Genomic DNA, 55,199 nt, shown 5'->3' with positions numbered 1-55,199 from the left:
CCCTTCGGCCCCTTGCCGTTCAAGGGGAAGCTGGACAGCGGGTCGGCCATGTCGAAGGTGACGAAGTTGGTAAAGAACAGGTTCCAGCCGCCCTCCTTCGGCGGCGCCTGGCTGGCGCGGCGGGTGACCAGCGTCTGCCAGTCCATCGCCTGCATGTCGACATTGAACCCGGCCTCGCGCAGCGACTGGGCCGCGACATTGGGCTGGATGCTGACGGTCGGGACATCGGTCGGCGCCATCAGCACCACCGGCGTGCCGTCATAGCCGGCCTCCTGCAGCAGCTGCTTCGCCTTGGCCATATCGGGCGTGACCGCCCCGGCCTCGCTCGCCAGGGTCGTGCCGCAGCCATAGATCGAGGCGCAGAGCTGGTAGTATTCCGGGTTGCCGGTCATCGCATCCATGAAGTCCTTCGGGGTCAGGGCATAGAGCGCCGCCTGGCGGATCTTCTTGTTGTCGAAGGGCGGATACAGGAAGTTCATCCGCCCGATGTTCTGGAAGCCCAGCTTGTTGGCGATGCGGACCGCGATCTCGTCATTGCCCTCGAACAGCGGCAGCAGGTCGACCGGCACCTGCTCGTAGAAGTCGATCTCGCCGGTCAAGAGGGCGTTGGCCGCGGTCTGCTGGTCGCTCATCGCCACCCATTCAACGCGGTCGACCTTCACGACCTTGCCGCCCGCCGCCCAGCTCGCCGGCTCGGTGCGCGGCACATAGTCCTCGAACTTGGCGTAGACCGCCTTGACCCCGGGCTGGAACTCCTCGGTGACGAAGCGGAAGGGGCCGGAGCCGGTGTAGTCGGTGATCGGCTGGTCGGCCGGCGTCTCGGCGACCCGCTTCGGCATCATGAAGGGCACGATCGAGCTGGGCTTGCCCAGGGCCTGCAGCACCAGGCCGTAGGGTTCCTTCAGGGTCAGGACGATGGTGCGGTCGTCCTTCGCCTCCAGCGACGCGGTCTTCTCCATCAGCAGCTGGCCCAGCGTGTCGCGCTGGCCCCAGCGACGCAGCGAGGCGACGCAGTCCGCCGCCGTCACCGGCTGGCCATCATGCCATTTCAGTCCGTCGCGCAAGGTGAAGGTGTAGGTCAGGCGGTCGTCGGAGACGGTCCAGTCCGCCATCTGCGGCTTGATCTCGTAATGCTCGTCCATGGCGACGAGCGTGTCGTAGATCATGTAGCCATGGTCGCGGGTGATGTAGGCGGTGGTGATGATCGGGTCCAGCACCCGCAGCGCCGAATGCAGCACCGCCGTGATCGTCTTGCCCTCGGCCAGGGCGGGCGCCAGGGGCGCGGCAATCGCCGCAAGCGAAAGCGCCGTGCAGCGGGCCAGTTTCCACAGGCCAGCCAAGGAGAAGTTCATGCCGAAGCCTCCACATTTATTTTAATTTAGCGGATTTCTTCCGCTTCCTGCCGCCGAATTCTGATTCCGCGGGGAAGTCCCTATTGCCGGACGAATGATGGGAAGGGAGTTCGGACGAAGTCAACAGCTTTCGGAGTCACCGCGCGGTGCGCGTGCGGCACCATCCGAAGCATCCCCGGGTTTCCGCCGCCGCGACGGCATCTAGATTCATCCGAGACTGGCGAGACGCTCGATGAAGGCGCTGCAGTTCCTGGCTGTCGTGCTGACCGCCCTGGCGCTGGTTCCGGGTGGCGCGCACCTGCTGGCTATGCCGAATAAGCTCGAAATGGATGCGGCTGCCTATTTCACGGCCCAGGCGACCTATCGCGGCTGGTCGCTGCTCGGCATCGTTCTCATCGCAGCGCTGGCGGCGGATATCGCCCTGGCGATCGGGGCACGCCGGCAGCCCGGGCCGTTCCGGCTTGCCTTGATCGGTACCCTGTGCCTGGCCGCCACGCTCGTGGTGTTCTTCTTCTGGACCTATCCCGCCAACCAGGCGACGGCGAACTGGACCGCGGTCCCTCGCGACTGGGTGGAGCTGCGGCTGCGATGGGAATACTCCCACGTAGCCAACGCGATCCTGACCTTCATCGCCCTGTGCCTGATCACGCTGTCCACGCTGCGCTGGCGGTCCGGTTAGGGCGTTCCGCTCTTCAGCACCAGCGGCGACAGGTCGGTGATCTTGTCCTTCAGCGCCGCCGCCAGCTCGGCCGGGCAGGGGGTGCCGACGCTGGGCAGGTTGCACACACGAAGGTCGTCGATATCGGCGCCGCCCTCGGCGATCTGGGCGGAGGAGAGGGGGATATGCGCCTTGTCATAGGCGGCCAGCGGCCAGATCCGGCGGGCGACATAGATCGCCTCGCGGCCGACGGCGATGTGCAGCAGCTGCATCTCGCCCTGGCCGTCGCTCTTGCGCCGCGTGCAGCCGAGCGCGGTGCGCACGGTGCCGGCCGGGTCGGCCCGGACCTGGCCTTCGACCACCTCGTCGCAGTCCGGTTTCAGGGCCTCGATGCTCTCGCGGATGAAATCGGCCGGGTCGCTGCCGCCCAGCCCGCCGATGCGGGTCACGGTGATGCTGCCATCGCCGGCTCTGGCCGGGTCGGCGGGGCGCCACTCGACCACGGTGGTGCTGCCCTCGATGCCGGCGAAGCTGCGGCTCCACCCGGGCGGCACGGTCAGGGCCAGGATCTCGCCGTTGCCGCCGGGCACGATCAGCGTGCTGCCCGTCCCCGCCGCGGCCGCGCCGGACGCCGCCAGCGCGGCGAGCAGCGCCAGCGCCGCGCCTCGAACCATCATCCTCATGCTGCTGCCTATCCTGCCTCGGCGGCGGGGACGACGAAGCTGTCCATCACCCGCTTCTCGCCGGAATGGTCGAAGGCGATGGTCAGCTTGTCGCTGTCGACGCTGCGGACCTCGCCATAGCCGAACTTCTGATGGAACACCCGGTCGCCGATGTTGAAGGCGCGCGCCGGGCGCGGCCGCTCCCGCACCTCGTAACCGCTGCCCTCGATCGTCACCGGGGCGCGGCGCATGAAGCCGGTCTGGGCCGGTGCCGTCCACAGCCGGGTCGGCGCCGCCTCGACGAAACGGTCGCCGCCGAAGCCGGTGTCCGAGGTGACCTCAACATGCGCATCCGGCAGCTCGCCGATGAAGCGCGAAGGCAGGGCCGTCTGCCACTGGCCGTGGATGCGGCGGTTGGCGGCGGCGGAGACATAGGCGCGGCGCTTCGCCCGGGTCAGCCCGACATAGGCCAGGCGCCGTTCCTCCTCCAGCGCCGCGATGCCGCCATCGTCGAGGGCGCGCTGGTTCGGGAACACCCCTTCCTCCCAGCCGGGCAGGAAGACATGGGCGAATTCCAGGCCCTTGGCCGCGTGCAGGGTCATCAGCGTCACCTGCTCGCCGGCCTGGCCGGCTTCGTTCTCCATCACCAGGCTGACATGCTCGAGGAATGCCTGGAGGGTCTCGAATTCGCCCATGGCATTGATCAGTTCCTTCAGGTTGTCGAGCCGGCCGGCGGCCTCCGGCGACTTGTCGGCCTGCCACATGGCGGTGTAGCCGCTCTCGTCCAGCACGGTCTGGGCCAGCTCGACATGCGAGCCGGTTTCCATCTGGGCCCGCCAGCGCTCGAAATCGGCCATCAGGGCGCGCAGGGCGCCGCGCGGCTTCGGCTTCAGCTCGTCGGTCTCGATCAGCCTGAGCGTCGCCTCGGTCAGCGCCACGCCCTGGGCGCGGGCGACCTTGTTGAGGAGCTGGATGGTGGCGTCGCCCAGGCCGCGCTTCGGCACGTTGACGATGCGCTCGAAGGCCAGGTCGTCGTCCGGCTGCGCCACGACGCGCAGATAGGCGATGGCGTCGCGGATCTCCTGCCGCTCGTAGAAGCGGGGGCCGCCGACCACGCGGTAGGGCAGGCCGAGGGTCAGGAACCGCTCCTCGAACTCGCGCATCTGGAAGCCGGCGCGGACCAGCACCGCGACCTCGTTCAGCGACACCTTCTGCTGCTGCAGCCGCTCGATCTCGTCGCCGACCCAGCGCGCCTCCTCCTCGCCGTCCCAGACGCTGCGGACGACGACGGAATCGCCGCCCTCGGCCTCGGTGAACAGGGTCTTGCCCAGGCGGCCCTGGTTGTGCGCGATCAGCCCGCCGGCCGCGCCGAGGATATGGCTGGTAGAGCGGTAGTTCTGCTCCAGCCGGATCACGGCGGCGCCGGGGAAGTCCTGCTCGAAGCGCAGGATGTTGCCGATCTCGGCGCCGCGCCAGGAATAGATCGACTGGTCGTCATCGCCGACGCAGCACAGGTTGCGGTGCTTCTGGGCCAGGAGGCGCAGCCAGAGATACTGCGAGACGTTGGTGTCCTGGTACTCGTCGACCAGGATGTAGCGGAAGCGGTCCTGGTACTCGGCCAGGATCTCCGCATGCTCCTGGAAGATGGTCAGGTTGTGCAGCAGCAGGTCGCCGAAGTCGCAGGCGTTGAGCGTCCGCAGCCGCTCCTGATAGGCGATGTAGAGCTGCAGCATGCGGCCCTGTGCGACCTCGCCGGCATCGGCCGGCTTCAGCTTGGCCGGGGTCAGGCCGCGATCCTTCCAGCGCTCGATCACGCCCAGCAGCACCCGCGCCGGCCAGCGCTTCGAATCGATGCCGTCGGCCTCGATCAGCTGCTTGATCAGCCGGATCTGGTCGTCGGTGTCGAGGATCGAGAAGTTGGAACGCAGGCCGACCAGCTCGGCATGCCGGCGCAGGATGCGGGCGGCCAGCGCATGGAAGGTGCCCATCCACCAGCCCTCGGTCGGGGTGCCGAGCAGCTGGGAGACGCGCTCGCGCATCTCGCGGGCGGCGCGGTTGGTGAAGGTGACGGTCAGCACCTGGCTCGGCCAGGCCCGGCGGGTCGACAAGAGATGCGCCAGCCGCGTGGTCAGCACTCGGGTCTTGCCGGTGCCGGCCCCGGCCAGCACCAGCACCGGGCCGTCCAGCGTCTCGACCGCCTGGCGCTGCGCGGGGTTCAGATTCTGCAGATACGGCGGCTCGAAGCCGGCCGGCATGTTCCGGGAAAGTTCGACCATCCGCTGTCTATAGCATGCCCGGGCCGCGTCGGAACCTTCGGCGTCCGGTTGACGCAGTCGAAGCACATGTCGAGGATCGCCGCGACCCATCTTGAGAGCCCGCCATGACCGACCTCGTGATCCGCCCCGCCGAGCCCCGCGACGCCAAGGAGATCCTGGCGATGATCACCGAGCTGGCGGTGTTCGAGAAGGAACCCGACGCCGTGCTGGCGACCGAGGCCGACCTGCTGCGCGATGGCTGGGGGCCGAATCCGAAGTTCGAGGCGCTGATCGCCGAGCGTGGCGGCCAAGTGCTGGGCTTCGCCCTGTTCTTCCCCAGCTACTCGACCTGGGAGGGGCGGGAAGGGATCTATCTCGAGGATCTCTATGTCCGCGACACGGCGCGCGGACTCGGCGTCGGCCGGGCGCTGATCGCCCGGATCGCCAAGCTGGTGGTGGAGCGCGGCGGCAAGCGGCTCGACCTCTCGGTCCTGACCTGGAACCCGGCGCGGGAGGTCTACGAGCGGCTCGGCTTCGAGCACAAGTCGGACTGGACCGGCTATCGCCTCAGCGGCGAGAAGCTGGTGGCGCTGGCGGAAGCGGGCTGAACCGTCCTGCCGGGACTACCGGCTCCTCTGCCTGAAGTATTCCAGGATGATGCAGAGGACCATCGGCACCAGGTTGATCGCGACGATCGTCCCGGCCAGGCCGGTGTCGAGATAGAGGCCGAGCGACAGAGCCCCGCCGAACGGGTCCAGGCCGATGCCGTAGGACGGCGTGATCGACATCGCCGTGCTGCCGGCGACCAGCGTCACCGGAAGCCGCGCGATCATGTGGAAATGATAAGCGAAGCCGGCGGTGTAAAGGATCGGGATCTGGCCGGCCTGGACCAGCAGCGACAGGGAATAGCCGAGGGCACGGCGCCTCCACAGCAGGGCGCCGGCGACGATGCAGAGCAGCATCATCAGGGTGGCGGCCAGGATCACCAGCCCCTGCGTCAGCGAGGGGATCGATCCGCCGTCGCGATAGAGCCGCGAGCCGATCTCCGTCAGTCCGGCGAGACCGCCGAGGATCTGGATGGCCGCGATGATCCGGTCGAGGGGAAGGACGAAGCGCCGTGGGGTGCGGTCGGTGCTGGTCATCGGTTCACTCTTCGGAGGCCGCGGCCCGCCGGGCTATTCGCACAGCCCGATCGAGCCCTCGGCGCAGATCTTGACGCCGTCGGTCCAGGTGGCGCCGGACAGGTCGGCGTCGCGGAACACGGTACCGCGCAGCTCGGCCCCCGTCAGATTGGCGCCGCGCAGCTTGGCGCCGACGAAGCGGGCGTTGCGCAAGTCGCTCTTGCTCAGATCCGCGCCGGTCAGGTCGGCATCGGTGAAATCGGTGTTGGTCAGGCGGGCGGAATCCAGCTTGGCGCCTTGCAGGGTGGTCCGGATGAACTTGGCGCCATAGGCCTCGGCGCCGGTCAGGATTGCCCCGTCCATCGTGGCGCGGGTCAGGCTGACGTCGCGGAGCTGGGCGCCGGTCAGGTCGACGCGGCTCAAGAGGCGCCCGTCCTGCAGGCAGCGCCGCCAGTTCACCTCCGGCGCCGCGGCGTCGGTGCAGCCGGCCACCGCCGCCGTGGCCGGGCCGAGCAGCAGGGCGATGGAGAGAAGGATGGCCCGGGCGACTCGGGAACCGAAGGATGCGACCGACATGGCCGGACAGTCTCCGATTCCTACGACTCAGCGCAAGCGCGTGAGAGTCACATGGATTTGCCGACCGGGCGGACGATCCGGCGCTGCCGCTCGCGGAAGGCGATGAACAGGCTGGAGCCGACGATCACGGCGGTGCCGACCAGCTCGATCGGCGTCGGGAACTCACCCCACATCAGGAGACCGAGGCCGAGGGCGAAGACCAGCGAGGCGTAGTCGAAGGGCGCGATCACCGAGGCCGGGGCCAGCTGGTAAGCCTTGGTCATCAGGATCTGGGCGACGCCGCCCAGCACCCCGACCGCGATCAGGATCGGCACGTCGACCAGGTCCGGCCAGACGCCGACGAAGGGCAGGGAGGCGGCGCCGACGATAGCACCCGACAGGGTGAAGTAGAAGACGATGGTGACGTTCGATTCGGTGTCCGCCATCTTGCGGATCGAGACCATGGCGAAGGCGGTGGCCAGCGCCCCGCCCAGTGCGACCAGGGCACCGAGCGAGACGCCCGTGGTCGGGCTCGGATGCACCACCAGCAGCACGCCGATGAAGCCGATCACCACCGCGCTCCAGCGGTAGATCCGCACTGTCTCGCCGAGCAGCGGGATGGCCAGCAGGGTGATGAACATCGGCGCGGCGTAACCCAGCGCCGTCGCCGTCGCCAGCGGCAGCATGCCGAGCGCGGTGAAGCCGCAGAACATCGAGACGAGGCCGGAGCCCGAGCGGCGCAGATGGCCGCCCAGCCGCTCGGTGCGCAGCACCCGCCAGCCGCCGAGGCGGTGCACCAGCCACAGCACTGGGATCATGGCGAAGAAGCTGCGGACGAAGACGATCTGCCCGACCGGGTACTGGTCGCCGAGCTGCTTGATCAGCGCCGACATGCAGGTGAACAGGGCGGCCGAGGCCAGCTTGTAGCCGATGGCGGGCAGGATGGAGGCCGGAGCCGCTTCGTTCGCGGACCCTTTCGGTTCGGCCTGGGAGATCGTCATCGGAAACGGGGCCCGTTGCGGCTCGGTCGTTCCCCAAGACTTACGCCGGACGAATCGCCAGGGCCATGGACGATCGCGCCGGGTCTGCCATGCACGGCGTCGTCGGAAAGGATGCGCAGGTTGGGCTCGCGGTCCGCGAACCCAACCTGCGCCGCCGGGCTTACTCCCCGGTCCAGCCCTTGTAATCCTTGACGTTGTCGCGGGTGACGAGCGTCGAGGGGATCAGGGTCGGGTCCTGCGCCGGCTTCTGGCCGTTGAGCAGGCCGACGCCCTCCTGCACCGCCTTGCGGGCCATGAAGAACGGGTCCTGGGCCGATGAGGCCTCGATCAGGGTGTTGCCCTTGAGCGCGGCGACGATGTCGGGCGCGCCGTCGACCGAGGTGATGACGATGCCGGTGCGGCCCAACTGCTTGGCCGCCAGGTCGGCGCCGATCGCGGTCGGGTCGTTGATGGCGAAGACACCGTCGATCTTCTCGAACCGGGTCAGCAGGCTCTGCATCACCGCCAGGCCGCCGTCACGCGAGCCCTTGGCGTCCTGGTCGGCCGACAGGATCTTCAGGTCCGGCAGCTTGTCCCAGACATTGTGGCAGCCCTTGACCCGGTCGACCACGGCCGAGACTTGCGGGCCGTTGATGATGACGACGTTGCCCTTGTTGCCGAGCTTGTCGGCGATGTACTTGCAGGCGATCTCGCCGGCCTGGACGTTGTCGGTCGTCACCGTCGCGTCGGCGCCCTCGGCCGCGGTGTCGACCGCGACCACGGTGATGCCGGCGGCCTGCGCCTTCTTGATCGCCGGCCCGATCGCCTTCGGGTCGCCCGGGTTGAGGAGGATCATGTCGACGCCGGCGGCGATGAAGTTGTCGATCTGGGTGAACTGCTTGCCGAGATCGTAGTCGTAGCCGACGGCCTGGACCTCGACATCGGGATTGGTCTTCTTCGCCTCGAATTCGGCGCCCTTGGCCAGGGCGACGAAGAACGGGTTGCCCATCGAGCCGAGCGAGACGCCGATCTTCTTGAGATCCTTGGCCTCGGCGGCGCCGACCGAAAGCGCCAGCGCGACGCCGGCGAGCAGGACATGTTTCAGCACGTGGATCCTCCCCTGGCCTGGATGATGGAGCCGGCGGAACGACCAGAGATCCCGCCGGCCCGGGAAACCTCAGGTTCGGGCCGATCCCTGCAGCCGCAGGCGGTCGAGCGCGACGGCGCCGATGATGATCAGGCCCTTGATGATGTACTGCCAGACGTCGGGCACGCCGATCAGGATCAGCCCGTTCGACAGCACCGCGATGATCAGCGCGCCGACCAGCGTGCCCCAGATCGAGCCGATGCCGCCGACGAAGGAGGTGCCGCCCAGGATCACCGCGGCGATGGCGTCGAGCTCGTAGCTGACGCCGAGCTGGGTGCCGTTGGCGGCGTAGAGCCGGGCGGCCGACATCACCCCGCCGAGGCCGGCGAGCAGGCCGGAGACGCCGTAGACGAACAGCAGCACGCGCCAGACCTTGATGCCCGACAGCCTGGCCGCGTCCGGGTTGCCGCCGACCGAGTAGATGTGCACGCCCAGCACCGTCCGCCGCAGCACCAGCCAGGACAGGACGATCACCAGGAAGGCGATGATCACCAGCCAGGGCACGCCGAGGAGGGTGCCGTTGCCGATGAAGTCGAAGGGCAGGGACGGGTTGAACACGGTGGTGTCGTCGCCCAAGAGCCGGGCGATGCCGCGTACCGCGGTCAGCGAGCCGAGGGTGACAATGAAGGGCGGCAGCCGCAGGAAGGCGATCAGCACCCCGTTCGCCAGGCCGAAGCCGAGGCCGCAGATCAGGCCGAGGGGAATGCCGAGCATGCCTGCGTCGGGGATCAGCGACCCCAGCACCGCGACCATGGCGGCCGCCGCCAGGATCGAGCCGACCGACAGGTCGATGCCGCCGGTCAGGATGACGAAGGTCATGCCGGCGGCCAGGACGGTGTTGATCGCGGCCTGCTGCATCACGATCGACAGGTTCTGCCAGGAGGCGAAGCGTCCCCCCTCGCTCATGAAGTAGAAGGCGACGCACAGCAGGATCAGCACCGGCAGCATGCCAAGGGTGCGGATCAGGCCCTGGATCATCAGCCGGCGTTCGGCGTCGCGGTTGACGGCGGAGGTGGCGGCGTTGTCGACCATGGTTGACGATCCCTTACTGGACGGTGGCGGCGGGGGCGGAGATGCCGGTGGCGAGGGCCATGATCGCCTCCTGGGTCAAGGGGCGGCCGGAGGCGCCGCCGGCCTCGCCCTCGATCCGGCCCTCGCGCATCACCAGGGCGCGGTCGGCGACGCCGATCACCTCCGGCAGCTCCGAGGAGATGACGATGACGCCGATCCCGGCCTTCGCCAGCCCGTCGATGATGCGGTAGATCTCCGACTTTGCGCCGATGTCGACGCCGCGCGTCGGCTCGTCGAGGATCAGGATGCGCGGCTTGGTCTCCAAGAGGCGCGACAGCAGCACCTTCTGCTGGTTGCCGCCGGACAGGGCGCCGACCGTGACCTCGGGGTTGGCCACCCGGATCTTCAGCGCGGCGATGGCGTCGCGGGCCCGGACCTTGGCACGGGCGCGGTCGAGCATGCCGCCGGCGCGGGCGTCGGTGCCGCAGACCACGAGGTTGATGTTGTCCTGCACCGACATGTCGAGGAACAGGCCCTGGCCCTTGCGGTCCTCGGTCAGATAGGCGATGCCGGCGGCGATGGCGTCGCCCGGCCCGTGGATCTGCAGCGGCTTGCCGTCGAGGCTGACCTCGCCGGCGATCTTCGGCTCGGCGCCGAAGATCAGCCGCGCCAGCTCGGTCCGGCCGGAACCGACGAGGCCGGCGATGCCCAGCACCTCGCCCTCGTGCAGATCGAAGCTGCAGCCGCGCACCCGGTTGCCGTCGGCGATGTCGCGGACCGAGAAGATCACACGGCCGCGGCTCTGATGCGCGTCATGCTCCTTCTTGTAGAACCCGGAGATGTCGCGCCCGACCATCATCTTGACCAGCGCCTCGGCGGACAGGCCGTCGCGGTCCAGCGTGCCGACATAGCTGCCGTCGCGCAGCACCGAGACTCGGTCGGACAGCTCGTAGATCTCGGACATCCGGTGGCTGATGTAGATGATCGCCAGCCCCTCGGCCCGCAGGCGGCGGATCAGCTCGAACAGCCGGTCGGTCTCGCGCGCCGACAGGGCCGTGGTCGGCTCGTCCATCACCAGGATGCGGGCCTGGGCATGGATGGCGCGGGCGATCTCGACCAGCTGGCGCTCGGCGATCGACAGGGTGCCGACCAGGGTGGTCGGGCGGAAGCTGGCGCCCAGACGCTTCAGCACGTCCTCGCAGCCGGCCAGCATCGCCTTGCGGTCGACGAAGGGGCCGGATTTCGGCTCGCGGCCGAGATAGATGTTCTCGGCCACGGTCAGATTCGGCGACAGGCTGAGCTCCTGGTAGATCACGGCGATGCCCAGGCGCTTCGCCGCCAGCGGCCCGTCGATCGCCACGTCCTTGCCGCCGAGGCGGATGGTGCCGCCGGGATCGGCCTGATAGGCGCCGGACAGCACCTTCATCAGGGTCGACTTGCCGGCGCCGTTCTCGCCCATCAGCGCGTGGATCTCGCCGGGATAGACGGTCAGGTCGACCCGGGTCAGCGCCCGCACGCCGGGGAAGGTCTTGGAGATGCCGCGCATCTCCAGGATCGGGGTGGGGGCTGTCGCGGCTTTAGTCTGCGGCTGCAGCATGGTCGCGCCATCCTCTCTCGTCGGCGCTGCGGGTCAGGATCGAGGCCCGCGGCGAGAAGCTGAAGAACATCGGCAGGCTGGCGGCGCCGATGGCGCCGGCGTCGCAGCCGAAGGAGCCGTGCAGCAGGCGCGGGGGCTGGCCGGCCTCCGGCACCGTCGCGGCCAGCCGCGCCTGCAGCCGGCCGATCAGGGCGTCGATCAGCCCGTCGTCGATATCGGCATCGATGATCACGCTGCGCACCTCGAGCAAAGCGGCGGCGGACCAGATGGCGTCGGTCAGGGCGTCGACGCAGTCCTCGATCCACTCCGCGACGGGCGGGCTGGCGGCGGCTATCGCGGCCTTGAGATCGGCGCGGCTGCCGCCGGGCAGGCCGCGGAAGTGCAGGTGGCGCGACAGCGCGTTCAGCGAGGCGCGGGTCAGCAGGATGTCGCGGCCGTCGGCAGCCGGCGGGGCCGAGGCCAGCCGGCCGGGTCCGACCGGCAGCAGCGCCACGTCGCCGGCATTGCCGGTCGGGCCGCGCAGGCAGTCGCCGCCCAGCACCACGCCGCCGCCGATCGCGGGGCCGATGAACAGGTAGAGGAAGTCGTCGATGCTGCGGCCGATGCCGTAGAACAGCTCGGCCACGGCGGCGGCGGTGCCGTCGTTCTCGCCGAAGACCGGCAGGCCGGTCGCCCCCCCCAGCATCGCCGCGAAATCGACCGTGTCCCAGGCGGCGAAATCGGCCGGCGGCAGGTCGAGCTGATGCAGCCAGGCGCCGAGATTGTAGGGCTGGGCCAGTCCGATGCCGGCCAGCTTTGGCCGGTCGGCGGGGGCCAGCACGGCCAGCAGCTCGGTCACGTCCTGCCGGGCGATGCGCAGCGCCTCGGCCGGGGCGGGCAGCAGCCCGTCATGGCTGCGGCGGGCGATCACGGCGCCGCCGAAATCGATCAGCACCGTTTCCATGCTGCGCCGGTCCAGCCGGACGCCGACGCCGTAGGCGCCCTTCGGGGCCAAGCGGTACAGGGTGGCGGGCTGGCCGCGGCCGCCATCGTGGCGCTTGCCGAGCGAGACGATCAACCCGTCGGCCTCGAGCTGCGCGATGATGCCGCCGATCGCGGTGTTGGTCAGATCCGCCAGCCGGGCCAGCTCGGCCTTCGACGCCTGGCCGGCGCGGCGCAGGGTCTGCAGCACCAGCCGCTCGTTGTAGCGGCGAAGCTGGACCGAATTCGTGCCGCGGCGGATGGCGGACGACCGTCGCACTTCCTTCCTCTCCTCCCGGGCACGTGGTCGAGATTAATTGAACGTGATGGAATTAATCTCGATGCGCTGTCCGCGTCAAGGACAGTTTCTCTCGTTCTTATGCCGGGCTACGACAGATGCTATCTGAGATGCAAACAATTGTATCTACCGGCGCGCAACTGTTCAAGCCGAGACGGGAGTAGGGCGGGTCCGCTTGGCGGACCCGCTTCAGGCGGCGCAGGCCTCGGCGCGGCGCGGGCGGATGCCGAGGAAGCGGCAGATCGCGAGCGTCAGCTCGGCCCGGTTCAGGGTGTAGAAGTGGAATTCCTCCACCCCGTGCGACTGCAGCTGCCGGCACTGCTCGACCGCGACCGAGGCGGCGACGAGCTGGCGCGTGTCCGGGGTCTCGTCCAGCCCTTCGAACAGCATCTCCAGCCAGTCCGGGATGGCGGCGCCGCAGGCTTTCGCGAATTCCTTGGTCCGGGCGAAGTTGGTGATCGGCAGGATGCCGGGCACGATCGGCAGGCGGATGCCGGCCGCGGCGGCGCGGTCGCGGAAGCGCAGGAAGGATTCGGTGTCGAAGAAGAACTGGGTCAGGGCGCGGTCGGCGCCGGCATCGGCCTTGCGCCTCAGGTTGTCCAGGTCGAATTCGGGCGAGGGCGCCTGCGGATGCGTCTCCGGATAGGCCGCGACCGAGATGTCGAACGGCGCGATGCGGCGCAGCCCGGCCACCAGGTCGGCGGCATAGGCGTAGCCGTCCGGATGCACCTCGTAAGGCGACCCGCCTGGCGGGTCGCCGCGCAGCGCCACGATGCGGCGGATGCCGGCGGCCCACAGGGCGCGGGCGACGCCGTCGATCTCCTCGCGTGAGGCGCCGACGCAGGTCAAGTGCGAGGCGGTGGGCAGTCCGCTGCCGTCCTGGATCTTCGTGACGATGCCGAAGGTGCGGTCGCGGGTCGATCCGCCGGCGCCGTAGGTGACCGAGACGAAGTCCGGCGCCAGCGGGGCCAGGCGCGTCACCGTCTCCATCAGCGTCGCCTCCGCCGCCTCGGTCTTCGGCGGGAAGAACTCGAAGCTGACGATCGGGTCGCGGCGGCCGGCTTCGGCTGTCGCACTCGAATGGGGGGCGGTCGCGGAAGGGGTCGTCATGCCGCGGCTCTCCGTTGCGCGACCCGCCGGGCGGGCCAGATGGTGACGGTCAGGGGCGCGCCGGGCAGATGCACCGGCGGTTCGGCCTCGAAGCCCGCCCGCTGCAGCCAGCGGGCGAAGACGTCGTCGGGGAAGCCCAGCCAGCGATGGGCGTGGTCGGTCCGCAGGCTCTCGACATCGTGCGGCGCGAAATCGGCGACGATCAGCCGGCCGCCGGGGCGCAGCACCCGCGCCGCCTCGGCGATCGCCGCGGCCGGGTCCTCGAGATGGTGCAGCACGTGGTGCAGCACGGCGACGTCGAAGGATTCGCCGGGCAGGGGCAGCTGGTACAGGTCGCCCTGCCGCACCTGGCAATGGCGTTGCAGACCGGCGCGCTCGATATTGGCGCGGGCCACCGACAGCATCTCGCGCGACAGGTCGATGCCGACCGCGCGCCGCACCCGCTCGCCCAGCAGGATCAGCATACGACCGCTGCCGGTGCCGAGGTCGAGCAGGTCGCCGATCTCGCCCGGCGGCAGCAGGTCGACGATCGCCTGCTCGACCGCGCTGTCGGCGATGTGCAGGGTGCGGATCTCGTCCCAATGCGAGGCGTTGTCGCGGAAGTAGCCGGCGGCTGCCTCGGCGCGCTGGCGCTTGACCGCCTCCAGCCGCTCCAGGTCCAGCCCGACCGTGGCGTCGGTATCGGGGATCAGGTCGACCAGGCTGCGCGCCAGCTCGGCCACCGCGCCGCTCTCCGCCAGCCGGAAGAAGGCGAAGGTGCCCTCGCGGAAGCGGTCCAGGAGGCCGGCCTCGGTCAGCAGCTTCAGGTGGCGCGACACGCGCGGCTGGCTCTGGCCCAGGATCTGCGTCAGGTCGGTGACCGACAGGTCGCCATGGGCGCACAGCATCAGGATCCGAAGCCGTGTCGGCTCGGCCGCCGCCTTCAGCCCCTGCAGCAGACGCTCCACGACCTTCCGGCCTCCCGCTCAGCATCACACGAAGGCACGATACCAAACTCTCAGCAAGACATAAACATGTCTTTATGTGTTTGAAGGAGTGAGTTCGGCTGCCCCTCAAACCGTCATTGCGAGGAGGCGAAGCCGACGAAGCAATCCAGGAGCCAGAGCGAGCCGCCCTGGATTGCTTCGCTTCGCTCGCAATGACGGAAGGATGGAGCCGAGGGAAGGAGCCTCCCTACAGCGCCCCCATCTCCGTGAGGTCGCGGTGCAGCTGCTCCGGCGATTCGAAGCGGATCGCGCGCATGCCGACGGCGCGGGCGCCGGCGACGTTGCCGGGGTTGTCGTCGATGAAGATGCAGTCGGCGAGGTTCAGGCCGAAGCGGCTCTCCAGCAGCCGGTAGATCCGCGCATCCGGCTTCAGCAGCTTCTCATGGGCCGAGACGATGACGCCGTCGAACAAGCCCAGGAACGGCCATTTCGCCATGGCCAGCGCGAATTTCTCGGCCGAGAAGTTGGTGATGGCATAGACCTTGTCGCCGCGGTCCTTCAGCCCCTTCAGGATCTCGACCGTGCCCTCGATCACATGGGGAACCATCTCCTCCCAGCGCTCGTCATAGGCGCGGATCAGCGGCTCGTGGTGCGGGAACTCGGCGACCTTCGCGGCGATTGCCTCGGCGAAGGGCGTGCCGGCATCCATCGACAGGTTCCAGTCATGGGTGCAGACTTCAGCCAGGAACAGCTCCATCGCCGCCTCGTCCGCGAACAGCTTGCGATAGAGATGCCGCGGGTTCCACTCGAGCAGGACGGCGCCGATGTCGAAGACGACGGTGGGGCGCGGCGAGTCCGGTCGTGACGAGGACATGGCAAGAGGCTCCGCTTCGGGCTATGTGGACTCGCTGGTAGCACGCGGGGAAAGCTGACCCAAGCCATGAAGCTGCACACCTATTTCCGTTCCTCGGCGGCCTATCGGGTCCGCATCGCCATGGCGCTGAAGGGGCTCGACTACGAGTCGGTGTTCCACCATCTGCGCCGGGGCGAGCACGCGGCCGAGCCCTACCGCTCGCTGAACCCGCAGAAGCTGGTGCCGGCGCTGGAGGCCGATGGGCCGGTGATCACCCAGTCGCTCGCGATCATCGAATATCTCGAGGAGGTGTATCCCAACCCGCCGCTGCTGCCGCCGGATCCGGCGGGCCGCGCCCGGGTGCGGTCGATCGCGCTGGCGATCGCCTGCGACATCCACCCGATCAACAATCTGCGCGTGCTGCGCTATCTGCGGACGCCGCTCGGTCACAACGAGCCGACGATCGAGGAATGGTACCGCCACTGGGTGGCGGAGGGGCTCGGCGCGCTGGAGTCGATGCTGTCCCGGTCGCCCCAGACCGGCGCCTTCTGCCATGACTCGACGCCCACCGTCGCCGATTGCTGCCTGATCCCGCAGCTCTACAACGCCCGCCGCTTCGACTGCGACCTGAACCCCTATCCGACGCTGCTGGGGATCGAAGAGCGTGCGCTGGCGCTGCCGGCCTTCGCCGAGGCGGCCCCCGAACGCCAGGGCGACGCCGAGGCCTGAGGGCCGCACTGGCGCGCCGATCCGCCGGGTTCATCGCCGTGCTGATCCTGCCCGAGATCAAGGGAAAGGTCCTGCATGCCGACGGCTGACCCGCTGCTCACCGCCCTGCTGTGTCAGGCGAGCTCGCGCGGCTCAAGGAGGCGAGGGGGCAGCGCGACGCGGTTCTCGCGCACAATCCAGCGCGGTTGTACGGCTTCGGCTGAATGAGACGCGTCGGGTTTGCGGACGCGAACCCGACGCTACGGCTGTCCCGGCTCAGGCTATCGGAACCGCGTGCCGCCTGGCCGGATTGAACGAGAGGTGGCGCGAATTGCCGCCGATCGGCCTGGATCGCAACGTGCCGTCACATCTGCCCAGCCGGGGCGAGATGCCCTCCGCCATCGAGGAGCTGGCCCGCTCGATCAAGGAGAGACGTGCCATCCTCTTCGCCGGGGCGGGGGCCTCGATGAGCGTCGGCCTGCCATCCTGGCAGAAGCTGATCGCTCACATGATGCAGGAGCTGGAGATCGACTCCGAGGAGTTCGAGAACTTCCAGAACAGCTACCAGATCCTGGCGGAATACTACCGTCTGAAGAATGGCAGCATCGGACCGTTGAGAAGCTGGATGGACCGAGCCTGGCACGTCTCCGCGGAGAAGGTGCGCGGCTCGAAGCTGCACGAGTTGATCGTCTCGCTCGATTTTCCGCTCGTCTACACGACGAACTACGACCGCAATATGGAGGTCGCCTACGAGATCCACGGGCGGGATTTCGTGAAGATCGCCAATGTCCGCGACATCGCGCGGGCGCGGGACGGTGTGCCGCAGATCGTCAAGTTCCACGGCGACTTCGACGACGACGGTTCGCTGGTGATCACCGAGGCGGACTATTTCAACCGGCTCGCCTTCGACAGCCCGCTCGACGTGAAGCTTCGGGCGGACGCGCTCGGCAAGACGGTGCTGTTCGTCGGCTACAGCATGTCCGACATGAACATCCGCATGCTGCTGCACCGGCTGTGGCAGACTTGGCGCAGTTCCGGTTACGAGCAGGACCGGCCACGCTCGTTCGTGTTCATGGCGCGCGCCAACCCGGTGCAGGAGGCGGTGCTCGCCCAATGGGGCATCACCGTGCTGAGCGAGGCGTCCGAGGACCCGCAGGAGGCGCTGGTGACCTTCCTGGCCAGGCTCAAGGAGCGGGTGGACCAGCTGCCGGACGGAACCTGAACGCGGCCGGGGAGACCAGCGAATGTGCAACGAGTACAGCTTGAAGATGGACACTGCGACGATCGTGCAGGATCTCGCGGCCGTGAGCATCGAAGCTCGATTCTCCGAGGGGGCGCCCAACATCGAGGCCAGGGACAGCATCAAGATCACCGATTCCGCGCCGATCCTACGCATGATCGAAGGCGAACGCGGGGCGGGCGACCTGGTCCAGCGGCGCTGGAGCTGGCCGGGGCCTGGGGGCAGGCCCGTCTACAATTTCCGATCCGACGGCCGCGAGTTCGCTGCCGGCCGCTGCCTGATCATCGCCGACGGCTTCTACGAGTTCACTGACCCGGCGGACCGCACGAAGAAGCGGAAGGACAAGTGGCTGTTCACGAGGGTAGGGGAGCCATGGTTCTGCATGGCCGGGCTCTGGAGAACCGCCCCGGAGGTCGGCGAGGCCTTCACCATGCTCACCACGGCCCCCGGCCCGGATATCGCGCCCTATCACGATCGCCAGGTCGCCATCCTGGACCGCGCCGATTGGGCGGCCTGGCTCGACCCCTCGATCTCGGCGAAGGCCCTGCTGAAGCCACTGCCGGCGGGGAGCCTGAGCGTCGAGCAGGTTGGCTGACCGCCGCTACCGGAAATTCCGGTCCTGTCGAGGTACCCGATAGCCCGCACATCCGATAACGCTTCAAGAGACGCGTCACGCCGATGACTTCGCGGCTGCAAGCAGGCGAGAGGGGGCGTACCATAGCGAAGCGATAATCTTTCGCCGCCGGGAGGGCTAGGCGCCATGGAGCGCAAGCTTGCGGCAATTCTCGCGGCCGACGTGGTCGGCTACTCCGCCCTGATGGAACGAGACGAGGCGGGGACGTTCAATCGGCTCAGAGCTCATCGCAAGGAGCTCTTCGAACCGGAGATTGTCAGGCACCATGGGCACGTCTTCAAGCTCATGGGCGATGGCCTGCTGGCCGAGTTCAGCAGCGTCGTGGATGCCGTGGAGTGCGCTGTCGTGCTGCAGCGCAGCATGGCTGAACGCAATGCCTCGGTCGAGGAGGATCGGCGCATCCAGGTCCGCATCGGCATCAATCTGGGCGAGGTGATCGTTGAAGGCGACGATCGTTACGGCGAAGGGGTCAACATCGCCGCCCGGCTGCAGCAATTGGCTGATGCCGGTGGGATCTGCGTGTCGGAAAAGGTTTCGAAGGAGGTCGAGAAGAAGCTCGCCTTCGGCTTCGAGCCGATGGGAGAGCAGCACCTCAAGAATATCGCCGAGCCGGTGCTGGCCTATCGGGTCAAGCTGGACGGCAGATCCTCCCCTGCTCAGCGCTGGAGCCGGCAATTTGCAGCGGTGCGACGTCCCAGGCTCGTTGCGGTGGCAATGATCCTGCTTGCGCTGGGGATGGGGGCCGGAGCCTGGTTCGGCGTCCTGCGGCCGGCGCCGTTGTCAGTCGCGGCATCGGGCGTGCCGTCGATCGCCGTTCTGCCGTTTGCCAATATGAGCGGTGACCCGGCCCAGGATTATCTTGGTCCCGGGGTTGCAGAACAGATCATCACTGTGCTGTCGACATTCCCGACCATTCGCGTCGTGTCCCGCATGTCGAGCTTCATCTACGACAAGCCGGTGAAGGTCCAGCAGGTCGCCCAGGATCTCGACGTCAGCTATGTGCTTGAAGGCAGTGTCAGGAAGGCAGCTGACAAGATTCGCGTCACGGCTCAGCTCGTCGATGCCACCACAGGCGATCACATATGGGTCAATAGCTACGACGAAGCGGGGGATAACGTGGTCGCCCTGCAGGAAGAGGTTGCAAATAAGATCTATGCTTCACTCGCCGGGCTCAGGGGCGAGATCAGAAAACAGGAACAGGGAAGAGCTTGGCAAAAATCGGCGCCCAGCCTTGAGGAATATGACTACTATCTGCGCGGTCATCAACTCTTCTTCCATTTCACCGCCGATGGCAACGCGCAGGCACGGAAGATCTGGCAGGAAGGACTGGCGAAATTCCCGGATTCTTCGCTTCTGCGGCTGAAGCTGGCATGGACTTACCAGCAAGACATTGCCAGCGACCGGAGCGAGGACGTACAGCGCGACATAGAGTTGGCCTGGAAGCTCGCCAAGGAAGCCGAAGCCGCTGAAGATAAGTCGCGGCTCGAGACCTGGTTGTCCCACTGGCTCATGGCAACGCTGTACCAGTGGCACGATGGGAATTTCGAGCGTTCGGTGATCGAGGCCGAGACCGCGATCCAGATGGTCCCCAATGACCCGTTTTCCCGGGCCGACCTTGCAGGCATGCTCGCAAATGCAGGGAAGCCGGATCAGGCCATCGACTGGCTTGAGGAGGTTATACGCCAAGATCCCAAGGGACCAGATTGGTACATCGGAAATCTGGCGTCTGCGTACTACTTGGCTGGCCGGCCGGCCGACGCGGTGGCCGAGTTCGAGAAAATGCAAAAGCCGTGGACGCTATATCTCGCGGCAGCTTGGGTTCGTCTTGGCAAGCTCGACGAAGCTCGTGCCATCATTGCCAAATTCATGAAGGAGAATCCTGGGTATACGATCAGAGACGAGGCGGTCTGGCCGTCCAAAAAGCAGCCGCAGTTGAAGGAGCCGCTCCTGACAGCCTATCTCGATGATTTGCGTAAGGCCGGGCTGCAGGAGAAGTAGCGGGCCGATCGCGTTGACATCCTAGATCTCCAGCAGGACGGAGCCGGTGGTTTTCCCCGCCTCCAGCGCCCGGTGGGCCTCGGCGGCCTCGGCCAGGGGGTGGACGGCGCCGATCAGCGGCCGCAGCCCGGCCTCGACCTCCGTCAGCACCTCGGCCGCGGCGCGGGGATAGACCACCGGGTCGGGCAGGTGGTGGCGCAGCACGCTCGGACGGGCGAGGGCGATCGACCGCACCGGCCCCAGCTCGTTGAGGTCGATCTTCGGCAGGCTGCCGCCGACCTGGCCCACGCTGGCGATCAGGCCGTAGGGCGCCATGGCGTCGAAGGTCTTCAGCAGCGTCCCGCCGCCGATCCCGTCGATCGCCATGTCGGCACCGCGCCCGCCGGTCGCCTCGCGCACCGCGGCGACGAAGTCGGTCTCGCGATACAGGATGGCATGGTCGACGCCGTGCGCCTTGGCCAGCTCGGCCTTGCGGGCGTCGCCGACCGTGCCGATCACGGTGGCGCCGCGCCGCTTGGCCCACTGCGCCGCGATCACGCCGAGGCCTCCGGCCGCGGCCTGGATCAGCACCACCTCGCCAGGGCGCAGCGGCCGCACCCGCTCGAACAGCATATGGGCAGTCAGGCCACGCACCAGCACCGCCGCGGCGGTGTCGAAGCCGATGCCGTCGGGCAGCCGGATGGCGCGCTCGGCGGGCAGAAGGCGGCGTTCGGCATAGCTGCCGGCGGGCAGCCCGGCATAGGCGATTCGGTCGCCCTCGCGGAGATGATCGACACCCGGCCCGACCCGCTCGACCGTGCCGGCGCCCTCCACGCCCAGGCCCGCCGGCAGGGCCGGCTGACCGTACAGCCCGGTGCGGTGATAGATGTCGACGAAATTGACCCCGGCGAAGCGCTGCCGGACCAGGATCTCGCCCGGCCCGGGCTCGGCCAGGGCGACGGTGTCGATCGACAGCGCCTCCGGCCCGCCGGTCGCGTGCAGGCGGATGGCGCGGGTGGTGATCGGGGACATGCGGCCTCCTCGGTTCCGATGCGCCGAAGATGGCACTGCGAGGATCCGTTCGGAATTCCGGGAGATCGCACGCGGTCCGTGCAATGATGCACGGATGGAATGGGGTGATGTCCGCTACTTCCTTGCCCTGGCGCGGGCCGGGTCCTTATCGGCAGCCTCGCGCCACTTGGGCGTCGAGCACACCACCGTCGCCCGCCGGGTCGACGCGCTGGAGGCCGCGCTGGGCACCAGGCTGTTCGACCGGCTGCCGCGCGGCTGGCGCCTGACCGCGGAGGGCGAGCGCCTGGTCGACGACGCGGCCCGGCTGGAGGAGGAGGCGCTGGCTTTCGCCCGCCGCGCCGCCGGCGGCAGCGGCGTCGCCGGCCCGGTTGCGGTCTCGGCCCCACCCTTCCTCGCCAACCACTTCGTGGCGCCGCGGCTGGGGCCGTTCCTGGCCGCCCATCCCGGCATCGTTCTGACCCTGATCGGGGAGAAGCGGGCGGCGATGCTCGGCCAGCGCGAGGCGGACCTGGTGCTGCGCCTGTCGCGGCCGACGGAGCACGGCGCCGTGGCCCGCCGCGTCGGCACCATGGCCTTCGGCCTCTACGCCGCGCCATCCTATCTGGAGGGCCGGCGGCCAGAGGACTGGGTGTTCCTGGGCGACGACGAATCCTCGGGCGAGCTGCCGCAGCATCGCTGGATGCTGGCCTATGCCGGGCCACGACCGCTGGTGCTGCGCAGCAACGACATGACGACGCTGCTCCAGGCTGCCCGCGCTGGCACCGGCATCGCCGCCTTGCCCTGCTTCATAGGCGAAGCCGATGACGGGCTCTCCTGTGTCGAGGTCGACCACGACGACGTCGCCAGCCGCGAGATCTGGATCGGCATCCACGAGGATCTGCGGCGATCGCCCCGGCTGCGGCTGGCGATGGACGCGATCACCGCGATCTTCACCCGCGAGCGCCGGCTCCTCGAGGGAGCCGGCGCTCCGTAGCGGAGCTCGGTCAGGAACCGACCGGCTTCATCTGCAGCGCCGGGGCGGTGGTGTTCGGGTGGGACGTCGCCGGCGCGCCGGCAACCGCGGGCACCAGGGTGATGTTGACCGGCGACGTGTATTTGTTGTCGGCGCCACTGGCGGAATCGATCGCCCAGCCGATGCCGCCACCCAGGATGACATTGCCGACGGTCGCGCCGGCCACATCCGATTTGTTCAGGAAAGTCGCCGTCTGATATCCCGGCTTGTCGCAAGAAATCGTGATGTCGTGCTTGGTCTTACGGATGGTCGCGGCCGCCGGCGTCGCCGGAATGGTCGCGATGACCGTGCCTTCCCGCTCAAGTCGGCATACGGCGCCGGCCGGGTTGGTATTGACCGCGACTTCCTGGGAGGTGCCCTCGATGATCGACGAACAGGCGCTCATGCTTGCCGCGGCGGCAAGCACGGATAGAAATTTCTTCATCCCTATTCCCTAATTTCAAACTAACGGATCTATGAACCGAGCAGAATTCAGTTCTGGTCCAGCCTATATTTCTTGAGGATGAAAAGTAAAGAGCCTCGTGCACAGGCTGGGGCGCGGCGAAGCCCCAGCCTGCGTGTCGGGTCAAGCAGCCGTCGCCGCGCGCAGCGCCTGGTCGAGATCGGCGATGATGTCGCCGACCGATTCCAGGCCGATCGACAGGCGGATCACCTCCGGCCCGGCGCCGGCGGCGCGCAGCGCCTCTTCCGTGAGCTGACGATGGGTGGTCGAGGCCGGGTGGATGATCAGCGACCGGGCGTCGCCGATATTGGCGAGGTGGCTCAGCAGCTCCACGCCTTCCACCACCTTCACCCCGGCGTCGTAGCCGCCCTTGACGCCGAAGGTAAAGACCGCGCCGGCGCCGCGCGGCAGGTACTTTTTCGCCAGGGCGTGGTACTTCGACGACGGCAGGCCGGCGTAGTTCACCCATTCCACCGCCGGGTGGGTGGACAGGAATTCCGCCACCTTCTGCGCGTTCTCGACATGCCGCTCGATGCGCAGCGACAGCGTCTCGATGCCGAGCAGGGTGAGGAAGGCGTTCAGCGGCTGCTGGTTGACGCCGAGGTCGCGCAGGCCGACGGCGTGGCCGTAGAAGGTATAGGCCAGGTCGCCGAAGGTCTCGTAGAAGCGCAGGCCGTGATAGCCCGGCTCCTCTCCGGTCAGGCCCTTGAACTTGTCGGAGCCCGCCCAGTTGAAGCGGCCGGAATCCACAACCACGCCGCCGATCGAGGTGCCGTTGCCGGACAGGAACTTGGTGGTGGAGTGGACGATGATGTCAGCGCCGTATTCGATCGGCCGGCACAGATAGGGCGTCGCCATGGTGTTGTCGACGATCAGCGGCACGCCGAGGTCGCGCGCCACCTGCGCGATCGCCTCCAGGTCGCTGACCACGCCGCCCGGGTTGGCCAGGCTTTCGACGAAGATGGCTCGGGTCTTGTCGTTGGCGGCGCGGCGGATGTTCTCCGGGTCGTCGGCGTCGACGAAATGGGTGGTCCAACCGAAGGCGCGCTTGAAGCTGTTGCCGAGCTGGTTGATCGAGCCGCCATAGAGCTTGTTGGCGGCGACGATCTCGGCCCCCGGCTCCATGAACGGAAACAGGGCGAGGAGCTGGGCGGCGTGGCCGGAGGCGGTCGCGACCGCGCCGACACCGCCTTCCAGCGAGGCCATCCGCTCCTCCAGCACCGACACGGTCGGGTTGGTCAGCCGGCTGTAGATGAAGCCCAGCTTCTGCAGGTTGAACAGCGAGGCGGCGTGGTCGACATCCTCGAAGACGTAGGAGGTGGTCTGGTAGATCGGCGTCTGCCGTGCGCCGGTGGCCGGGTCCGGCCGCGCCCCGGCATGGATCGCCAGCGTCTCGAAGCCCGGGCCGCTGCTGCTGTCGGACATTGTCCTCACCCTTTTCGCTGAATTTTCGACGAAATCACGCGCGACGAGGTGCCCATCCAGCTCAGCTCGCCGTTCAGCCGCGCCCATTCGATCTTCGGGCAGCGGTTCATCACCACCCGGATGCCGGCGGCCTCCGCCTTGGCCGCGGCGGCATCGTTGCGCACGCCGAGCTGCATCCAGATGATCTTGGGCCGCACCGGCAGGGCCAGCGCCTCGTCCACGATCCCGGCCGCAGCCTCGCTGTTGCGGAAGATGTCGACCATGTCGACCGGCTGCGGCACCTCGGCCAGCCGGGCATAGACGGGCTCCTTCAGGATGGTCTGGCCGGCCGCGCCGGGATTGACCGGGATGACGCGGTAGCCCTTGCCCTGGAGGTAGGTCATGGCGAAGTAGCTGGGCCGGTTCCAGTTCGGGCTGGCTCCGACCATGGCGATGGTCTTCACCTCGCGCAGGATGCCGCGAAGATAGGCGTCGTCGTAGCGATCATGATCCATTTCGGCGTCAGCACCCCTGCCAGACGGGCGGACGCTTCTCCAGGAAGGCGTCAATACCCTCCTCGGCGTCGCGGGCCAGCATGTTCCGCACCATCACCTCGCTCGCATATTCATAGGCGCTCTGCAGCCCCATCTCCGCCTGCTCGTAGAAGGCCTCCTTGCCGATGGCGAGGGTCAGCGGCGACTTCGCCGCGATCTGCCGGGCCAGAGCCAGCGTCTCCTCCTCCAGCCGGTCGGCCGGAACCACCCGGTTGACCAGGCCCAGCTCGCGCGCCCGCTCCGCGGTCACGGCGTCGCCGGTCAGCAGCATCTCCATCGCCGGCTTGCGGCCGACCGCGCGGGACAGGGCGACCATGGGGGTGGAGCAGAACAGGCCGATATTCACCCCCGGCGTGGCGAAGCGCGCCTCCGCTGCGGCAACGGCCAGGTCGCAGGTGGCGACCAGCTGGCAGCCGGCGGCGGTCGCCATGCCCTGCACCTGGGCGATGACCGGCTTGGGTAGGCGGGTGATCGCCAGCATCAGGGCCGAGCACTGGGCGAAGACGCGCTCGTAATGCTCGCGGCTGGGGTCGGCGCGCAGCTCCTTCAGGTCGTGGCCGGCGCAGAAGGCCGGGCCGGCGGCGGCCAACACCACGATCTTGACAGAGTCGTCCTGGCGGATCGCCTGCAGCTCGGTCTCCAGCGCCAGCATCAGGGCCATCGACAGGGCGTTGCGCGCCGCCGGGCGGTTCAGGGTCAGCACGGCGATGCCATCGGTGTCGCGCCGCAGCAGCGGCACGTCCTCCGCCGGGGCGGCGGGCAGCGGGTCGGCGGACATGGCGGTTCCTCGGATCCGGTCGTTGCCCGCACTCTACCGCGATGCCGTCCGGACGAAACAGGCCCTTGCGGGATCCGGCATGCGCCGCCCTACTGGCAGCAATGAACACAGGGAGGGCGGCATGCAGCCGGCGATCGAGGCCGAGACGATGGAGGCAATCATCCGCGAGGGCGTGCCGCTGATCGGCGCCTTCGGCGTCACGGTCACGGCGCTGGGCGCCGGCACGGCGACACTGCTGATGCCCTGCCGCGAGGATTTCGTGCGGCCGGGCGGCACCATCACCGGTCCGGCCCTGTTCGGCCTGGCCGACGTCGCGCTCTACGCCGCGGTGCTCAGCCGGATCGGCCAGGTCGAGCTGGCGGTCACCACCTCGATCACGATCAACTTCCTGCGCCGCCCGGCCTTGGCGCCGGTGGTCGCCGAGGCGCGCCTGCTCAAGCTCGGCAAGCGGCTGGCCTATGGCGAGGTGCTGCTGTTCTCCGAAGGCGAGGCGGAGCCGGTGGCCCACGCCACCGGCACCTATTCGATCCCGCCGCGCGCCTAACCCCCAGCGCGGTTATGGCAGATCGGCCACAATGTGGACCCGAGGATTGCCATGTTCCGCTCGTCTTGTAGGCCCCTTCATTTGGGGGGCATTCGAGACGAGCATGTTGGCCGAGGCGGTATTTGGCGCTGTCGAGCGGATCTATGATGCGGCCCTGCGGCCGGATGGGTGGGCGGACGGGCTGGAAGCTATACGCGGCCTTGTCGGGGCCGACCATGCGGTGCTCCTGACCCAGGAAGCGGGGCGCCCGGCCAACGGGCTCGGTGTCGGCGTCGACCGCGGTCCTCTCGACCGCCTGGCCGAGGCGGCGGGTGGCGGCGGCGCGGTGGATGCGTGGTTTCGCGCCATCCCCGCCCGACAGGTGGTGGCGTCGTCCAGCATGGTGACCGATGCCGACTTCCTGCGGAGCGAGATGTACAATGAGATCGTTCGGCCGATGAACGGCTTCCGTGCCGGCGTCTTCGCCTGGCACGGCCGGACGCGGTCGAGATACGTCGCCGTCTGCCGGCCGCCTGGGGTCCGGGACTTCGCGCCGGTGGAACTGAAGACGCTGCAGCTCGTGATGCCGCATTTCGCGGCGGCGCAGCGCCTGCGCCAGCGGCTTGCGGCCAACGATCTGCTGGTGGCGGAGAGCCGGTCGGTTCTGGAAGCACTGGACAGCGGCGTCATCCTGGTCGATGCCGAATGCCGGCCGCATTTCATCAACCGGCGCGCGGCGGAGATCGCGCGACGGCATCGCGGCCTGCGCCTGTCCTCGTCGGGCGTCGCGGCGGCGCTGCCCGCCGAGGCCAACCTGCTGCGCCAGATGGTGGCCGCGATGTCCGCGATCCTGGCGCGGCCAGCCGACGCCGCTTTGTCTCGCTCCGCAGTCGCCGCCTCGGCCCGGCTGTGCCTGTCGGATCCAGAGGGCGGCGCCCCCCTGGTGCTGACGGTTGCTCCGGTGACCGCGGTCGATCCGGTGGACGGGCGGTGCGGTCCGGCGCGGGCGGTGATCTTCGTCGCGGCGCCGGATTCGCCCCGATCGATCGACGAGCGTGCTCTGATCGCCGCCTACGGGCTGACGCCGCGGGAGGCGGAGGTGACCGCGCGGCTCGCCTCCGGCGCGACGGTCGGCGCCCTGGCGGAGGAATGGGGCATCGGCGTCAACACCATCCGCGGCTATCTCAAGGCCGTTTTCGAGAAGACCGGCACCCATCGCCAGGCCGATCTGGTCCGGCTGGTGATGCAGGGCTTTGCGGCGGCGTGAATATCGGCATGGTGCTGAACGCCAGCGATACTGCGGATTACAGCGAGGGTATCAAAATACCGTTCCGCTAAGCCGCTGTCGTTCCGTTGCTTTTTTCCGTTGACGCCGACGGGTTTGGCGCGTAGACAGCCGCGTCTCGCCGGGACCCCTGCCAGGGGCGCCCGTCGGCATCCGTTCCCGACCCTCGATCAAGGGCCCGTCATGAAGACATATTCCGCCAAGCCCGCCGAGGTGGAGAAGAAGTGGATCGTGGTCGACGCCGACGGCGTCGTTCTCGGTCGGCTCGCCAGCATCATCGCGATGCGCCTTCGCGGCAAGCACAAGACCACCTTCACCCCTCACGTCGACACCGGCGACAACGTGATCGTCGTCAACGCCGAGAAGGTCCGTCTGACCGGCAACAAGCGCCAGGACGACGTCTTCTACTGGCACACCGGTTATCCGGGCGGCATCAAGGGCCGGTCGAAAGGCGCGATCCTCGACGGCGCCCATCCGGAGCGCGTGATCGAGAAGGCGGTGGAGCGCATGATCACCCGCGGCCCGCTCGGCCGCAAGGTCATGGGCAACCTCAAGGTCTATGCCGGCCCGACGCATCCGCACGAGGCGCAGCAGCCCGAGGTGCTGGACGTCGCCGCCATGAATCCGAAGAACAAGAGGTAAGGCCGTGGCCGATCTGCAGTCCCTCTCCGATCTGAAGCCGACCCTCGAAGGCACCGCCGCGGCCGAGGCCGTACCGGTGGAGCCGAAGCGCGACGCCCAAGGCCGTTCCTACGGCACCGGCCGCCGCAAGGACGCGGTCGCCCGTGTCTGGGTCAAGCCCGGCACCGGCAAGATCACCGTCAACGGCCGCGACCAGGAGGTCTATTTCGCCCGTCCGGTGCTGCGCATGCTGCTGCAGCAGCCGTTCCTGGTGTGCGACCGGGCCAACCAGTTCGACGTCGTCTGCACCGTCACCGGCGGCGGCCTCTCCGGCCAGGCCGGCGCGGTCCGCCACGGCCTCAGCCGTGCGCTGGTGAACTACGAGCCCGGCCTGCGCGCCGCGCTCAAGGCCCACGGCTTCCTCACCCGCGACCCGCGCGTGGTCGAGCGCAAGAAGTACGGCAAGGCCGGCGCCCGCCGCAGCTTCCAGTTCTCCAAGCGCTGATCCGGTCCTCGGGTCTTCTGTTCGGCAAGGGGCGCCCTCGGGCGCCCCTTCGTCGTTCCAGGGGACGGCGGCGCGGCGACGGCGTGGTCGCGACCAGGGTCGGGGTCACCGCGGCCGGGCCGGCCGGGGCGGAAGCGGCCAGGGGCGTCGCCACGGTCGGGACGACCGCCGGCCGGGTCGGCTCGATGGCGGTGACGCCGGCGAAGCGGCGGCCGTAGTCGCTGATCCGCACCCCGTTGTCGTCGGCCGGATCGTAGCTGCCGCCGGTGGCGATGAAGCGCTCGGTCCCGTCCGGCCCGCCCAGATGCATCATGGCGCGCAGCCCGTCCCAGGTGATCGGCACCCCGGCGACGTAGCCGCCGATGCGCCGGTTCAGGCCGCGCTGCGCGATCTCGCGGTCGAGATGGTCGAGATGAAGGCGGAAGGCTGCCACCTGAGCCGCCGGGGTGTCCAGGAAGTCGCCGATCGACCGGACCTCGGGATAGCCCGGGATGTGGAAGGTGCCGCGCCAGCGGTTGCGTGTGTCCTCCGGCGTCAGCGGCTCGCCCGGGTCGTAGATCCCGGCGATCGCCGCCGCCGATTCGCCGAGCTGGAACAGCCCGGCATAGCCGCCCTTGTTCATCTGCAGCGGATCGCGGCTGCTCTCGGCCGCGGCCAGCAGATCGGCGAAGGCCTGGTCGCTCGAATGCGGGATGTCGGTCGGGATGTCCGGACCAGGCTGGAAGGCGGGGCCGAGCGGCGGGAAGGAGACGGCCAGATCCGGCGCCGAGGGGTGGTTCGCCGGCGCGGCCGTCATCAGCAGGCTGCCGGCGACGATGGCCAGCACGGCGTTGCGTCGCGATGAGGACATCCGATCGCCGCTCTGGTGAGTCCGCGGGCGGCACTGTGCAGGCCGAAGCGGAACGAGGCAAGCATACTTTCTCAGGTGGGGCGGATTGACTCAGCGCCCGCCCGGGCTCACCACCCTGACGAAACGCACCGGCCCGCCCTCCGCCCGGTAGGCATAGGACCGGTCGCTGGCCAGGCGCAGCGCATGGCCGGCGGGGGCGGCGAGGGCGGCGCCGTCCACCTCCAGCACCAGCGTCCCCTCCAGCACCAGAATCAGCTCGACCGTCCCGGCCGGATCGGGGGTGGCGTCGTAGCAGGCGCCGGCCACCAGCGCCCAGTCCCACAGCTCGGCCCGGCCGCCGGAGGTGAGGAGGCGGGCGCTGCCGGCCGGGGACTGCCACACCGTGGCGAAGTCCTCGGGCGGGATCACCTGCGCCGGGGCGGTGTCGCCGCCGCCGAACAGATCGGCGAAGTCCAGGCCGAGCGCCGCCGCGATCTCCGCCAGCGTGGCGATGCTGGGATTGGTCTCCGCCTTCTCGATCAGCGCCAGCATGCGCGGCGACACGCCGCTGCGCTCGGCCAGCGCCGCCTGGGTCAGGCCAAGGGCCTGGCGCTCCTGCCGCAGCCGCCGGGCGATCCGCTGCAGCACCTCCTGCGACGATGTCATCGGCCGTCACTCACAGCTTGTTGCTGATTGAGATGTAATATATTGCATGAGGAATGGCGACAGATTCCGGAGACGCGGCGATGGCCTTCCAGCCCTTCGAGCTCGAGCAATGGCAGTCGGAGTGGGAGCACACGGTCGAGTACAACCTGGCCGACAGTTCCGTGCGCTGCGCCCCGGTGCGCGAGGTTCTGGGGCCGGAGGCGGTCGACCGGCTGCTCGATCAGGTGCTGTTCTATCCGCAGGTGAACGGCACCGAGGCGCTGCGGGCGCGGATCGCCGGGCTCTACGCGGACGCCGCGGCCGACCAGGTGCTGGTCACGGCCGGCGCGTCCGAGGCGAACCAGATTCTGTGCCAGGCCCTGCTGTCGCCGGGCGACGAGGTGGTGGTGATGGAGCCGGGCTACCGCCAGATCTGGGGGATCGCCCGCAATCTGGGCTGTACGGTGAAGAGCTTCCCGCTGCGGCCGGAGGAGGGCTGGCGGCCGGACCTCGACGCGCTGCAGGCCGCGGTCGGGCCGCGCACCCGGATGATCGCGATCGTCAACCCGAACAACCCGACCGGCAGCATCCTGACCGCGGAGGAGGCGGCGCGGATCACCGCCATCGCCGCCAAGACCGGCGCCTGGCTGCATGTCGACGAGGTCTATCGCGGCACCGAGCGGCTGGCCGAGGAGGAGACGCCGAGCTTCTGGGGCGGCCCAAACTCTTCGACTCACTATGAGCGCACGGTGGTGGTCGGCAGCCTGTCCAAGGCCTATGGCCTGGCCGGGCTGCGCGTCGGCTGGCTCGTGGGCCCGAAGGAGCTGGTCGAGGCGGCGTGGCGCCGGCACGAATATGTCGTCATCGCCACCGCCGGCCCGTCGATGCTGCTGGCCGAGCTGGCGCTGGAGCCGGCGACCCGGGCCCGCCTCCTGGCCCGGCAGCGCGAGCTGTCGCGCCGCGGCTGGGAGGGGCTGGAGCGCTGGATCGGCGCTCATGCCGATCTGGTCTCGGCGGTGCCGCCCGCGGCCACCGCGCTCGGCTTCGTCCGCTACCATCTGGACCTGCCCTCGGTCGCGGTCGCCGACGCGATCCGCCGCCGCGCCTCGGTGCTGGTGGCGCCCGGGCTGCATCTCGGCGCCGAGCACCATCTGCGCATCACCCATGGCTATGAGCACGCGCCGGTGGCGCTGGACCGCATCGCTACGGTGTTGAGAGAGCTCAAGGCAGGCTGAGGCTGGGATGGCAGCCCCCATTGCTGTCATGCCCGGGCTTGACCCGGGCATCCAGAGGGTGTCGACGCCCACTGGATTGCCGGGTCAAGCCCGGCAATGACAGGGGAGGGAATGGCCGGACAAAGCAGGCCGCCTCGTCTTCAACCATCCTCCCGCAAATATCCGCCATGACCGCGTTGCCGGTTCGGCCGCGGCCCCGGATGTGTTAAGTCATCGCTGACTGATCCTGATTGAGGGCAAGGCGATGCCGGCGACGGTGTTCATCGATGGCGAGGCTGGAACGACGGGGCTGCAGATCCGCGACCGTCTGGCCGGCCGCGCCGATGTCGAGATCGTCAGCCTGGCCGACGCGGAGCGCAAGGACCCGGCGGCGCGCCGCCGGGTGCTGAACGCGGTCGACGCCGCGATCCTGTGCCTGCCCGACGACGCCGCGCGCGAGGCGGTGGCGATGATCGAGAATCCGGCGGTGCGGGTGATCGACGCCTCGACCGCGCATCGCACGGCGGAAGGCTGGACCTACGGTTTCGCGGAGCTGGCGCCGGGCCAGGCCGAGGCGGTGGCGGCGTCCAAGCGCATCTCCAACCCCGGCTGCTACCCGACCGGCGGCATCGCCCTGCTGCGGCCGCTGGTCGATCGCGGCCTGGTGCCGGCGGATTATCCGGTCACCGTCAACGCCGTCAGCGGCTATACCGGCGGTGGCAAGAGCCTGATCGCCCGCTACGAGACCGAGCACAAGGGCGCGCCCTTCTACCTCTACGGGCTGAAGCTGGCGCACAAGCACGTGCCGGAGCTGCAGCGCTGGTCCGGCCTGGCGCGCCCGCCGATCTTCGTGCCCTCGGTCGGGCGCTTCGCCCAGGGCATGCTGGTGTCGCTGCCGCTGCCGCTGTGGTCGCTGCCGAAGCGGCCCTCGGCCGCTGATCTGCACGCGGCGCTGGCCGAGCATTATCAGGGCCAGCCCTTCGTCACCATCGCGCCGCTGACCGATGCCGAGGCGATGGCGGAGCTGGAGCCCGAGGCGCTGAACGGCACCAATCAGCTGCGCCTGTTCGTCTTCGCCAACGCCAAGGCGGAGCAGGCGCTGCTGGTCGCTCAGCTCGACAATCTCGGCAAGGGCGCGTCGGGCGCGGCGGTGCAGAACCTGAACCTGGCGCTGGGGCTGGAGCCCACCGCGGGGCTGCTGCCGGCCCGGCCGGCGGCGGCCTGATCCGATGCCCGCCGGCGCGGTGATCCTACCCTATCGCGACAAGCAGCCGCGGATCGCGCCGGACGCCTTCATCGCGCCCGGCGCCGTGGTGATCGGCGACGTCGAAATCGGACCCGGCACCAGCGTCTGGTTCGGCTGCGTCATCCGCGGCGACATGCAGCCGATCCGCATCGGCGCCCGCACCAACATCCAGGACGGCACGGTGATCCATGTCGCCTCGGCGGACGGGCCGACCCATATCGGCGACGACGTCACCATCGGCCATATGGCGCTGATCCACGCCTGCACGCTGGAGAACCGCAGCTTCGTCGGCATGAAGGCCTGCGTCATGGACCTGGCGGTGGTCGAGAGCGGCGGCATGGTCGCGGCCGGGGCGTTGCTGACCCCCGGCAAGCGGGTGCCGGCCGGCCAGCTCTGGGCCGGCAGCCCGGCCCGCTTCGTGCGCGCCCTGACCGACGAGGAGCACGAGCACCACCGCAAGCTGGCGGAGGGCTACGTCGCCCTCGGCGTCGAATACCGCGCCAACGTGGTGCTGGACGCGGGGACGGCGCTCTAGGATTCGTCGTTGACCGCAGCCAGGCTGGCCTTGTAGGCCAGAACACGCTGCCGCAACTTGCGCGGGCGCGGCATCATCCAGCGCTTGTGCAGCCACAGCCACTGCTCGGGGCGGCCGCGGACCCAGCCCTCGACCACGCCGTTGAGGGCGATCGTCGCCGCCTCGATATCGGCCTTGCGGTCGCCGGTGCGCGGCAACGCCAGCGGCGGCTCGAACACCGCGCGGTAGCGGGCGCCGGCCAGCCGCTCGATCCTGACCGGGATCACGGCGCAGCCCAGGTGATAGGCCATGGCAACGGCGCCGGGCGAGGTCATGGCGTCATGGCCCATGAACGGCACCTTCAGCCCGCCATTGTAGCGCTGGTCGACCATCATCCCCAGCACCCCACCGGCGCGCAGCACCGACAGGGCGCGCTTGGCGTCGGCCCCCTCCATCCGCTTCTCCAAGAGGATGGTGCCGACGGAGCTGCGGATGCGGTGCAGCAGCCAGCCGACCAGCGGGTTCTTCGGCGGCCGGGCGATGGCGGTGAAGGGCACGCCGTGATTGGCGGCGACCGCGGCCCCGACCTCCCAATTCCCGAAATGGCCGATCGCCATCACCACCCCGCGGCCGCCGTCGCGGGCGGCCAGGAAATGCTCGATCCCTTCGACCTGGATGCGGCGGGGGCGCCGGGCCTCGCTGCGGCGCAGCCGGCCAAGATGCGGGAACTCGGCGATCACCCGGCCGAGATTGTCCCACATGCCGCGGATCACGCGCCGACGCTCCCCCTCCGACAGTTCCGGCATCACCAGCCGCAGATTGGCGTCGGCCCGGCGCGAGGCGCCGAGGCGCGGCCCGAGGGTGCGGCCGACCCAGCCACCGAGGCCGGAGGCGACATCGAGCGGCAGCGCCCGCATCAGCCCGTAGAGGGCATAGAGGGGCACCGCCTGCGCGGCCGCGGCGAGATGATGGCGGCCGCGGCGGCGCCACTGCTTCCGGAGACGCGAGACGCGCGCGGACCAGCCCGGACGGGCCGGTACAGGGGAAACGTCTGTACGGGAAATGGGATGCCTCGGTTCTGCTGGGACCCGGTTCTCGAGCGGTCCTCGGCGGCGTTCGTTGGAGCCTACTCGTGGCATGAACGTCTTTCCGGCACCAGATGTTTCGCATTTCCGGATATTTCTCTGGATCGGAAGCGCGGCCTTGCGCCGGACCGGCGAAGCGCCATATGACGGCGGCCCAGCCCGAAAGGAGAGGCAGATGAAGAAGCCCGTGCCCAAGGCCGGGCCGAAGCGGCGCGATCCGCATGCGCTGATCGCCCGCCGGCTCGGCCACAAGATCGTCCCGTCCGGCAAGCTCTACAGCCGCAAGGAAAAGCACCGAAGCCCCCGCCGACCGGACGGGGGCTTCGCCGTTTCAGAGCTTCGGGTATCCTGATCCGGACGAGGAGGAGGATCCGGCCATGGGCCTCACCGACAGCCGCGGCGTTCCGGTCTCCACCCGGAGCCGTGCCGCGCTCGACCGCTATGAGGCGGCGGCCGAGAAGCTGCACAGCTATTTCCGCGATCCGCTGGCGGAGATCGAGGCGGCGCTGGCCGAGGATCCGGGCTTCGTCATGGGCCATTGCCTGCGCGGCACGCTGATGGCGCTGGCGACCGAGAAGGCGGCCGAGGCGCCGCTGCGCCAGAGCGTCGAGGCGGCGGAGGCGCTGGCGGCCGGGGCGAATGAGCGCGAGCGCGGTCATATCGCGGCGCTGCGCGCCTGGCTGGACGGCGACTTCGCCGGCGCGGTCGATGCCTGGGGCCGGGTGACCGAGGCCTGGCCGCGCGACGGGCTGGCGCTGCAGGCCGCCCATCTCGGCGACTTCTATCTCGGCCACACGCAGCTGCTGCGCGACCGCATCGCCCGGGCGCTGCCGGGCTGGGACGAAGAGGTGCCGGGCTACGGCTATGTCCTCGGCATGCACGCCTTCGGCCTGGAGGAGACGGGCGACTACCGCGCCGCCGAGGCCACCGGCCGCCGCGCCGTGGCGCTGCAGCCGCGTGACCCCTGGGCGATCCACGCCGTCGCCCATGTCATGGAGATGGAAGGCCGGCTGCCGGAGGGCATCGGCTGGCTGACCGGCCGCACCGGCGACTGGGCGCCGGACAACATGTTCGCCTTCCACAACTGGTGGCATCTGGCGCTCTACCATCTCGACCTGGGCGAGACCGGCACGGTGCTGCGGCTCTACGACGAGGCGATCCGGCCGCAGCCCTCGGCCCTGGCGCTGGAGACGCTGGACGCCACGGCCCTGTTGTGGCGCCTCTATCTGCGCGGCGTGGATGTCGGGGAGGGGGGCGGCGCCCGCTGGGCCGACCTCGCCGACACCTGGGCGCCGATGGCCGAGGACGGCTACTACGCCTTCAACGACATGCACGCGATGATGGCCTTCGTCGCCACCGGCCGTGACGCCGATGCCGAAAGGCTGCTGGCGGCCCAGGCCCGGCGCGTCGCGGCTGGCGGCACCAACGCGGCGATGACGGCCGAGGTGGGGCTGCCGGTGTGCCGGGCGCTGCGCGCCTTCGGCGCCGGCGACTACGGGATGGCGGTCGAGCTGCTGGCGGCAGTGCGGGCGGTGGCGCACCGCTTCGGCGGCAGCCACGCCCAGCGCGACGTGCTGAATCTGACCCTGGTCGAGGCGGCGCTGCGCGGCGGGCAGGCCGATCGGGCCCGTGCCCTGGCGGCGGAACGCACCGCGGCCAAGCCTGGCAGCCCCTTCAACTGGCGCCTGACCGCCCGCGCCTTGCGGCTGGCGGGGGATGAGGCGGGGGCGGTGGCGGCGGAGAAGAGAGCCGACGCCTGATGCTTCCTCTTCGTCATTGCGAGCGTAGCGAAGCAATCCAGCGGTGCCGTCCTAGCCATCGGCGCCTGGCCCCTGGATTGCTTCGTCGGCTTCGCCTCCTCGCAATGACGGAAAGGGATCACTCCACCCTGAACGGCTTCAGCCGCAGCTTGGTCTGGTGCTGCGGCGCAGGCGTGCCGTCGGGGGCGAGGCCGCGGTAGTAGCCCTTCTGCCACTTCGCCTCATTGGCCTCGGTGCCGGGCACGGCGAGGTCGGCCAGGAAGTCGGCGCGGCCCCGGTGGAAGGCCCAGTAGCGCGCCTCCAGCTCCGGGTCGTCGGACAAGGGCCGGAACTCCGGCTCCACGGCCTCCACCGCGTCGCGCGCCAGGGGGAAGAACAGGCAGAAGGGCTCGCCGGCCGCGAACTCGACCATGTGGTTCGGCCGGGTGAAGCGCCAGTTCATGGTGAAGCCGTAGGGCGACCAGTCCGTCTCGACCACGCCGGTCAGTGGCGCGATGCCGTCCTTCGGCGCGTTGGTCGGGCCGGAGACCCAGAGATTCGCGCCCGGCTCGGTGCGCAAGAGCAGCGGCACGTGGAAGGTCAGGATACCGCTGCCGAAATGGCCGAGCGCCGGGTGCGGACCTTCTCCGTCGGCCTCGACCCGCACCGAGTCCGGCGCCGTGCCGCCGTCCCACCAGGCCCGGATCGGGCGCGGGCACAGGATCTCCCAACCATGGGCGTTGGCGATGTTCAGCGGCAGGCAGCGATAGGCGAAGCCCTCCGGCGTCGCCGACATCCAGTCGCGCGTGGCCGGGGCCGGCCGGATCTCGGGGGGCGCCCCGCCGATGGTGTAGGCGATCAACTTCATGGCACGATCCTAGCGGCGGCGGCCGGCCGGGACGACCCTGTTGGTGGCGGCGCATATGTCCGACTAAGATCGCCGCCGACTCGAAAACAGGGAGGTTCCATGCGCCTGCTCGCCGCCGCCGCTTTGCTGCTCGTCCTGCCCGCCGCCGCGATCGCGGCGGAGCCCGACGGCCGGCTCGACGCCGTGACCAAGGCCGGGGTGCTGAAGGTCTGCACCACCGGCGACTACAAGCCCTTCACCTATCTCGACCCGGCCAAGGGCGAGTTCGAGGGCATCGACATCGACATGGCCCGCGACCTCGCGGCCGCGCTCGGGGTGAAGGCGGAGTTCGTGAAGACCAGCTGGAAGACGCTGCTGGCGGACTTCACCGGCGGCGCCTGCGATATCGCCATGGGCGGCATCAGCGTCACCCTGCCGCGGCAGAAGCAGGCCTTCTTCAGCATTCCCTACCTGGTCGACGGCAAGACCCCGATCACCCGCTGCGAGAATGTCGAGAAGTTCCAGACGGTGGAGCAGATCGACAAGCCGGACGTCACCCTGGTGGTCAATCCCGGCGGCACCAATGAGAGCTTCGCGCGCGAGACGATGAAGTCGGCGAAGATCACGGTGTTCCCGGACAACACCAAGATCTTCGACGAGATCCTGGCCGGCCGTGCCGACCTGATGATCACCGACGCCACCGAGACCCGGCTGCAGCAGAAGCTGCGCCCCGGCCTGTGCGCGGTGCATCCGGACCAGCCCTTCACCTTCGCCGAGAAGGCCTATCTGCTGCCGCAGGGCGACGAGGTGTTCAAGGCCTTCGTCGACCAGTGGCTGCATCTGCGCCTGCACGACGGCGGCTACGCCAAGATCAGCGCGGCGTGGATTGGGTAGGGCGCATCACCGAATGAATTGGCGGGGCCGGAGCCACCCCTCACCCGAAATCGCTGACGCGATTTCGACCTCTCCCCGAGGAGAGGTATGGGGGCGCAGCTCTTCTCCCCTCTCCCCGGGGAGAGGGAGGGGCCCGTTGCGACAGCAACGGGAGGGTGAGGGGGAATTCCGGCCCTATAGTGAAGATCCCGCCTCCGCCATCGCCAGCAGCGCCTCGGCCTGGTCGGGCACGCCTTCGGCCAGCCGGGCGGCGACGACGGGCAGCCAGGCGAAGATCCGGTCCCGGCTCTCGCCCGCGGCCGCGGCATAGGCCTCGACATAGGCGGCGGCGAGGTCCGGCGCGACCGGCCGGATCAGGGCCCAGGACCGGCAGACATCGGCCGCCGGATTGCCGGCGCAGGCGTCCAGCCAATCGACCACCACCTCCCGCCCCGGCGGTCCCAGAATGTTCCACGGGCGGAAGTCGCCATGGCAGAGCCGGTCGCCCTCCGGCAGCGCGGCCAGGCGGTCCAGCAGCCGGCGCTTCAGCGGCTCGCCGAGCGTCCCGGCCCGGCCGATATTCGCCGCCAGCCGGATCTTCAGGCTGCCGAGATGCGTCCCCGGATGGCTGTGGATGTCCATCTGCAGCCGGACCATCCGCTGCAGATAGACAGACACCTCCTCAGGCCGGCGCTGCATGGCGTCGGCGAAGGACAGCCCCTCGGCGCGGGTCATGGCGATCCCCCAGCGGCCGTCGATCTGTCCGACTCCCCGGGCCGAGGGCACCGGCAGCCCGAGCGATTCGACCTGCGCCAGGATCGCCGCCTCGCGGAACGCCGCCCGCTTCGGCGCAGTCGCCGTCTCCCTATAGAGCTTGACCACCAGGGCGCCGGCGTCGAAGACCTCGGCCTCCTTGCCCGATCCGAGGCGCTGTCCGATGGGCGGCAGGTCCATGGCTACATCCGGCGCAGGGCGACGGCGTCGACCGAATGATCGGCCGCCTTGTGCAGCACCAGCCGGGCGCGCTGCCGGGTGGGCAGGATGTTCTGGCGCAGATTCACGCCGTTGATCTCGTCCCAGATCTCGCGGGCGACGCGGCGGGCCTCGGTCTCCGGCAGGTCGCGCTGATGGTGGAAATAGGAGGAGGGCTGCTGGAAGGCGGTGCGCTGCAGCAGCAGACGGCGCTCCACGAACCAGCGGGCGATGTCCTCCTCCTCGGCGTCGACATAGACCGAGAAGTCGAAGAAATCGGAGGTGACGACCGAGGCGCCGGCCGGGGCCTGCAGCACGTTCAGCCCCTCGAAGATCAGGATATCCGGCTGCCGGATCACCTGCTTCCGCCCGGGCAGGATGTCGTAGGCGAGGTGGGAGTAGACCGGGGCTTCCACCTCCGGCCGGCCGGACTTCACGGCCGACAGGAAGCCGATCATCCGGCGCAGGTCGTAGCTTTCCGGGAAGCCCTTGCGGCGCATCAGCCCGCGCTCCTCCAGCACCGTCCGGGGCCAGAGGAAGCCGTCGGTGGTCACCAGCTCGACCCGCGGGTGGTCGGGCCAGCGCGACAGCAGGACGCGCAGCAGGCGGGCGAAGGTGCTCTTGCCCACGGCGACGCTGCCGGCGATGCCGATGATGTAGGGCGGCGGCGGGCCGGGCCGGCCGAGGAAGGCGTCCTGCACCCCGTCCAGCGCGCGGGCAGCGGCGACCTGCAGGTTCAGAAGGCGCGACAGCGGCAGCAGGATGTCGGCGACCTCGGCCAGCGACACCGGCTCGTTGAGGCCGCGCAGCTCCGCCAGGTCGGCGTCGGACAAGGTCATCGGCGTCGACGCCCGCAGCGCCGCCCATTCGGCCCGGGTGAAGCGGTCATAGGCGGCGGGCCGCGCGAACAGGTCGGGCACGTGGGAGGGGCGGGCAGGGGAGGGATCGGGCATCGGTGGCTCGCCGCTGGAGGAAGGGCCAGGGTCGGACGATCCGGGGGGCGGAGGCAAGAGGCCGGGACTCATCTCCCTTGCGCCGCGCCTCGCCGCGCGCTACATCGGGCCCTGCATCCAGAGCTGGGCTGACGCCCACGCCAACCTGCCGTCCCGGGCAAGGTGGTGGCCCCTCGCGAGAGGGGCGATGCGGCCGGACCGGCAACCAAACGGGTCGTCAAGCCGCGCGTCAGCCCTCCTCGCCATCGCGAAGGAGGGTTTTTCATGTCTCTATCCCGTTCCGCCGAGATCCCGCTCGCCGGCCCCGAGGACACGGTCGAGCGGCTGGACGAACGCCCCTGTCCCGGCCCGCGCGACCCCGGCCGGCGCGAGATCCTCTACGCCGTGGTGCATCGCGGCGCCGGGCTGTGGACCCATCTCTACCGCGTCATCATCGCCGCCGCCCCGGCGCGGCCGGAGATCCATCTCGACCGGGTGCTGCCCGGCGACCGCCTGGCCGAGCTGCGCCGGGACTATGCGCGGGTGGACGATCTGGCGGCGTGAGCCGCCGCTCTGTTTCAAGACCGTCATCGCGAGGAGCGAAGCGACGTGGCGATCCAGAGGCCGGTGCCGCCTGGATCGCCACGCCCCTGCGGGGCTCGCGATGACAATTGTGGGTGGGGAGGCCGGACCTCTACGTCGCGCGCACGTACCGTCCCGGCGCGTCCTCGATCGGGCGAAGCTTGCCGTCGCCGGGGCGGCGGGCCGGGACCTGGCCGCCGGCGTGGCGAGCGATCCATTTCTGCCATTCCGGCCACCAGGAGCCCTCGACCTGCTGCGCCCCCTTCAGCCAGGCGTCAGGGCTCTTCGGCGTGCGGGTGTTGACCCAATGGCAGTACTTCTTCGCCGCCGGCGGATTGACCACCCCGGCGATGTGGCCCGAGGCGCTGAGGCAGAAGCGCACTGGCCCGCCGAACAGCTGGGTCGCGGCATAGGTCGAGGCCCAGGGCGCGATATGGTCGTCGCGGGTCGACAGCATGAAGGTCGGGGTCTTGATCGTGGTCAGGTCGATCGGCACGCCGGCCAGCGTGATCCCGCCCGGCCGCGCCAGCCGGTTCTCCTGATACATGTTGCGCAGATAGAAGCTGTGCATCGCGGCCGGCATCCGGGTCGCGTCGCTGTTCCAGTACAGGAGGTCGAAGGGGAAGGGATCCTTGCCGAGAAGGTAGTTGTTGACGACGAAGGACCAGATCAGGTCGTTGGCGCGCAAGAGATTGAAGGTCGTCGCCATGGCCGAGCCTTCGAGATAGCCCTTCTCGGCCATCCGCGCCTCGATCGTCCGCAGCTGCTCCTCGTCGACGAAGATGCCGAGCTCGCCGGGCTCGGAGAAGTCGGTCAGCGTCGTCAGATAGGTCGCGCTCTTGACCCGGTCGTCTTCGCCCTTGGCTGCCATCCAAGCCAGGGTGCAGGCCAGCAGCGTGCCGCCCAGGCAATAGCCGATCGCGTTGACCTCGCGCTCGCCGGTCGCCTGCTCGATCGCGCCCAGCGCCGCCAGCGGCCCTTCCAGCATGTAGTCGGCAAAGCTCTTGCCCGCGAGCTGCGCATCCGGGTTGACCCAGGAGACGACGAAGACGGTGTGGCCCTGCTCCACCGCCCAGCGGATCAGGCTGTTCTGCGGCTTCAGGTCGAGGATGTAGTATTTGTTGATCCAGGGCGGGATGATCAGCAGCGGCCGCCGCGCCACCGTCTCGGTGGCCGGATCGTACTGGATCAGCTGCATCAGATCGGTCTCGAACATCACCTTGCCCGGCGTCAGGGCGATGTTTCGGCCGATCTCGAAGGCGCTGCGATCGGTCATGCTGATGGCGAGCTCGCCCCGGCCGCGCTCCAGATCCGCCAGCATGTTCTCGAGGCCGCGCACCAGGTTCTCGCCGCGCGATTCCAGCGTGCTGCGCAGCACCTCCGGATTGGTGGCGACGAAGTTGGACGGCGCCATCGCGTCGATGAACTGCCGGGTGTAGAAGTCGACCTTCTTCGCCGTCTTGGCGTCCAGCCCCTCGACCTCGCGCACCGACCCTTGCAGCCAGCGCGCGGTCAGGAGATAGGACTGCTTGATGAAGTCGAAGACGGCGACCTCGCTCCAGGCCGGGTCCTTGAAGCGCTTGTCGCTCTTCTCCGCCGTCACCACCGGCTCCGCCTCCTGGCCCAGGAGCCGCTGGGCGGTGCGGCTCCACAGCGTCGCATAGTCCTGCCACAGCGACATCTGGGCCTGCAGCAGCCGGGACGGGTCGGCCATCAGCCGCGTGGTCATGGCGAGGAAGGCCGAGCCAATGTTGAGCGGGTCGAGCTCCGGCGCCCCGCCGCGCTGCTTCTCCAGGAACGCCGTGACCAGCCGGGCGCTGCGTTCGGCGATCTCGACCATGCGGCGGGCCAGCTCGGCCGGGTCTGCCGGCGGCGCGGCCTCCGGCTCCGGCGTGCCGGGTTTCGTCCGATCGGATCCTGCGCGGGCGCGCTCGGTCATGGGCGGCTGTCCCTCTGTGCCGCGGCGCCTGCCCCGGGGCAGGGTTCCAGGCGCAGAACGCCGCTGATCTGCCACTTTGCATGGGCATCCTCTTTCCAGTCCACCCTTTCAACGAAGTGTGCTAGGCACGTGCCCATGCGTCGCACCGGTTCCTTCCCGATCGCCCCCGCCCGCGCCGGCCTTCCGGCCCGTGGCGCCGTCACCGCCGCCGTCCTCGGCCTCGCCCTCGCAGGCTGCGGCGGCCGCATCTTCGACAGCACGCCCTATGCGGGCGACGTCCAGGCCTCCGTGCCCAAGGCCGAGACCGCCGAGGTCACGCCGCTCGGCCCGGCCGAGCCAGCGCCGGTGCCCAGCGTCGGCGGCCCCCTGGGCGCGCCGCAATCGGCCGACACCCGGACCTACACGCTGCCGGTCCTGGCCCAGACCGATGCCGACCGCGCGGCGATGCAGCAGGCCCGGGCCCAGCAGCAGACGGCGCAGCAGCAGCGCCGGGCGCAGATCGAGCAGCAGCGCCGGGCCGCCTTCGAGGCCCAGCAGCAGGCGGCGCAGCAGCAGGCCGCGGCGCAGCAGCAGGCGCAACAGCAGCAGCCGACCGGCACGGTGGCGCCGCTGTCCTTCGGCCAGCGCCGCAACACCCAGGCGCCCGCGGCGATGGAGGCGATGCCGCGCCCGGCCTCGCCACAGAGCTACCCCAATCTCGGCAACGTGCCGGAGCGGCCGACCGACCTGCCAACGCCGGAGCAGCAGGCCGAGGTGCGCAGCCAGCTCGAGGCCGACCGCGCCGCCTCGGGCGCCCCCGGCGCGCTCAGCTTCGGCAGCCGGACGGCCGGCCAGCAGGCCGCGGCGCCAGCCCCGGCGGAGGAGTCGAAGCCGGCCTTCAGCTTCAACAACCGCCTCGCCGGCTCGGTCAAGTTCGAGGGCGGCAGCGCGACCCTGCCGGCCTCGGCCAACAGCACCATCGAGAACATCGCCAAGACGGCGCAGAGCCCGAAGCTGCGGGTAGTCGGCTACGGCGCCGGCGACGGCGCGGCCCAGGCCAAGGCGCGGGCCGAGGCGGTGGCCGCGGCGCTGCGCGCCGCCGGCGTCGACCCGGCCCGAATCGTCACCGGCGGTGCGGCCGACACCCGGCCGAACATCACCGATGGCCAGGCCGCCCGCGTCGAAATCTTTCTCGCCAACTAAGCCACGCACCGGACGCCCCGACGGGCGTCGGGGGGACATGTCGATGACCGACCAGGACTTTCACCGAATCAAGCGCCTGCCGCCCTATGTGTTCGCCGAGGTGAACGCGATGAAGGCGGCGGCGCGGGCACGGGGAGAGGACATCATCGACCTCGGCATGGGCAACCCGGACGGGCCGCCGCCCCGGCATGTGATCGAGAAGCTGGCCGAGGCGGCGCAGAACCCGCGCAGCCACGGCTACTCGACCTCGCGCGGCATCCCCGGGCTGCGCCGGGCCCAGGCCGCCTATTACCAGCGCCGCTTCGGGGTCGAACTCGACCCCGAGAGCGAGCTCATCGTCACCATCGGGTCGAAGGAGGGTCTGGCCAACCTGGCCCAGGCGATCACCAGCCCCGGCGACATCATCCTGGTGCCGAACCCGAGCTATCCGATCCACATGTTCGGCTTCATCATCGCCGGCGCCGCCATCCGGTCGCTGCCGATCACGCCGGGCGCGAACTTCATGGAGGTGCTGGAGCGGGCGGTGCGGCACAGCGTGCCGAAGCCGACGGCGTTGGTGCTGAACTACCCTTCGAACCCGACGGCCGAGGTGGTGGATCTCGACTTCTACCGGCCGATCGTGGAGTTCTGCCGCCAGCACGGCATCTGGGTCCTGTCCGACCTGGCCTATGCCGAGATCTATTTCGACACGGCGCCGCCGCCCTCGATCCTGGCGATCCCCGAGGCGCGCGAGATCGCGGTCGAGTTCACCTCGTTGAGCAAGACCTATTCCATGGCCGGCTGGCGCATCGGCTTCGCCGCCGGCAACAAGCGGCTGATCGCGGCGCTGGCGCGGGTGAAGTCCTATGTCGACTACGGCGCCTTCACGCCGCTGCAGGTGGCGGCGACGGCGGCGATCAACGGGCCGCAGGACTTCGTCGACGAGATGCGGGCGCGCTACCGGCTGCGCCGCGACACGTTGGTCGAGGGGCTGCGCGCCGCCGGCTGGCCGGTGGAGAAGCCGGAGGCCAGCATGTTCGTCTGGGCGCAGATCCCGGAGGCCTTCGCCCATCTGGGCTCGCTCGCCTTCTCCAAGCTGCTCCTGGAGGAGGCCGGGGTGGCGGTGGCGCCGGGAGTCGGCTTCGGCGAATACGGCGACGGCCATGTCCGCATCGCGCTGGTCGAGAACCACCAGCGGATCCGCCAGGCCTGCAAGAACATCAAGACTTTCCTCAGCCGGCGCCGCAACGACCCGCAGCCGGTCAGCCTGAAGGCCGTCTCGTGACCCCGATTCTTCGCATTGGAATTGCCGGCCTCGGCACCGTCGGCGGCGGCGTGCTGCGTCTGCTGCAGGCCCATGCCGACCTGCTGGCCCAGCGCGCGGGCCGGCGCATCGTCGTCGCTGCCGTCTCGGCCCGCGACCGCCACCGCGACCGCGGCGTGCCGCTGGACGGGGTGCGCTGGTACGACGATGCGGTGGCGCTGGCGGCCGACCCCGAGATCGACGTGGTGGTCGAGCTGATCGGCGGCTCCGACGGCATCGCCAAGGCGGTGTGCGAGGCCGCGATCGCCCATGGCAAGCACGTCGTCACCGGCAACAAGGCGCTGCTGGCCATGCATGGGGCCGCACTCGCCGAACGGGCCGAGGAGGCCGGCGTGGTCCTGGCCTTCGAGTCCGCGGTGGCCGGCGGCATCCCGGCGATCAAGGGGCTGCGCGAGGGGCTGGCCGGCAACCGCATCGACGGCGTGTTCGGCATCCTGAACGGTACCTGCAACTATATCCTGACCGAGATGCGGACGACCGGCCGGGAATTCGCCGAGGTGCTGGCCGAGGCGCAGAAGCTCGGCTATGCCGAGGCCGATCCCAGCTTCGACGTCGACGGCATCGATACCGCGCACAAGCTGGCGGTTCTGGCGGCGCTGGCCTTCAACGCCCGGATCGCGTTCGACGACCTGCACATCGAGGGCATCCGCAAGGTCTCGGCGCTCGACATCGCCTATGCGCAGGAGCTGGGCTACCGCATCAAGCTGCTGGGCATCGCCCGGCGCACGCCGGAGGGGCTATCGCTGCGCGTCCATCCCTGCATGGTGGCCGAGGCGTCGCCGATCGCCCATGTCGAGGGCGTGTTCAACGCCGTGGTGGCGCAGGGCGACTTCGTCGGCCAGGTGATGATGACCGGCCGTGGCGCCGGCGCCGGCCCGACCGCCTCGGCCGTGGTCGCCGACCTGGTCGACCTGGCCCGCGGCTTCAAGGTGCCGACGCTCGGCGCCCCGGCCGCGCGGCTGGAGCGCGCCGCCGTGGCGCTGATGGACCATCGCCGCGGCGCCTACTACCTGCGGCTGATGGTGGTCGACCGGCCGGGCGTGATCGCCGACGTGGCCGCGGCGATGCGCGACCAGCAGATCTCGGTCGAGAGCCTGCTGCAGCGCGGCCGGTCGCCCGGCGACGCGGTGCCCGTCGTGATCATCACCCACGAGACCGACGAGGCGGCGATGACCCGGCTGCTGGCCGCGCTCGACGCCTTGGACGCGGTTCTCGAGCCGCCCCATGTCATCCGAATCGAGGATCTGTGATCATTCCCGGTACCGGCTGGCGTCGAAAGCCGGTACACCCGTCGTTGAGAAGTAGCCGCCGCGTCGTCCCGCAGCCGCGGGGGCGGGTTCCGGCGGCTACGAGCCCGAAGAGGACCTAGAGACGATGAAACGGCCGGAAGCCAAGTCCCAGGTGATGGACCGCAACCTCGCGCTCGAGGCGGTGCGGGTGACGGAAGCCGCTGCCCTCTCCGCGTCGCGGCTGATGGGCCGTGGCGATGAGCGCCAAGCCGACCAGGCGGCGGTCGACGCGATGCGCCAGGCGCTGAACAGCCTCGCCATCGACGGCGAGGTGGTGATCGGCGAGGGCGAGCGCGACGAGGCGCCGATGCTCTATATCGGCGAGCGGGTCGGCACCGGCGAGGGGCCTGAGATCGACATCGCCCTCGACCCGCTGGAGGGCACCACCATCACCGCCAAGGGTGGCCCGAACGCGCTGGCGGTGATCGCCATGGCCAACAAGGGCGGCTTCCTCAAGGCGCCCGACGTCTACATGGACAAGATCGCGGTCGGCGGCGACCTGCCGCACGACCTGATCGACATCGACGCCAGCCCGGCGCAGAACCTGAAGGCGCTGGCCCTGGCCAAGCGCGTCGAGGTCTCCGACCTCGTGGTCTGCGTGCTCGACCGGCCGCGGCACCAGGAGCTGATCGCCCGGATCCGCGAGGCCGGCGCCCGGATCATGCTGATCTCCGACGGCGACGTCTCCGGCGTCATCGCCACGGCCCAGCCCGAGAGCGGCGTCGACATGTATCTCGGCACCGGCGGCGCGCCGGAGGGCGTGCTGGCCGCTGCGGCGCTGCGCTGCATCGGCGGCCAGATGCAGGGGCGCCTGCTGTTCCGCAACGACGACGAGCGCGAGCGGGCCAAGCGCCAGGGCGTCGAGGACTTCACCCGCGTCTACGGGCTGATGGACCTGGCCGGCGGCGACGTGATGTTCGCCGCGACCGGCGTCACCACCGGCCCGATGCTGCGCGGCGTGCGCCGTTTCGCAGGCGGCGCCGTGACCCATTCGATCGTGATGCGGTCGAAGAGCGGCACGGTCCGCACCATCGAGGCGCGGCACGATTTCGGCCGCAAGTCCGGGTTCGAGTTCGTCGACCGGTAGGAGACCGGCGGATGGCCGACGGGGGCGGCGGCCGAGGAGGGCGCGATGGTGAAGGGGCGGTGAGCGCGCCGACGCTGTTCGGCGTCGAATGCTCCGCCAAGGGCGCGCGCTGGATCGGCCGCGCCGCCGACGACCGGCTGGCGCTGGCCCTCTCCCAACGTCATGCCCTGCCGGAGCTGGTCGCCCGGGTGCTGGCGGCGCGCGGCGTCGGCCTCGACGACGCGCCCGCCTTCCTCAGTCCGACGCTTCGGGCGTTGCTGCCCGATCCGTCGGTGCTGCGTGACATGGACCGCGCCGCCGAGCGCATCGCCCGGGCGGTGACGGGCGGCGAGGGCATCGCGGTGTTCGGCGACTACGATGTCGACGGCGCCACCTCGACCGCGCTGCTGGTGCGCACTCTGCGCGGGCTCGGGGTCGAACCGCAGATCCACATCCCCGACCGCATCGCCGAGGGCTACGGCCCGAACGCCCAGGCGCTGGAGAAGCTGCGCGCCGGCGGCGCCGGCCTCGTGGTCACGGTCGATTGCGGCACCACCGCCTTCGACGCGCTGGAGGGGGCTTCGGCGAACGGCCTCGACGTCGTCGTGCTCGACCATCACACGGCCGAGCCGCGCCTGCCCAAGGTGGTGGCGGTGGTCAACCCGAACCGGCTGGACCAGGATCCGGGCCTCGGCCAGCTCGCCGCCTGCGGCGTGACCTTCCTCGCCGTCGTGGCGCTGAACCGGACGCTGCGCAAGGCGGGCTTCTTCGCCGGCCGGGCGGAGCCGGACCTGCTGGCGCTGCTCGACCTGGTGGCGCTGGGTACGATCTGCGACGTGGTCCCGCTGACCGGGCTCAACCGGGCCCTGGTGGGGCAGGGGCTGAAGGTGATGGCGCAGCGCCGCAATATCGGCCTCGCCGCGCTGGCCGACGTGGCGCGGGTGACCGAGACGGTCGACGCCTATCACGCAGGCTACATCCTGGGGCCGCGGATCAATGCCGGCGGCCGCATCGGCCGGGCCGATCTCGGCGCCCGGCTGCTCGCCACCGAGGACCGGGCCGAGGCGGCGCGGATCGCGGCGCTGCTGGACGAGCACAATGTCGACCGCAAGACGGTCGAGGCCGATGTGATGACGGCCGCCATCGCCCAGGTCGAGGCGGGGCAGGCCGGGCCGGTGATCCTGGTGGCGGGCGAAGGCTGGCACCCGGGCGTGGTCGGCATCGTCGCCGGCCGGCTGCGCGAGCGCTACGGCCGCCCGTCCTGCGTGGTCGGGCTCGAGGGCGGCATCGGCAAGGCCTCCGGCCGCTCGGTGCCCGGCGTCGATCTCGGCGCCGCGGTGATCGCGGCGCGCCAGGCCGGGCTCCTGCTCTCCGGCGGCGGGCACCGCATGGCGGCGGGCTTCACCGTGGGGCAGGAGCGGCTGGCCGAGCTGCGCAGCTTCCTGGCCGATCACATCGACGGCCAGACCGACGAGCCGATGGTGCCGGTGGTCGAGCTCGACGGCACGCTGGTGGTCGAGGCGGCGACGGTCGAGCTGGCCGAGACGCTGTGCCGGCTGGGTCCCTACGGCGCTGGCAACCCGGAACCGCGCTTCGCCCTGCCGCGGGTGCGGGTGGTGGCGGCCTCGGTGGTCGGCGGCGGCCATGTCGCCTGCACCCTGGTCGGGCCGGATGGCGGGCGGCTGCGGGCGATCGCCTTCCGCTGCGCCGACCAGCCGGTGGGCCAGGCGCTGTTGCGCCGCGACGCGCTGCTGCATGTCGCCGGCACGCTCAGGCTCGACCGCTGGAACGGCAACACGCGGGTGCAGCTGTTCATCGACGACGTGGCGCCGCTCTGGGCGGAAAGCGCTTGATTTCCCTGCCCGCTGCCGTTAGGTCTCTGCGCCGCGCCGACCCCTTCGTCTAGAGGCCTAGGACATCGCCCTTTCACGGCGGTAACACGGGTTCGAATCCCGTAGGGGTCGCCAACCGGCTTCAAGAACCGCAGACACGCTGAGATCCCGGCCGCAATCACAGATGCTGCGGGACAGAGGCGATGCGGGGAGCCATCCCGCTTGCACCGGGATCTGAGGACGGAATATCAGCTCTCTCGCAGGCTGCGCCGGAAGACGTCGCGCAAAGGCTGTAAGAGATAGCCCATGAGCGTACGCTCGCCGGTCACGATCAAAACCTCGGCCGGCATGCCGGGCACGAGCTGCACGTCCGTGCCCAACTCAGCGAGGCTCTCGCGGTCGACCTCAACTCGGGCGAGATAGTAGGACATGCCTGTCTTCTCATCGCGCAGGCTATCAGCTGAAACCGAGCGGACCTTGCCTTCGATCTGCGGCAGGTTGCGGCTCCGGAAGGCCGAAAGGTGCACCTGCGCCAGAAGACCGGGATGGACGACGTCGATGTCGGTCGGCGTCACGCGGGCGTCGATCAACAGGTCATCCTCGGCCGGCACGATATCGAGGATGGGTTCGCCCTGCTGAATCACCCCGCCCCGGGTCTTCATGCGCAGGCCCACGACCGTGCCGCTGACCGGAGCCGTGATCACCGTGCGCTTGAGCGTGTCCTCACTGGCCCTGAGTTGCTCCCGCAGCGTGGCCAGTTCCCCGCGGACCCTGTCGATCTCGGTTGCGACCTCGTCGGCGCGTTCCGCATCGAGCGCCACGAGTTCGAGCTCCGTCTCACCGATCTTCTGCTCGCTCTGGGCGATGGCGGCCTGGTATTCGCCCCGGTCGCCTGCGATCTCCTCGCGTGCCCGCCGCACCGCCAGCACCTGCGGCTTCGGAATCAGGGCCTTCTCGAACAGGATTTCCTTGCCCGCCAACTCGTCCTCGACGATCTCGAGGCGTTGCACTGAGCTGGCAAGCTGTGCCTCCAGACCGCGGATCTGGTCTCGAACCTGGCGGATCCGCTGCTGCAGGACCTGCTTGCGCAGAACCAGGGCCTCGCGCCGGGTCGCAAACAGCTGTTGCTGCACCTCCAGAATCTCCCGGACCTCCGCTTCGCCCGAAGCGGCGAGCAGGTCCTGCGGGAAATCGATTCCGTCGCGACCGAGCCGCTCTGCCGTCAGGCGCGCTTCCGCGGCCCTGAGACCCTGATACTGCTTCAACTGCATCTCATAGGCGGCACGCGCCCGCGTATCCTCCAATATCACGAGGGGGGCGCCGACCTCGACGACGTCGCCGTCGCGGACCATGATCTCGCTGATGATCCCGCCTTCGAGATGCTGGATGGTCTTGCGGCTGCCGTCGGGGCTGATCACGCCGGGCGCCACCGCCCCGGACGCGAGCGGAGCGGTCGACGCCCAGCCGCCGAAGGCCGCGATCAGGATCGCCGTCACGACGATGCCGGCGAGCATCGGCCCGCGCGTGCTGGCGCGCAGCACGGCCGGGTTCGCGCCCTCGGCCTTTGGCGGCAGATAGACATACTGCTCGGCACGTGGAGGAGGAGGAATTGCCCGCATCGGTGGGTCACTCCTGCGCAACAGGCGTGGTGGCGGAGGCTCGGCCGCGCAGGTTCTCGATGGCCGCCTGCTGGTGAGTGGGGACCGCTTCCGGGTCCGACGGCATCGCCGCTTCGGAGACGGCGCTCGGTGCAGCCTGCGGCGCGGTGGTCGGCGTGGTGGTGACGGTCGACGCCTTCCGCAGGCGCTGCAGCACGGCATCGCGCGGTCCGTATATCTCGGCCCTTCCGTCCTTGAGCACGAGGATCTTGTCCGCATGCGCCAGGGTCGACGGGCGATGGCCGATGATCACCATGGCAGCGCCGCGTGCCTTGAGTTCGTTCACGGCACCGGCCAGCGCCGCCTCGCCGGTCTGATCGAGATTGGCGTTGGGTTCGTCGAGGACGATCAGGCGCGGATTGCCATAGACCGCTCGGGCGAGGCCGATGCGCTGGCGCTGACCGCCGGAAAGCTTTGCCCCGGCGTCGCCGATCTGGGTCTCGTAGCCGTCGGCAAGGTGAAGGATCATCTCATGGGCATGGCCGAGCTGCGCCGCCGCGATAACATCCTGATCGTTGCCGCTCCGCATGCGGGCGATGTTGTCGGCCACCGTGCCGGCGAACAGCTCGACATCCTGCGGCAGGTAGCCGAGATACTGCCCGAGCTGGTCGGGGTCCCAGTGCGAGAGGTCGGCGCCGTCGAGGCGGATCTGGCCCGACGTGGGTTGGACGAGGCCCACCAGCAGCCTGCAGAGCGTGCTCTTGCCGGCAGCGGACGGTCCCACCACCGCCAGAACCTCGCCGGGCTCGACGGTGAAGGAGATCTGGCGCAGGACGGAGCGGCGACCGCCTGGCGGGGTATAGGTCACGTTCTCCAGCGTCAGCCGGCCGCTCGGGGCGGGCAGGCGTATCCGTCCCACCTCAGGCGGCAGCATGAGCAGCCGGCTTTTCAGGCGGCTGTATGCGATCCGGGCAGCAATGAACACCTTCCAGGCGGTCACCGCCTGCTCGATCGGTGCAAGCGCCCGGCCGATCAGGATCGAGCAGGCGATCATGCTGCCGGGCGACAACTCACCCCTGATGACGAGAAGCGCGCCCAGGGCGAGAATGGCCACCTGCACCAGGAAGCGCAGGGCCTTGGTGAGGCCGAGGATCATTCCTGACCGTTCGGACGCCCTCTGCCCTGCGTCGAGCGTGCGCTCATGAACATCCCGCCAGCGATCCACCATGGCTGGCAGCATGCCCATGGCGCGGACCACCTCGGCGTTGCGGATCGTCGTCTCGGCCTGAAGATTGGCTCGAATCTGGGCCACATTGGCCTCGAGAAGCGGCTTCCGGGTCAACAGATCGTTGAGCAGGCTGAGCGAGAACAGGAGGAGGGCCGCCCCGAGCGCCAGGATGCCCAGATCCGGATGCAGCACCCAGACCAGCGCGACGAACAGAGGCACCAGCGGCGCATCGAACAGGAAGGTCAGGCCCGACCCGCCGACGAAGGTCTGCACCGCGGCCAGGTCGCGAAGGGGCTGCGCGCCGGCCTCGTCGCCCTGCAGGCGCGCGCGGACGCTCGAGGCCAGGAACACCGGCGCGAGGCGCGCATTCAGCCATCGCCCCAGGCGCACCATGATCGCCGAGCGCAGCATGTCGAGCAGGCCCAGGATCAGCAGCGCCGCCGCGGCCATGGCCGTCAGCATGATCAGCGTCTCGACCCGGCTCGTGGTCAGGACCCGGTCATAGACCTGCAGCATGTAGAGCGGCTGGGCCAGCAGCAGCCCGTTCATCACCAGGCTGAACAGGCCGATGACGACGAAGGAGAAGCGGCATGCCCGAAGGGCGTCGGCAAGGGCGTTGGGGCCGGCGGATGGACGGGGCGCCCGTTTCGGTATCACGATGCAGTCTCCCTACCGGCGGCCACCGCGAGCCGTTGCCAGCTGCGCGTGCCGACCGCCGGGCACGCGGAACCGGTCCACCTTCAGATGAGGATCTGGCCGGATGAGAGGTTGGTCACACCGGAAAGGCCGGCCAGCCAGTACTGGCCGTCGTCGTTGAAGCCGACGCCGCCGTTGGTGTCGAGGAAGAGAGCGCTGCTGGCGACACCGTTGATGCTGACGCCGACGAGCCCCAGATGGCCACTGCTGAACGCGGCGGCGCTGCTGGCGAAGCTGAGACCGAGCGAGGCGAGCAGGTCGTCGAGATCGATGAGATCCCGTCCGGTGCCGGTGCCGCCGGTAAAGCCGAAGATCGTATCCCAGGCTCCGATGGTGGCGGCGGATGCGGTCTCCAGCTCGCTCAGCGCATTGTAGTCGAACGTATCGATGCCGGTGGTTTGCCCCGTGCCAGTTGTGGCGAAGAGCAAGTCGCGCCCGGCACCTCCCGCGATCACGTCGTTCCCGGAATTGCCGAAGAGCTGGTTGGCCGCGCCATCGCCGATCAGCGTGTCGTTGAAGCCTGACCCGAGGATGTTCTCGACGGCGCCGAGGACGTCACCTTGCGCAAATCCGCCGGACTCCGCCAGCCCGTCGGCCAGATTGATCGCAACCGCCGCGGTGGAGTCGCTGTAGGACGCCGTGTCGACGCCGGCCCGGCCGTCCAGCTGGTCCGCCCCTGCGCCGCCGACGAGGGCATCGTTGCCGGCGCCACCTGTGATCGCGTCGTTGCCGTCGCGTCCTTCGAGCTGGATCGCCACGTCGTCGCCGATCAGGATGTCGTCGAAAGCCGAACCGATGACGCCCTCGATCGTCCTGACCGCATTGCCGTTGACCAGAAACTTGAGGATATCGCCCTGGGCAGATCCACCGGATTCCGCCGTCAGCCCGTCGGACAGGTTGATCGTGACCGCCGCTGACGACGTGGCGTAGCTGGCGAGATCGACCCCGCCGCCGCCATCGAGCTGGTCGGCGCCGTCGCCGCCATCGAGCGTGTCGTTGCCATCGCCGCCGCTCAGGGCGTCGTCGCCGGCATTGCCGAACAGCTGGTCGACGCCGGCGAGGCCCCTGATCAGATTGTTGGCCGCATCCCCCCTGAGCGTGTCGCCGAAATTGGAGCCCTCGAGGATTTCGAAGCCGACCAGCGTGTCTACGCCCGCAGCGCCGGTGTCCTGGGCGGTGGTCAGAGACAGGTCCACGGTCACCCCGGCAGCAGCCGAGGCATAGCTGGCCGTATCGACCCCGTCGGCGCCGTCAAGCTGGTCGTTCCCGCTGCCGCCGTCGAGAAAATCGTCTCCGGTGCCGGCGATCAGCTGGTCCTGGCCGGCGCCACCCCGGAGAGTGTCATGGCCGCCACCGCTGCTGATCTCGTCGTTGTCGTCACCGCCATTGAGCACGTCGTTGCCGTTCGATGCGAAGATCTCATCATCTCCGGCGCCGCCGTCGGCGGTGTCATTCCCCAGCGACGTGACGATCGTGTCGGCACCATCGCCACCGTTGAGCGTGTCGTTGCCGAAACCGCCCAGGACCCTGTCGTCGCCGCCGCCGCCATTGAGCGTATCGTCGCCAAGGCCGCCATCGACGTGATCGGCACCCTCGCCACCATCCGCGTTGTCGTTGCCGTCGCTCGCGATCAGGGTGTCGACACCCGCCCCGCCCAGAAGGACATCGTTCAGATACCCGCCACGGAGATAGTCGTCGCCGTCTCCGCCGTCGAGGGTGTCGCCCGCGTCACCGGGTCTCGAGTTGGGGGTCAGAATGCTGATCCTGTCATTGCCTGCAAGCCCGAAAACAGTAAAGGCGCCGACAGATGAGGTAGACCATGTGTCATTATTCGGCGTCAACGTCACTGTGGGCATAACAGTCTCCCCTCTCCGATTAATATCGGTTGTCTGTCTTGATATCGATCTACTGCACCGGAATTCCGCGTCCGCGACCAATCTACATCCAATGTAAACTACGCCCTATCACGCACCAGCGCACTTAGGGTTCATCATCTTTCGGTGTAATCTTTTGGTGTTGCCGCAAGCTGCCGGGCGGCGTTGAGCGGATCACTGGCGCACCGCCCCGCGGAGCCAGGCGGCATTCCTGGCGGTGGCGGCGGCTTGATGATCCGGCGGGCCAGGAGCCCGGTGAGGGCGCCCCCGCGGGCAGAGGCCCCGGAGCGCAAACTCCGGGGCCCGTCGTGCCGTTCCTCAGAGTGTCAGCCCTTCGGTGATCGTGCCTGCCACCGCGAGGGCTCACCCTGGGGCGCGAAACAACCCGTCAACCGACCACGGACGTGATCACGCCCGAAGCCGACGACAACTCGTCTTCGACGGTCAGCACGAACACATCGGCCTCGGTGAAAGTATCCTTGCCGTGTGCCTGCACGTCGAAGGTGACCTGCGAGAAGTTACCCTTGATGTCGACGTCGGATTCGACTTTGACATCGATATGCACGTCCTTCTTGACGTCGATATCGAATTCGGCGTCCAACTTGAAATCGACTTCAATGTCGATGTCCTTCTTGACCTCGATATCGGAGGGATCGGACATGGAGCTCTCCCATTACCACTGTGATAGCCGACGACTGTCCAACGCTCATCGTGGGTCATTCTCGGCTGCAATTATGATATCCATTGATTTGACCGCGCCACAAGATAGCCGTAATATCTAATCCGAAAAACGTAGATTTAGTATTTGCCGTTTGTTTATTAATTTCTTGAACGCTGGTATGGTTGCTTAAAGCGAAGCATGGCCGGCGACCCGCCGGTATCTGCGTCGTGTTCGTGATCAGCCGCCTTCGGCCGATATGGAAACCAAGCCGATCCTCTGTCGCCAATTTCCGGATAGAGGGCGCTCAGTCAACTGCGAGCACCACGTCGACGGCAGCGACCGAAAGTTCGCCTTCGACGGTGAGTGCGAAGGCATCGACCGTAACAAAGGTGTCATCGCCGATCGCCTCCGCGTCGAACTCGACGGTGGCGATATTCCCGTCGAGGTCCAAACCGCCACCGTCGGCGGCTGAACCGCTACTCGAGCCGGGCTGGTCGTTCGCTTCGGCGGGGGCGTCGTCGGGAGATCCGGAGCCGGAAGACGTATCTCCCCCGCCGCTGGACAGCTGCAGGTCGTACGCCGTCAGAGTGGTGGTGGAGGTCGCAGTTGCGACGGTGCCCGTCCCGCTCGCCTGGGTGCTGTCCGTCTCCCTGTTGGTAACCAGAACGAAGTCGGCGCCGCTGGCCTGGGCGAAGGTGTCGGCCGAGGCGAAGGCGGCTCCGTCCGAATCCTCGCTCACGGCGACCGTGGTCGCCGTGCCGCTCACAGTCGTGATGTTGCCTTCATCGACCATCGAGGCTGAGACACTGCCCGCTGCGAGAGTGTCGTCACCGACCGCGACAGCCTCGCCCCC

General features: G+C 69.2%; 53 protein-coding genes, 1 tRNA gene and 1 riboswitch (2 of these 55 cut by a window edge). Of the genes, 24 read left to right on the top strand and 30 right to left on the bottom strand.

The window, feature by feature from the left end; genetic code table 11:
• Nucleotides 1-1,352 carry the 5' portion of an ABC transporter substrate-binding protein gene (locus tag KXR53_RS20040; RefSeq protein ID WP_437377032.1) on the bottom strand. 238 nt of this gene lie to the left of the window's left edge, so only the first 1,352 of its 1,590 coding nucleotides appear in the window; the start codon lies at nt 1,350-1,352; its stop codon lies off the left edge, out of view.
• 232 nt (nt 1,353-1,584) lie between these two features.
• Here KXR53_RS20040 and KXR53_RS20035 point away from each other — a divergent pair, with 232 nt between their 5' ends.
• The gene (locus KXR53_RS20035) at nt 1,585-2,031 is read left to right on the top strand and encodes a hypothetical protein (protein WP_437377031.1); all 447 of its coding nucleotides are present in this window, start codon (nt 1,585-1,587) and stop codon (nt 2,029-2,031) included.
• Here the strand turns inward: KXR53_RS20035 and KXR53_RS20030 are convergent.
• Both KXR53_RS20030 and KXR53_RS20025 read right to left on the bottom strand, forming a co-directional pair.
• On the bottom strand, nt 2,028-2,693 hold the full coding sequence (locus KXR53_RS20030; RefSeq protein ID WP_437377030.1) for a hypothetical protein: 666 nt from the start codon (nt 2,691-2,693) through the stop codon (nt 2,028-2,030). The two genes, KXR53_RS20035 and KXR53_RS20030, sit on opposite strands and share 4 nt — an antisense overlap.
• Nucleotides 2,694-2,701: 8 nt before the next feature.
• Nucleotides 2,702-4,948, bottom strand: coding sequence for an ATP-dependent helicase (locus KXR53_RS20025; RefSeq protein ID WP_437377029.1), 2,247 nt, complete (start codon nt 4,946-4,948; stop codon nt 2,702-2,704).
• Nucleotides 4,949-5,052: 104 nt separating this feature from the next.
• On the opposite strand from KXR53_RS20025, the gene KXR53_RS20020 reads away from it, so the two are divergent.
• Nucleotides 5,053-5,535, top strand: coding sequence for an N-acetyltransferase family protein (locus KXR53_RS20020; RefSeq protein ID WP_437377028.1), 483 nt, complete (start codon nt 5,053-5,055; stop codon nt 5,533-5,535).
• 15 nt (nt 5,536-5,550) lie between these two features.
• Here KXR53_RS20020 and KXR53_RS20015 read toward each other — a convergent pair whose 3' ends face one another.
• The 10 genes from KXR53_RS20015 to KXR53_RS19970 form a co-directional block, all read right to left on the bottom strand.
• The gene (locus KXR53_RS20015) at nt 5,551-6,069 is read right to left on the bottom strand and encodes a hypothetical protein (protein WP_437377027.1); all 519 of its coding nucleotides are present in this window, start codon (nt 6,067-6,069) and stop codon (nt 5,551-5,553) included.
• Between the two features lie 33 nt (nt 6,070-6,102).
• Entirely contained in the window at nt 6,103-6,624 is a 522-nt protein-coding gene (locus KXR53_RS20010; RefSeq protein WP_437377026.1) for a pentapeptide repeat-containing protein, read from the bottom strand.
• Nucleotides 6,625-6,671: 47 nt separating this feature from the next.
• Nucleotides 6,672-7,604 (bottom strand): DMT family transporter, encoded by a 933-nt coding sequence (locus KXR53_RS20005; protein WP_437377025.1) that lies wholly within the window; start codon nt 7,602-7,604, stop codon nt 6,672-6,674.
• Nucleotides 7,605-7,764: 160 nt separating this feature from the next.
• The gene (locus tag KXR53_RS20000) at nt 7,765-8,691 is read right to left on the bottom strand and encodes an ABC transporter substrate-binding protein (protein WP_437377024.1); all 927 of its coding nucleotides are present in this window, start codon (nt 8,689-8,691) and stop codon (nt 7,765-7,767) included.
• Nucleotides 8,692-8,760: 69 nt separating this feature from the next.
• The gene (locus tag KXR53_RS19995; protein WP_437377023.1) at nt 8,761-9,762 is read right to left on the bottom strand and encodes an ABC transporter permease subunit; all 1,002 of its coding nucleotides are present in this window, start codon (nt 9,760-9,762) and stop codon (nt 8,761-8,763) included.
• Nucleotides 9,763-9,775: 13 nt separating this feature from the next.
• A complete protein-coding gene (locus KXR53_RS19990; RefSeq protein ID WP_437377022.1) occupies nt 9,776-11,338 on the bottom strand; it encodes a sugar ABC transporter ATP-binding protein in 1,563 nt (520 codons plus the stop codon).
• Nucleotides 11,319-12,578: an ROK family protein gene (locus KXR53_RS19985; RefSeq protein WP_437377021.1), complete on the bottom strand. Its 1,260-nt coding sequence runs from the start codon at nt 12,576-12,578 to the stop codon at nt 11,319-11,321. Before KXR53_RS19985 ends, KXR53_RS19990 begins: the two co-directional genes overlap by 20 nt.
• A gap of 207 nt (nt 12,579-12,785) precedes the next feature.
• On the bottom strand, nt 12,786-13,706 hold the full coding sequence (gene metF / locus KXR53_RS19980) for a methylenetetrahydrofolate reductase [NAD(P)H] (RefSeq protein ID WP_437377020.1): 921 nt from the start codon (nt 13,704-13,706) through the stop codon (nt 12,786-12,788).
• Nucleotides 13,703-14,653, bottom strand: coding sequence for an ArsR/SmtB family transcription factor (locus KXR53_RS19975; protein WP_437377019.1), 951 nt, complete (start codon nt 14,651-14,653; stop codon nt 13,703-13,705). Before KXR53_RS19975 ends, metF begins: the two co-directional genes overlap by 4 nt.
• Before the next feature lie 226 nt (nt 14,654-14,879).
• On the bottom strand, nt 14,880-15,506 hold the full coding sequence (locus KXR53_RS19970) for an HAD family hydrolase (protein ID WP_437377018.1): 627 nt from the start codon (nt 15,504-15,506) through the stop codon (nt 14,880-14,882).
• A gap of 66 nt (nt 15,507-15,572) precedes the next feature.
• Here KXR53_RS19970 and maiA point away from each other — a divergent pair, with 66 nt between their 5' ends.
• The 4 genes from maiA to KXR53_RS19950 all read left to right on the top strand — a co-directional run bounded on the left by maiA (nt 15,573) and on the right by KXR53_RS19950 (nt 20,065).
• Complete coding sequence (gene maiA / locus KXR53_RS19965; RefSeq protein WP_437377017.1) at nt 15,573-16,214, top strand: maleylacetoacetate isomerase; 642 nt, start codon at nt 15,573-15,575, stop codon at nt 16,212-16,214.
• A gap of 337 nt (nt 16,215-16,551) precedes the next feature.
• Nucleotides 16,552-17,415, top strand: coding sequence for an SIR2 family NAD-dependent protein deacylase (locus KXR53_RS19960; RefSeq protein WP_437377016.1), 864 nt, complete (start codon nt 16,552-16,554; stop codon nt 17,413-17,415).
• Between the two features lie 22 nt (nt 17,416-17,437).
• On the top strand, nt 17,438-18,028 hold the full coding sequence (locus KXR53_RS19955) for an SOS response-associated peptidase (RefSeq protein WP_437377015.1): 591 nt from the start codon (nt 17,438-17,440) through the stop codon (nt 18,026-18,028).
• Between the two features lie 165 nt (nt 18,029-18,193).
• A complete protein-coding gene (locus tag KXR53_RS19950; protein ID WP_437377014.1) occupies nt 18,194-20,065 on the top strand; it encodes an adenylate/guanylate cyclase domain-containing protein in 1,872 nt (623 codons plus the stop codon).
• 21 nt (nt 20,066-20,086) lie between these two features.
• On the opposite strand, the gene KXR53_RS19945 is transcribed toward KXR53_RS19950, so the two are convergent.
• Nucleotides 20,087-21,076 carry a quinone oxidoreductase family protein gene (locus tag KXR53_RS19945; RefSeq protein ID WP_437377013.1) on the bottom strand — a complete coding sequence of 330 codons (990 nt, stop codon included), beginning with the start codon at nt 21,074-21,076 and terminating at the stop codon, nt 20,087-20,089.
• A gap of 94 nt (nt 21,077-21,170) precedes the next feature.
• On the opposite strand from KXR53_RS19945, the gene KXR53_RS19940 reads away from it, so the two are divergent.
• The gene (locus KXR53_RS19940) at nt 21,171-22,049 is read left to right on the top strand and encodes a LysR family transcriptional regulator (RefSeq protein WP_437377012.1); all 879 of its coding nucleotides are present in this window, start codon (nt 21,171-21,173) and stop codon (nt 22,047-22,049) included.
• Between the two features lie 10 nt (nt 22,050-22,059).
• Here the strand turns inward: KXR53_RS19940 and KXR53_RS19935 are convergent, their stop codons facing one another.
• The 4 genes from KXR53_RS19935 to KXR53_RS19920 all read right to left on the bottom strand — a co-directional run bounded on the left by KXR53_RS19935 (nt 22,060) and on the right by KXR53_RS19920 (nt 25,266).
• On the bottom strand, nt 22,060-22,512 hold the full coding sequence (locus KXR53_RS19935; RefSeq protein WP_437377011.1) for a hypothetical protein: 453 nt from the start codon (nt 22,510-22,512) through the stop codon (nt 22,060-22,062).
• 141 nt (nt 22,513-22,653) lie between these two features.
• Nucleotides 22,654-23,955 carry an O-acetylhomoserine aminocarboxypropyltransferase gene (locus KXR53_RS19930; protein WP_437377010.1) on the bottom strand — a complete coding sequence of 434 codons (1,302 nt, stop codon included), beginning with the start codon at nt 23,953-23,955 and terminating at the stop codon, nt 22,654-22,656.
• 5 nt (nt 23,956-23,960) lie between these two features.
• Nucleotides 23,961-24,449 carry a CoA-binding protein gene (locus KXR53_RS19925; RefSeq protein WP_437377009.1) on the bottom strand — a complete coding sequence of 163 codons (489 nt, stop codon included), beginning with the start codon at nt 24,447-24,449 and terminating at the stop codon, nt 23,961-23,963.
• Nucleotides 24,450-24,456: 7 nt separating this feature from the next.
• On the bottom strand, nt 24,457-25,266 hold the full coding sequence (locus KXR53_RS19920; protein WP_437377008.1) for an enoyl-CoA hydratase: 810 nt from the start codon (nt 25,264-25,266) through the stop codon (nt 24,457-24,459).
• Between the two features lie 121 nt (nt 25,267-25,387).
• Here KXR53_RS19920 and KXR53_RS19915 point away from each other — a divergent pair, with 121 nt between their 5' ends.
• From KXR53_RS19915 to rpsI, 4 genes are all read left to right on the top strand, one after another.
• Entirely contained in the window at nt 25,388-25,810 is a 423-nt protein-coding gene (locus tag KXR53_RS19915; RefSeq protein ID WP_437377007.1) for a PaaI family thioesterase, read from the top strand.
• Nucleotides 25,811-25,913: 103 nt separating this feature from the next.
• Complete coding sequence (locus tag KXR53_RS19910) at nt 25,914-27,056, top strand: helix-turn-helix transcriptional regulator (protein ID WP_437377006.1); 1,143 nt, start codon at nt 25,914-25,916, stop codon at nt 27,054-27,056.
• Nucleotides 27,057-27,257: 201 nt separating this feature from the next.
• Entirely contained in the window at nt 27,258-27,716 is a 459-nt protein-coding gene (rplM, locus tag KXR53_RS19905) for a 50S ribosomal protein L13 (RefSeq protein ID WP_437377005.1), read from the top strand.
• Nucleotides 27,717-27,720: 4 nt separating this feature from the next.
• The gene (gene rpsI, locus KXR53_RS19900; RefSeq protein WP_437377004.1) at nt 27,721-28,200 is read left to right on the top strand and encodes a 30S ribosomal protein S9; all 480 of its coding nucleotides are present in this window, start codon (nt 27,721-27,723) and stop codon (nt 28,198-28,200) included.
• On the opposite strand, the gene KXR53_RS19895 is transcribed toward rpsI, so the two are convergent.
• Both KXR53_RS19895 and KXR53_RS19890 read right to left on the bottom strand, forming a co-directional pair.
• The gene (locus KXR53_RS19895) at nt 28,118-29,050 is read right to left on the bottom strand and encodes a hypothetical protein (RefSeq protein ID WP_437377003.1); all 933 of its coding nucleotides are present in this window, start codon (nt 29,048-29,050) and stop codon (nt 28,118-28,120) included. The genes rpsI and KXR53_RS19895 overlap by 83 nt on opposite strands.
• Nucleotides 29,051-29,140: 90 nt before the next feature.
• Complete coding sequence (locus KXR53_RS19890; protein WP_437377002.1) at nt 29,141-29,695, bottom strand: helix-turn-helix domain-containing protein; 555 nt, start codon at nt 29,693-29,695, stop codon at nt 29,141-29,143.
• Nucleotides 29,696-29,775: 80 nt separating this feature from the next.
• On the opposite strand from KXR53_RS19890, the gene KXR53_RS19885 reads away from it, so the two are divergent.
• The 3 genes from KXR53_RS19885 to KXR53_RS19875 all read left to right on the top strand — a co-directional run bounded on the left by KXR53_RS19885 (nt 29,776) and on the right by KXR53_RS19875 (nt 32,669).
• A complete protein-coding gene (locus tag KXR53_RS19885) occupies nt 29,776-30,909 on the top strand; it encodes an aminotransferase class I/II-fold pyridoxal phosphate-dependent enzyme (RefSeq protein WP_437377001.1) in 1,134 nt (377 codons plus the stop codon).
• Between the two features lie 244 nt (nt 30,910-31,153).
• The gene (argC, locus tag KXR53_RS19880; protein WP_437377000.1) at nt 31,154-32,113 is read left to right on the top strand and encodes an N-acetyl-gamma-glutamyl-phosphate reductase; all 960 of its coding nucleotides are present in this window, start codon (nt 31,154-31,156) and stop codon (nt 32,111-32,113) included.
• A 4-nt stretch (nt 32,114-32,117) separates the two neighbouring features.
• On the top strand, nt 32,118-32,669 hold the full coding sequence (locus tag KXR53_RS19875) for a gamma carbonic anhydrase family protein (RefSeq protein WP_437376999.1): 552 nt from the start codon (nt 32,118-32,120) through the stop codon (nt 32,667-32,669).
• Here the strand turns inward: KXR53_RS19875 and KXR53_RS19870 are convergent.
• Nucleotides 32,666-33,592 (bottom strand): lysophospholipid acyltransferase family protein, encoded by a 927-nt coding sequence (locus KXR53_RS19870; protein ID WP_437376998.1) that lies wholly within the window; start codon nt 33,590-33,592, stop codon nt 32,666-32,668. The genes KXR53_RS19875 and KXR53_RS19870 overlap by 4 nt on opposite strands.
• Nucleotides 33,593-33,908: 316 nt before the next feature.
• Between KXR53_RS19870 and KXR53_RS19865 the strand changes: the two genes are divergently transcribed.
• A complete protein-coding gene (locus KXR53_RS19865; RefSeq protein ID WP_437376997.1) occupies nt 33,909-34,085 on the top strand; it encodes a hypothetical protein in 177 nt (58 codons plus the stop codon).
• A 25-nt stretch (nt 34,086-34,110) separates the two neighbouring features.
• Nucleotides 34,111-35,493, top strand: coding sequence for a tetratricopeptide repeat protein (locus KXR53_RS19860; RefSeq protein ID WP_437376996.1), 1,383 nt, complete (start codon nt 34,111-34,113; stop codon nt 35,491-35,493).
• A gap of 118 nt (nt 35,494-35,611) precedes the next feature.
• Here KXR53_RS19860 and KXR53_RS19855 read toward each other — a convergent pair whose 3' ends face one another.
• Complete coding sequence (locus tag KXR53_RS19855; protein ID WP_437376995.1) at nt 35,612-36,340, bottom strand: DUF6065 family protein; 729 nt, start codon at nt 36,338-36,340, stop codon at nt 35,612-35,614.
• A gap of 99 nt (nt 36,341-36,439) precedes the next feature.
• Here KXR53_RS19855 and KXR53_RS19850 point away from each other — a divergent pair, with 99 nt between their 5' ends.
• Nucleotides 36,440-37,213: a transporter substrate-binding domain-containing protein gene (locus KXR53_RS19850; RefSeq protein WP_437376994.1), complete on the top strand. Its 774-nt coding sequence runs from the start codon at nt 36,440-36,442 to the stop codon at nt 37,211-37,213.
• A gap of 174 nt (nt 37,214-37,387) precedes the next feature.
• Here the strand turns inward: KXR53_RS19850 and KXR53_RS19845 are convergent, their stop codons facing one another.
• Nucleotides 37,388-38,146, bottom strand: coding sequence for a phosphotransferase family protein (locus KXR53_RS19845; RefSeq protein WP_437376993.1), 759 nt, complete (start codon nt 38,144-38,146; stop codon nt 37,388-37,390).
• A gap of 2 nt (nt 38,147-38,148) precedes the next feature.
• Entirely contained in the window at nt 38,149-39,117 is a 969-nt protein-coding gene (gene coaA, locus KXR53_RS19840) for a type I pantothenate kinase (protein ID WP_437376992.1), read from the bottom strand.
• A 108-nt stretch (nt 39,118-39,225) separates the two neighbouring features.
• A riboswitch (SAM-I-IV-variant riboswitch) is annotated at nt 39,226-39,336 on the top strand.
• A 45-nt stretch (nt 39,337-39,381) separates the two neighbouring features.
• Between coaA and KXR53_RS19835 the strand changes: the two genes are divergently transcribed.
• The gene (locus KXR53_RS19835; protein ID WP_437376991.1) at nt 39,382-39,660 is read left to right on the top strand and encodes a hypothetical protein; all 279 of its coding nucleotides are present in this window, start codon (nt 39,382-39,384) and stop codon (nt 39,658-39,660) included.
• A gap of 130 nt (nt 39,661-39,790) precedes the next feature.
• Here the strand turns inward: KXR53_RS19835 and phaC are convergent, their stop codons facing one another.
• Nucleotides 39,791-41,518 (bottom strand): class I poly(R)-hydroxyalkanoic acid synthase, encoded by a 1,728-nt coding sequence (gene phaC / locus KXR53_RS19830; RefSeq protein WP_437377085.1) that lies wholly within the window; start codon nt 41,516-41,518, stop codon nt 39,791-39,793.
• A gap of 234 nt (nt 41,519-41,752) precedes the next feature.
• Between phaC and KXR53_RS19825 the strand changes: the two genes are divergently transcribed.
• The 6 genes from KXR53_RS19825 to KXR53_RS19800 all read left to right on the top strand — a co-directional run bounded on the left by KXR53_RS19825 (nt 41,753) and on the right by KXR53_RS19800 (nt 48,424).
• Nucleotides 41,753-42,799 carry an OmpA family protein gene (locus KXR53_RS19825; RefSeq protein ID WP_437376990.1) on the top strand — a complete coding sequence of 349 codons (1,047 nt, stop codon included), beginning with the start codon at nt 41,753-41,755 and terminating at the stop codon, nt 42,797-42,799.
• A gap of 43 nt (nt 42,800-42,842) precedes the next feature.
• Complete coding sequence (locus KXR53_RS19820; protein WP_437376989.1) at nt 42,843-44,063, top strand: LL-diaminopimelate aminotransferase; 1,221 nt, start codon at nt 42,843-42,845, stop codon at nt 44,061-44,063.
• Entirely contained in the window at nt 44,060-45,352 is a 1,293-nt protein-coding gene (locus KXR53_RS19815) for a homoserine dehydrogenase (protein WP_437376988.1), read from the top strand. Before KXR53_RS19820 ends, KXR53_RS19815 begins: the two co-directional genes overlap by 4 nt.
• A 154-nt stretch (nt 45,353-45,506) precedes the next feature.
• On the top strand, nt 45,507-46,478 hold the full coding sequence (gene glpX / locus KXR53_RS19810) for a class II fructose-bisphosphatase (RefSeq protein WP_437377084.1): 972 nt from the start codon (nt 45,507-45,509) through the stop codon (nt 46,476-46,478).
• Nucleotides 46,479-46,489: 11 nt separating this feature from the next.
• On the top strand, nt 46,490-48,310 hold the full coding sequence (gene recJ / locus KXR53_RS19805) for a single-stranded-DNA-specific exonuclease RecJ (RefSeq protein ID WP_437376987.1): 1,821 nt from the start codon (nt 46,490-46,492) through the stop codon (nt 48,308-48,310).
• Nucleotides 48,311-48,348: 38 nt separating this feature from the next.
• Nucleotides 48,349-48,424, top strand: a tRNA-Glu gene (locus tag KXR53_RS19800).
• Nucleotides 48,425-48,537: 113 nt separating this feature from the next.
• Here the strand turns inward: KXR53_RS19800 and KXR53_RS19795 are convergent.
• From KXR53_RS19795 to KXR53_RS19775, 5 genes are all read right to left on the bottom strand, one after another.
• Nucleotides 48,538-49,908: an HlyD family type I secretion periplasmic adaptor subunit gene (locus tag KXR53_RS19795; RefSeq protein WP_437376986.1), complete on the bottom strand. Its 1,371-nt coding sequence runs from the start codon at nt 49,906-49,908 to the stop codon at nt 48,538-48,540.
• Nucleotides 49,909-49,915: 7 nt separating this feature from the next.
• Nucleotides 49,916-51,772 carry a type I secretion system permease/ATPase gene (locus tag KXR53_RS19790; RefSeq protein WP_437376985.1) on the bottom strand — a complete coding sequence of 619 codons (1,857 nt, stop codon included), beginning with the start codon at nt 51,770-51,772 and terminating at the stop codon, nt 49,916-49,918.
• An 83-nt stretch (nt 51,773-51,855) separates the two neighbouring features.
• Nucleotides 51,856-53,667, bottom strand: coding sequence for a calcium-binding protein (locus KXR53_RS19785; RefSeq protein WP_437376984.1), 1,812 nt, complete (start codon nt 53,665-53,667; stop codon nt 51,856-51,858).
• Nucleotides 53,668-54,073: 406 nt separating this feature from the next.
• Nucleotides 54,074-54,346 (bottom strand): hypothetical protein, encoded by a 273-nt coding sequence (locus KXR53_RS19780; RefSeq protein WP_437376983.1) that lies wholly within the window; start codon nt 54,344-54,346, stop codon nt 54,074-54,076.
• Between the two features lie 304 nt (nt 54,347-54,650).
• On the bottom strand, nt 54,651-55,199 hold the 3' portion of the coding sequence (locus KXR53_RS19775) for a hypothetical protein (RefSeq protein WP_437376982.1). The gene runs 141 nt beyond the window's last position; only the last 549 of its 690 coding nucleotides appear in the window; the start codon falls outside the window, past its right edge; the stop codon is at nt 54,651-54,653.

Source organism: Inquilinus limosus (genome assembly GCF_051487185.1).
GTDB lineage: Bacteria > Pseudomonadota > Alphaproteobacteria > DSM-16000 > Inquilinaceae > Inquilinus > Inquilinus limosus_F.
This window is presented reverse-complemented; position numbering and strand designations above follow the sequence as displayed.

Bases quoted from the DNA above. Each gene is read 5' to 3' on its own strand.
- KXR53_RS20035 (WP_437377031.1), top strand. From the start codon at position 1,585: ATGAAGGCGCTGCAGTTCCTGGCTGTCGTGCTGACCGCCCTGGCGCTG.
- KXR53_RS20030 (WP_437377030.1), bottom strand. From the start codon at position 2,693: ATGAGGATGATGGTTCGAGGCGCGGCGCTGGCGCTGCTCGCCGCGCTG.
- KXR53_RS20025 (WP_437377029.1), bottom strand. From the start codon at position 4,948: ATGGTCGAACTTTCCCGGAACATGCCGGCCGGCTTCGAGCCGCCGTAT.
- KXR53_RS20020 (WP_437377028.1), top strand. From the start codon at position 5,053: ATGACCGACCTCGTGATCCGCCCCGCCGAGCCCCGCGACGCCAAGGAG.
- KXR53_RS20015 (WP_437377027.1), bottom strand. From the start codon at position 6,069: ATGACCAGCACCGACCGCACCCCACGGCGCTTCGTCCTTCCCCTCGAC.
- KXR53_RS20010 (WP_437377026.1), bottom strand. From the start codon at position 6,624: ATGTCGGTCGCATCCTTCGGTTCCCGAGTCGCCCGGGCCATCCTTCTC.
- KXR53_RS20005 (WP_437377025.1), bottom strand. From the start codon at position 7,604: ATGACGATCTCCCAGGCCGAACCGAAAGGGTCCGCGAACGAAGCGGCT.
- KXR53_RS19995 (WP_437377023.1), bottom strand. From the start codon at position 9,762: ATGGTCGACAACGCCGCCACCTCCGCCGTCAACCGCGACGCCGAACGC.
- KXR53_RS19990 (WP_437377022.1), bottom strand. From the start codon at position 11,338: ATGCTGCAGCCGCAGACTAAAGCCGCGACAGCCCCCACCCCGATCCTG.
- metF (WP_437377020.1), bottom strand. From the start codon at position 13,706: ATGACGACCCCTTCCGCGACCGCCCCCCATTCGAGTGCGACAGCCGAA.
- KXR53_RS19970 (WP_437377018.1), bottom strand. From the start codon at position 15,506: ATGTCCTCGTCACGACCGGACTCGCCGCGCCCCACCGTCGTCTTCGAC.
- maiA (WP_437377017.1), top strand. From the start codon at position 15,573: ATGAAGCTGCACACCTATTTCCGTTCCTCGGCGGCCTATCGGGTCCGC.
- KXR53_RS19955 (WP_437377015.1), top strand. From the start codon at position 17,438: ATGTGCAACGAGTACAGCTTGAAGATGGACACTGCGACGATCGTGCAG.
- KXR53_RS19950 (WP_437377014.1), top strand. From the start codon at position 18,194: ATGGAGCGCAAGCTTGCGGCAATTCTCGCGGCCGACGTGGTCGGCTAC.
- KXR53_RS19945 (WP_437377013.1), bottom strand. From the start codon at position 21,076: ATGTCCCCGATCACCACCCGCGCCATCCGCCTGCACGCGACCGGCGGG.
- KXR53_RS19940 (WP_437377012.1), top strand. From the start codon at position 21,171: ATGGAATGGGGTGATGTCCGCTACTTCCTTGCCCTGGCGCGGGCCGGG.
- KXR53_RS19935 (WP_437377011.1), bottom strand. From the start codon at position 22,512: ATGAAGAAATTTCTATCCGTGCTTGCCGCCGCGGCAAGCATGAGCGCC.
- KXR53_RS19930 (WP_437377010.1), bottom strand. From the start codon at position 23,955: ATGTCCGACAGCAGCAGCGGCCCGGGCTTCGAGACGCTGGCGATCCAT.
- KXR53_RS19925 (WP_437377009.1), bottom strand. From the start codon at position 24,449: ATGGATCATGATCGCTACGACGACGCCTATCTTCGCGGCATCCTGCGC.
- KXR53_RS19920 (WP_437377008.1), bottom strand. From the start codon at position 25,266: ATGTCCGCCGACCCGCTGCCCGCCGCCCCGGCGGAGGACGTGCCGCTG.
- KXR53_RS19915 (WP_437377007.1), top strand. From the start codon at position 25,388: ATGCAGCCGGCGATCGAGGCCGAGACGATGGAGGCAATCATCCGCGAG.
- KXR53_RS19910 (WP_437377006.1), top strand. From the start codon at position 25,914: ATGTTGGCCGAGGCGGTATTTGGCGCTGTCGAGCGGATCTATGATGCG.
- rplM (WP_437377005.1), top strand. From the start codon at position 27,258: ATGAAGACATATTCCGCCAAGCCCGCCGAGGTGGAGAAGAAGTGGATC.
- KXR53_RS19895 (WP_437377003.1), bottom strand. From the start codon at position 29,050: ATGTCCTCATCGCGACGCAACGCCGTGCTGGCCATCGTCGCCGGCAGC.
- KXR53_RS19890 (WP_437377002.1), bottom strand. From the start codon at position 29,695: ATGACATCGTCGCAGGAGGTGCTGCAGCGGATCGCCCGGCGGCTGCGG.
- KXR53_RS19885 (WP_437377001.1), top strand. From the start codon at position 29,776: ATGGCCTTCCAGCCCTTCGAGCTCGAGCAATGGCAGTCGGAGTGGGAG.
- argC (WP_437377000.1), top strand. From the start codon at position 31,154: ATGCCGGCGACGGTGTTCATCGATGGCGAGGCTGGAACGACGGGGCTG.
- KXR53_RS19875 (WP_437376999.1), top strand. From the start codon at position 32,118: ATGCCCGCCGGCGCGGTGATCCTACCCTATCGCGACAAGCAGCCGCGG.
- KXR53_RS19865 (WP_437376997.1), top strand. From the start codon at position 33,909: ATGAAGAAGCCCGTGCCCAAGGCCGGGCCGAAGCGGCGCGATCCGCAT.
- KXR53_RS19860 (WP_437376996.1), top strand. From the start codon at position 34,111: ATGGGCCTCACCGACAGCCGCGGCGTTCCGGTCTCCACCCGGAGCCGT.
- KXR53_RS19855 (WP_437376995.1), bottom strand. From the start codon at position 36,340: ATGAAGTTGATCGCCTACACCATCGGCGGGGCGCCCCCCGAGATCCGG.
- KXR53_RS19850 (WP_437376994.1), top strand. From the start codon at position 36,440: ATGCGCCTGCTCGCCGCCGCCGCTTTGCTGCTCGTCCTGCCCGCCGCC.
- KXR53_RS19845 (WP_437376993.1), bottom strand. From the start codon at position 38,146: ATGGACCTGCCGCCCATCGGACAGCGCCTCGGATCGGGCAAGGAGGCC.
- coaA (WP_437376992.1), bottom strand. From the start codon at position 39,117: ATGCCCGATCCCTCCCCTGCCCGCCCCTCCCACGTGCCCGACCTGTTC.
- KXR53_RS19835 (WP_437376991.1), top strand. From the start codon at position 39,382: ATGTCTCTATCCCGTTCCGCCGAGATCCCGCTCGCCGGCCCCGAGGAC.
- phaC (WP_437377085.1), bottom strand. From the start codon at position 41,518: ATGGTCGAGATCGCCGAACGCAGCGCCCGGCTGGTCACGGCGTTCCTG.
- KXR53_RS19825 (WP_437376990.1), top strand. From the start codon at position 41,753: ATGCGTCGCACCGGTTCCTTCCCGATCGCCCCCGCCCGCGCCGGCCTT.
- KXR53_RS19820 (WP_437376989.1), top strand. From the start codon at position 42,843: ATGACCGACCAGGACTTTCACCGAATCAAGCGCCTGCCGCCCTATGTG.
- glpX (WP_437377084.1), top strand. From the start codon at position 45,507: ATGGACCGCAACCTCGCGCTCGAGGCGGTGCGGGTGACGGAAGCCGCT.
- recJ (WP_437376987.1), top strand. From the start codon at position 46,490: ATGGCCGACGGGGGCGGCGGCCGAGGAGGGCGCGATGGTGAAGGGGCG.
- KXR53_RS19795 (WP_437376986.1), bottom strand. From the start codon at position 49,908: ATGCGGGCAATTCCTCCTCCTCCACGTGCCGAGCAGTATGTCTATCTG.
- KXR53_RS19785 (WP_437376984.1), bottom strand. From the start codon at position 53,667: ATGCCCACAGTGACGTTGACGCCGAATAATGACACATGGTCTACCTCA.
- KXR53_RS19780 (WP_437376983.1), bottom strand. From the start codon at position 54,346: ATGTCCGATCCCTCCGATATCGAGGTCAAGAAGGACATCGACATTGAA.